Below are 57,671 nucleotides of genomic sequence, written 5' to 3'. Positions count from 1 at the left end.
GCAGACATTGAACTGGACAGCAAAGGCCTGCCGTTGTTCGATGCCTATACACTGCGCTGTGGTCAGAGCCACATCTTTATTGCCGGCGACGCCAACAACGAGTTGCCGCTCCTGCACGAAGCCGCAGATGAGGGGCGGATTGCGGGAAATAATGCAGCCTCTTATCCGGACGTTCGTGCCGGTTTAAGGCGCACGCCTCTTGCCGTTGTGTTTACTGACCCGCAGATTGCGACAGTAGGTCTCACCATTGATGAAGTTGATAAACGTTGCGCAGGATGTTTTGCGGTAGGTGAGGTGTCGTTTGAAAATCAGGGCCGAAGCCGGGTGATTGGTAAAAATATCGGTTTGTTGAGAGTGTATGGTGAACACGGTAGTGGATTGTTTATGGGCGCTGAGATGTTTGGCCCAGCGGCAGAGCACATTGCTCACTTGCTGGCCTGGTCTGCGCAACGCCGGCTTACCGTTAGCGAGATGCTGGAAATGCCGTTTTATCATCCCGTTATTGAAGAAGGCGTAAGGTCGGCCCTGAAAGACCTAAACCGCAACCTTAATATTGGTCCCGGGCCAGAGGAAGGCTGCACAGACTGTGGGCCCGGGGTGTAATGGCGGCTTTCAGGTCAGGCATAAATCTCTACTATGGCCGACCTTGAAGAACGGAACTCTAAACCTCATGTATGGATTAAGTCTGGGTTAAGATGATCTCAGGTCCTAAGAGAATAGTTACCATGGAGGTGTGTAATGGGTAAGAACTTTATTGGGTTGGATACGGAAAAAACCGCGAAGCTGGCTGAAGCACTCAACGATTTGCTTGCCAATTACCAGATTTTCTACATGAACGTGCGGGGCTATCACTGGAACATCAAAGGCGATAATTTCTTCGAGCTGCACGTGAAATTTGAAGAACTTTATGACGACCTGTTGCTCAAGATTGATGAAATCGCCGAACGGGTTCTCACAATCGGGCACCGTCCTGCCCATGCTTACAGCACCTATATGGCGCTATCCGAGGTGCCTGAGCAGAAAGACGTGTCGGACGGTAAACAGGCTATGGAGAATATTCTTGAAAGTTTCGCCAAGCTGATCGGCAAACAAAGGGCGCTGCTGAGCCTGGCAGGCGATGCCGAGGATGAGGGCACAGTATCCTTGATGAGTGACTACATTTCCCAGCAGGAAAAAACTGTCTGGATGTATCGTAGCTACCTGGGTCAGTAATCCCGCTTCCGAGCATGCTTTGAGCACATGGTGGTGAATTGTCACCACCATGTGCTCTTCATTTTCCCGTCATAATTCTGCCTTTTTTTCTTCCCGATACTGTAATCGTCATGAAGTAGGTTCCCTTGCAACTGAGTTACTTCTCTATGCAAGCAAAGGAACGATTCATGATGCGATCATCTTCGATTTTCCGGCCATCTCTTCTGGCCGTGAGTGTCTCAACCATTCTACTGAGCGGTTGTTTGTCGTCGGACAGTGACAGCAATACGTCGGATGAGGCAACGCCAGCAGTTACCGGGTTAACTCTGGAGTATGTTGGTCGCTACAGCAGTGACGTTTTCGGTGAAAGTGCCGCTGAGATTACCGGCTATGATCCGGCCAGCCGAAGAGCCTTTGTGGTCAATGCTAATGAGGGATCACTTAACGTACTCGATATGAATGATCCATCAGCACCGACGCTATTGGATACCCTGACGGTAGAAGATGTCGCCAGTAATGCTGTGGTTAACAGTGTTGCCGTCCAGGGTGGACTGGTTGCCGTGGCCATTGAGGCGTCACCCAAGACAGAGCCAGGCTATGCCGCCATTTACGACGCTGCAACGCTTTCACTGCGGGGCTTTATAGGGGTAGGTGCCCAGCCGGATATGCTCACATTTACCCCTGACGGAAACCACCTGCTGGTCGCCAATGAAGGTGAGCCCAGCGACAATTACCAGACTGATCCGGAAGGGTCGGTTTCAGTTATTGATGTCAGTGATCCGGATAACCTGCAGGTACGCACGGCGGATTTCACAGCGTTCAATGGCCAGAAAGCCGAGCTGGTTACTGCAGGGATTCGTGTGTTCGGGCCAGGCGCCAGCGTGGCGATGGATCTTGAGCCGGAATACATAACGGTCAGTGACGACAGCGCCACGGCCTGGGCGGCTTTGCAGGAAAACAACGCACTGGCCAAAGTGGACATCGCCACTGCAACCGTAACCGAGATTCTGCCTTTGGGTTATAAGGATCATGGACTTGAAGGTCAGGGACTGGATGCCAGCGACGAAAAATCGGACATTGATATCAAACCCTGGCCAGGCCTTTTGGGTATGTATCATCCTGATGCAATCACCAGCTACAGTGCCGGCGGTGAGACATACATTCTGACCGCCAACGAAGGTGATGCCCGGGCCTGGGGCGAGGACACTGCTGACTATTGGGGGCCTGAAGATCCCGCGTTGCCCGGTTACGGTGGTGACGCAACTCAGGGCTTTGTTGAAGAGCTTCGCTTCAAGCATCTGTTCCATAAAGACGGCTTTGCGCGGCGCCTGGGCGATGACATGCCGCCACAACTCTATGCCTTGGCTAAAGGCGCGCTCCTGAACCCGGAGGTATTTGACGACTGTGGGGCCAGCGCAGGTGATCCTGGCCTTTGCCGTGAAGATGAGCAACTCGGCCGCCTGTCGGTTACCTGGACCATGGGGTACCGCACAGATGACAACGGCGATCCGGTGATGTTCGACAGCAGCGGTACTGAAAGCGTGACGGGCGACCGGCTGATGTACGATCAAGTCTATTCTTTCGGTGCGCGTTCCATGGCGATCTGGACCGCCGATGGCGATCTGGTTTGGGATTCCGGCGATATGATCGAGCAATTCCTGGCCAGCGATGCCTGCTTTGCCGGGTCGGAACGGGATATCTCCTGTGCCGACTTTTTCAACTCCAACCACGATGAGGGCGACGCATTTCTCAATCGCTCTGATAACAAAGGCCCCGAGCCAGAGGCCGTAACTGTGGCGACATTCGGCGATCGTACCTTTGCATTTCTGGGGCTTGAGCGGATGGGCGGCGTCATGGCGTTTGATGTAACCAACCCGGAATCGCCGTCGATTGTGGACTACCTGAATACCCGCGAAGACTGGGTTTCCGACCCGGAAACCAATCTGGCGATTGTGGGTGATCTGGGCATTGAAGACATTACCGTGATTCCGGCGGACCAGTCGCCGACCGGAGATGTGCTGATGCTGACAGGCAATGAAGTGAGTGGCACTACCGCTGTTTACCGTGTGGTGCTGCAAACCGAGGAATAAACTGCCGTTTGTTGGCAGAGTGACAAACCCCGCCTTGTGCGGGGTTTTCTATTTGAAGACCGGTGAGGCTGACAACGCCTTACTGATATACCTGTTTGAGCGCCGGGGTATCCGGATGTGTCTCCAGAGCTGGTACTTCCTGGTGCAGAAACCATTTTTCAGTAACCACTTTGCGCGTAAACCAGTGGGATCGCATAAGGGTGTTAGCCAGTGGCATCCTGATCCACTCCGGTACTTGAAAACCCTCTTCTTTGTCAGATTCCCTATGGCCGAAACGGTCTGCTATAGCATCACCGTAGGCCTGTAGAGAGGTTGCGGAGAAGTCTTGTGCCTGGCTGATCACCTCGGCCGCCAGCAATGCGGATTCGATAGCCGGCCTGATGCCTTCACCGCTCTGCGTATAGGCAAGCCCTGCCGCATCGCCGATCAGCAGCAGCCCATCGTCTACCAGTGCTCGCCCGGCATGGTCATAAAGCAAATATGCGTGACCTTTGAAGCGTCCGGACAGGTTTTCAGGAACCCGTCCTGCGGATTTCATAGCTTCTACAAAATCCTGTAAATGTGCGGTGAGTTTGTGGTTATCTTCTCGTCCGAGGCCAACATTCAGGTAATTGCCTTTGCGAAAGACCCAGGCGTAGCCTTTCAGGTCCTTGCAAAACCAGAGTTCTGGCGTGTCACCCCGGGCTTCGCAGGTTTTTGCCTGTTCCTGCGTCATTTCGAACTCTATTTCTTTGGCTGCCACAACGGTTTCATGGCTTCCCGGACCATCGCCAACCAGCCTGGCGACCGGGCAGAAATGACCTCCGGCTCCTACCAGGAGCGGAGCTGACCAGGCATAATTGATCAGCCAATTGCCGTCTTTGCGGGTAATGCTTTTCACGGGGGTGCCAAGCTTTTTGGGTGTATTTGTGCGTGCCAGCAGATAATCATCAAATTCACATCGCCGTATGCCATAGCTGACGACGCCGCCATGGTCGTTCTCTACCGCCTGTTGCCCCATCATGCCGATCCGGAAGCGCCTTATAGGTTGGAGCGTGCGGCCGTTCCCGTAATCGCGCAAATCAATACCCAGAGTTTCAATAACCGAGGGTGTTACCCAGCCCGCGCAGGTTTTGTCCCGGGGGAAGTCCTGTTTGTCTATCAGCAGAGCGCGTTTGCCACTATCTTCAAGGGCTTTTGCCAGGGTAGAACCCGCCGGGCCAGCTCCAACGATAATCAGGTCGTATGCTTCCATGTCCGGTACCTCAAAAGTTTTCGGGCGCAGCGGGGAAGTTGTACAAATCCTGCCGGGTGGCAGGCAGGTGATTGTTGTTTCCATGGGTGAATACCACCTGAAAAAGCTGCAGCGAGCCGGCCTGGAAGGCAGCGATTGAGCCAGCCAGGTACATACGCCAGGCCCTGGTAAAGTGCTCGTCATACATTTCCGATACGGCTCCTTCCGCTGCATTGAAACGGTCCATCCAGGCACTCAGTGTTCGGGCATAGTGGAGACGGAGGTTTTCTACATCCAGGACGGAAAAGTCACCGTGCTCGCACAGCGTCATAAATTCACCGATACTGGGCGGATAAGCGCCCGGGAAGATACGCTTCTCAATCCAGGCATTCATCAGCATAGGCCGGTTACGACCGATGCTGTGAATAAGTGCCATGCCAGTCGGCTTCAGTGAGCGTTTTATCAGTTCGGATAGCCCGAAATAATTCTCCTTGCCCACATGCTCCAGCATGCCAATTGAGACAAATGCATCGTACTGGCCCTGAATATTGCGATAATCATCCTCAATGTAGTCAATGAGCTTCTCCAGCCCCTGCTTGCGAGCCTGCTTCCGGGCGTACGAGACCTGTTCTCTGGAAATGTTGTAGGCGTGAACCTTCACTCCGTAATTCCTGGCCATGTAACGCGCCAGCCCGCCCCAGCCGCAACCGGCCTCCACCACGGTCATACCGGGCCGGAGCCTGAGTTTTCGGCAGACATGTTCCAGCTTCGCCAGTTGTGCTTGCTCCAGGCTTAGTTCGGGCCGTTCGTAATAGGCACAGGTGTATTGCATTTCGGCGCTGTCGAGCCAGAGCTGATAGAAATCGTTGCCGAGATCATAATGGTGGTGAATGTTATCCCGTGCGTCTGACAGACTGGTGGAGCGGGGAGCGTGGTTGCGCCACAGTGCTTCAAGCCAGCGCGGCCATTTCTGTCTAGCCTGATGAATGGCCCGGTAGAGTGCCTCCATCAAGTCGGGGAGGTCGCCTTCGATACTCAGGCGTCCGGCACTGTATAGATCTCCAAAGGCCAGATTTGGGTTGGTAACCAAGGTGTAAAGTGCCTTGGGGTCGGCCAGGTGTACGGTAAACCTGGCCGGCTGCCCATGAGGCTCAATTACATCGTCGTTCCAAAGTCGGAAGCGAATCGGGGGTGAGCCGGCCATGCGCATCAGTTTGGCAACCAGCCAACGCTCATAGGAATGAGGTGCCCGATCTACGTGGGTGTCCTGTAAGGGTAGATTCAGGATATGGGGTTTTCGGGACTGTTCATTGGCCCTGGTGCTCGTTGCAGGTTTCTGAGCACTCGTTTGGGCACTGTTATGATCCACGGATTCTGCTCCCTTTTTTACCTTAACATTGCTGCTGAGGCTGACGGCTTTGCGTCAGGGCTTATCTCGAATGCGCGTCTGAGAAATGCCGGCTGTCCGTTCAGTATAGAAAATGTTCTGTTTTTGTCAGGTATGCCAGAAACTGAGATAAGTCAGGTTTGGGAAAAGTGCGGATAAAAGAGCGGTAGGGGTAGCGAGGGGAATAACTGCAGCCGGGCCAAATGGCCCGGCTGCATGACACATCAGTAAGAGGAGCTCATACCGAACCATTCAGGGAAAATGACAATCAGAGCCAGTACCAGCATCTGCAGGAATATAAATGGCAGCACCCCTTTATAGATGTCGACCGTTCGAACTTCTGGCGGAGCGACCCCTTTCAGGTAGAACAGGGAGAACCCGAACGGAGGTGTCAGGAAGCTGGTTTGCAGGTTCATGGCGATAAGAATGGCAAACCAGAGCATGTTGATGCCCAGGGCTTCGGCTACCGGCGCCAGAATGGGCACTATGATGAAGGAGATTTCCACGAAATCGATGAAAAAGCCCAGTACCAAAATGACCAGCATGGCGAGGATGATGAAGCCCCACTTTTCGCCAGGAAGTTGCAGCATCCACTCTTCCAGCAGGTAATCGCCACCTGTGTAGCTGAAAACCATGGAAAAAGCGGTGGCGCCGATCAGGATGGCGAACACCATGGCCGTTACTTTAACCGTGTCTTTCGACGCATCCCAAACCATCTGGAACGAGAATTGACGGTATATGATAGCCAGAACAATTGCGCCAATACCCCCGAGGGCAGAAGATTCCGTGGGTGTCGCAATGCCGGTAAAAATGGAACCAAGCACAATGACAATCAGTGCCAAGGGTGGAATGATCGCCAGCAGCGCGTTCATGATTTCCTTTTTACGGGAAATGCTGCTGTCTTCCGGCATGGCCGGAGCGGTCTCGGGTTTGAAACGGGTCATGATCAGGATATAGGCGACGTAAAGCCCTATAAGTACCACGCCCGGCCCGACGGCAGCCTTGAACAGATCCCCCACCGGGAGCCCCAGTACATCACCCAGAATAATCAGAATGATCGATGGTGGAACTATCTGGCCCAGGGTGCCTGCTGCACAGATGGTGCCGGTTGCCAGGCGTTTGTCATACTTGTGGGCCAGCATGACCGGCAGAGAAATCAGGCCCATTGCCACGACACTTGCACCGACAACGCCTGTTGATGCCGCGAGGAGGGCGCCCACCAGAATGGTAGAGATGGCAAGACCGCCTGGCAGTCCGCCAAACAGACGACCCATGGAGGTCAGTAGCTGCTCAGCCAAACGAGTGCGTTGCAGGATAACGCCCATGAAGATGAATAGGGGAACAGCCATCAGAACGGTATTCTGCATAACGCTCATGATGCGATAGGGCATAAAGGCAAACAGGTCCATGCCTTCTGCAAACACGCCGAAAAACAAAGCTACACCGCCAAATGTGAAGGCGACAGGAAAGCCCAGCATCAACATGAAAAGGGCAACCGCGAACATAATCATGCCGATCATGCCAGTCCCCCCCCGCTATGCTCTCCTTCGTAGTGTTTATCGCCAGCCATGACGCGCAGGGCAAAGGTGGCCATATTGACGCCAGCAATGCCGATAAAGACTGCGGTGAAAGGAATCACGGATTTTATGAGCCAACGGTGGGGTAAGCCACCCGGGTCACCGCTGCCTTCGCCCATATTGTAGGAGTCCAGCGCAAAGGCGTAGCCATAAACACCAATCAGATAGGCAAAGGGAACGACAAATGCCAGGGCACCGATCAGATTGATCCAGGCTTTTGCCTTATTGCTCCAGCGAGTATAAAAAACGTCTACCCGAACGTGGCCGTCTGTTCGCAGCGCGTAGGGAATGCCGAGCAGGAAAACTACCGAATACAGGTGCCATTCCATTTCTTGCATACCGATGGACACTTCATTGAACGCGTACCGGGCAACAACGTCATAAAAAACGTTAGCTGCCATCAACAACATTGCGACACAGGCAAGCCAGCCACAGAACATGGACAAGCGCGAGAGGCCCTCGTCCAGCTTTATAATCCACCGCATTCACAATCCTCCGCCCGGGGCTGTCGATTTTGCTACTGCTAAAGACAACAAAGCCGGGATCACATGCAGAGCGATCCCGGCTCCATTACACGGCCTGTATCTTACTCGATTGTGCCCATGGTGTTTAGGTATGCACGCTCAGAAATATCGGTATAAGCGCGGCTCTGCTCCAGGTAGTCCTGTTGCGATTTCACAATCCGTGCTGCCTGCTCGTTGCTTTCGGCAGCTTCTTTCAGGAGCTTCTCGTTGGCATCGTACATGGCCTGGAAAATATCCTGGGGGAACTGCTTGATCTGCACGTTCGGATAATCTTGCTTGATGTTGGCCCAGGCTTCCGCATTGGCGTGCTGTGACATTACCAGCATGTCGTAGGAAGCGGTGCGCATGGCAACACGCATGATTTCCTGCAGGTCAGCCGGTAGCTTTTCCCAGACCTTCTTGTTCACCAGGAACTGAAGCTCTGTAGCAGGCTCGTGCCAGCCGGTGTAGTAATAGTCTGCAATCTGCTGGAAGCCAAGACGCAGGTCCAGAGCCGGACCTACCCACTCAACTGCATCAATGGTGTTGCGCTCAAGCGCTGTATAAAGCTCGCCGGGCGCGATGTTTGTCGGGTTTACGCCTACTTCAGCAAAGACTTCGCCGGCGAAGCCCGGAATGCGCATTTTCAGGCCGTCAAGGTCTTCGAGCGATTTGATTTCCTCGCGGAACCAGCCACCCATCTGAACGCCGGTGTTACCGCCGGGAAACGACAGCATGTTGTGAGGCTCATAAACTTCCTGCATCAGTTCCATGCCGCCGCCATGGTAGAACCAGGCATATTGTTCCATGGCATTCATGCCGAACGGCATGCTGGTGAAGAATAGCGTCTCGGGAACCTTGCCTTTCCAATAGTAAGAGGCGGAGTGGCCCATGTCGTACTGACCGGCTTTTACCATATCAAACACGCCCAGGGGAGCTTTGTGTTTGTTAGCCGAGTCTATACGGATTTTCAGGCGTCCATTGGACATCTTTTCGACGGATTTGGCGAAATTTTTGGTGGTGTCGCCGAAAATCGGAAAGTTAGGCCCCCAGGTTTCTGCCAGCTTGAGGGTGAAGGTGTCTTGAGCGAATGCCTGCGTAGAGGCAAAGGTTGTTGCGACAGCGAGTATGGCCGCAGAGAAAACGGAACGGATCTTCATTGCTCTTGTGTCCTTTTGTCGTTTTTGGTGTCGAGCACGGGCTTTCTTGGAGAAGCCTTACAACTGGTTCACATTAGCAAGTATTGCGAGCCAGTGAAATGAGAAATCGCATACGACATAGGTCGTAGTTGACGTCAGATGTCGTTCATCCTTCCAATCTGGCTGGATAGTCGCATAGCTTCATGCTGTTCAAGCGCCAGCAAGTCTTCCAGAAGGGTTTTTGCTTCCTCGATTTCCGCTTTGCCGATCAGGGAGTCGTAAAGATCCATCACCTGATCATGAAACGCAAAAATTTCCCGGGAAATGTCGTCAAAATCGAGAGTGTTAAAACGCGTATCGCACGACTCACCAACTTTGATTGGTTTGTGATTCAGGTAGTCGTACACACGAGTGTTCAGCGCCTTGGGGTCGGCCTGACTCTCAAACTCTCCAACCGCTTTTGCCAGCAGAGTTTCATGGCGGGAAATGTAATCCAGTAGCGCACTGGCGCGCTCATTACTGTTTTTCTCCGCCGAGGCTTGCAGGCACCTTGCAAGGTGAGAGTGCAGTTGGCGGGTCCAGTCGATCAGGTCCCCGAAAGTTTTTATCTCCATGTCCTAGCTCCATTGGTCAGGTTTTTTAGAGGGCTCCAGTTGTCTTGCAGTTTAGTCGATTGCCTTTGCAGTTGCCTCCAGGGTTTGCGACGTTTCAGTGTGGCTACGCCAGGACCGGAACCTTCGCAATGCAGGTTTTTCAATGCTGTAGTGAACCGCAGAGGCGATAAGTATCGCCATCCCGAGGGCGAGACCGACACCCAGCCAGCCTGGCAGGCCAGCGTTATAGCTCCAGGTAATGACGCCGTAGCCGATGTTCTGATGCACCAGATAAAGGCTGTAGGAAAGGCTTCCCAGCCATAGTAAGGGCTTACTGGCTAACCAGTTGAGTTTACCGGCGACGGCCAGGGCGAATACGGTGAAGCAGCCCAGCACGAACAGACAGTAAGGGAGCTTGTAGGCCAGCAAACCGTGGCCAAGCGCCATTGCCAGCAGTGCCGCATCATTTGCTGCAGGGGCGCCGTATCGGTAGATCCGGTAAATCAACATGCCGCCTATGAATAGCGGGGCGTACTTGACGAACAACAGATCCTTGACCAGAAACTCTATGCCCTCGGGTATCTGATTCCACCATATTACTCCGGCGTAGCTCACCAGCATCCATGTCCAGAATGCCAGGCGCAGTCGAGACCAGTCACGAAGGGTGTAGAACAAGAGCGCCATCCAGGCATAAAAGGTGGCCTCTATCACCAGGCTCCAGTAAGCGCCGTCCACGTGTTCGGCGCCCAGGTACTCGTGCAACAGGGTTGCGTTGAGCAATGCAGTTTCAAGGCTGACGGCGCGGCTCTCTGGACCGAGAAGGTGTACCGACAGGAAGGTAATGGCAATACCGGCCCAGAGAGCAGGTAGCAGCCTCACTCCTCGCGCCAGCCCAAACCAGGTAGCATTGCGGGTGCGCTCAAGGGTCATGAAAATGACGAAACCGCTGAGGATGAAAAACAGGTGTACCCCGTAGCGGCCGAATAGGAGGGTGTCTGTCAGCAATTGTGGCAACTCGAACGAATGACCGAAGAGTTTGTCGTAGTAAGGCAGGTAGTGGAAAAGCACGACCCCAAGGGCAGCGAGGCCCCGCAATGCATCAAGACTGCCTAGTCGTGCTTGGGAGGGGTTCATAGGAAGTTCCGTCAAGATTTTGCTTATAGTAGCCTGCTTTGCCAGCCCGCAATACGGATGGGATATACCATTCGCTTGCCGTAGGTATACCATGTAGTAATACATCGGGCTGTCACAGGGAGAGCGCAATGGCCACGACGTTGGGGATTATCGAGGGCTTCTACGGGCCGGTATGGACCTGGCAGGAGCGAAAACAGCTGGTGCGGGCACTGGCGCCGCATGGTTACGGCTTCTATCTCTATGCGCCCAAGGCGGACACATTTCTGCGCCGCCGCTGGCAGGAACCTCACCCGCCTGCGATGGTTGCAGAGCTATCAGAGTTTGGTCGGTTTTGTCGTCACCAAGGTGTGAGGTTCGGGGTCGGGCTAAGTCCCTTTGAAATCTTTAATCGTTTTGATGATGCTGCCCGTTCCTCGCTTGCCGCAAAACTGGAGTTGCTTGATCGCATTGGCATTGATGAACTCGCTATCCTTTTCGACGATATGCGCGCCGATGCCCCTGCGCTAGCAGAAACCCAGGTCGAGATCATGCACTGGATCCGGGAGCGCACGACGGCCCGCTACCTTTCGGTATGCCCCAGTTATTATTCTGACGATCCAGTGCTCGACCGTGTGTTTGGGGCGCGGCCAGCGGCTTACCTGGAAACCCTTGGTCGCCTTCTGGATCATGATATTCAGGTCTTCTGGACAGGCGAAGAGGTCTGCTCCCGAGAGGTTTCTCCCGGGCACCTCAAGCGTGTTGGCGACCGGTTGGGTCGCAAGCCCGTGCTCTGGGACAACTACCCGGTGAATGACGGTGATCGTATGTCGCAGCATTTGCACTTGCGAGCGTTTACTGGCCGCCCTGCTGCCAACGGCGCTTATCTCTCGGGCCATGGCATCAACCCGGCCTTGCAGCCAACACTCACCATGATCCCGGCAATAACCCTGGCTGAATCGTATCGCCAAGGTACGGAGTATCAATACGGGCAGGCTTTTCAGCAGGCCGCGAAGGAGGTGCTCGGGAGAGAGTTGGCGGCTCAGCTTCATGCCGATCTGCTGGTGTTGCAAGATGCGGGTCTGGGGCGTATCAGCGAGGAAAAACGGCAAAGCTTGATGCGCACGTACGATGCCTTTGACCATCCTGCAGCCAGCGAAATTCTACGCTGGCTGGTAGGTGAGTATCAGGTAACCGACGAAATGGTTCAGACTCAATGAGGCCGTGCTAATAACGCAGACGGTACTACCGTTATTTGCGCAGCGGTACTACTTTAAATAGTACTCAACGGTCGAAACCACCCGAACCGTCTTCACCGGGTGCTGTTGCTCGGAAACCCCCGGAGCCTGATCTCGGGCCAGAATCTGGAATACACCCTGATTGGCCCGGCGCAGATCGCCCAGTTCGGTTTTTGCATCTTCTGCAAACTGGCTGGCGGCTTCTCGCGCGGAGGCCGTGGCTTCGGCGATCATATCGGGCTTGATGTCATTCAGGCCATTAAACAGATAGGTAGGGCCGCTAGGGCCGTAGTCAGAGGACAGCACTACGCCGGAATCGACCAGTTCACTCACGCCCTGTGCGGCCTGGCGGATTTTTTCAATATCTTCGCTGCGTACCATCAGAGTCTGGCTGATGATGAATTTCTGCTCGTTGTTGCTGTCCTGGTAGGGGTTGGCCCGGGTATCGGTCACATCCAGACGCTGTAGCTCCACTGCGCTGTCACTAATGGCTTGCAGCTTCAGGAACGCCATGATGGCATTGCGACTGCTGCGCGCTTTTTCCTGGGCATCGCTGAGGCTGGCCCCAGTCGCAACAAAGCGGATCGGCCACAGGGCCAGATCAGCACTTACTTCACGCTCTGCCACACCTTTTACCGTTACGTAGCGATCACCTGTTCGCAGATCGGTCAGGCCGTCACTGATGAGCGAGGCAGAGATAATGGCGCTGAAACCCAGAATGAGCGCAGCAATCACTTTCATGGAGAATCTCCCTGGCAGGTATCTTCAGTGGGTCGGTGAAATCTCGCAGACATTGCTTTGCGCTCGCGATCTTTATCCAGGAACTCTTCTGGCAGTGGCTGTATAACGTAGAGGAAATCCCCTTTGTTGCGGTTTTCATCTAACGGAGGCATTTCTGCACCCTCTGGCCATATAACTGGCGAAATAACCGCAATTGACAAATCTGGTGCTCGTTGTCTGAGCATGGCGACGGTTCCCAGATGTTCTTCGCTGTGAAACGTGCCGGTGATATGCACAATCTGGTGGCTGGGATGCGCACTATGGCTGGCCAATATGCGGCTTGCCATGGTGTTGTCCCGCAGCAGCTGGGCTTTGTAGGTGTTGTCCAGGCGCTCGCGCATGGCGTCGTCGGCAGCGCCGTGGCTGCTGTTGATCGTGGCCTCGAACTTTTCGCGGTAGGCTGGCGTGTCCATAAACGGATGGTCAGGTAGCGACGCCCGGTCGTGGGTGGCCAGCCTGTCCAGGTAACCCGGCCCTGTTCGGCCAACGCAACGCACAATCGCCGCCGGTGCATTTGCTGCTATCACGGGCAAACTCTGCTGCCGGGCGAACTCCATAAGCGGGCGGTAAGAACCACGATAGTTGTCCCATGCGTTACTGTCTTCCATCATTTCAGTCTCACCGGTTTCACCGCTCAGGTAGGCGTCGACGGCCGCCTGCTTGTCCAGCGTAAACTGTTCCATGGACAGTATCTGCAAAGGCTGCTGTCGATAGAGGGCAGCCTGAATCTGCGACTGCAGAAGATGTGCGGCCTGGTGGCCATGATATTCGCCAATGATGACTACGTCGGTGTCGGCGAGTCTTTGAGAGAGGGTTTCTACACTTAGTTCAGTACCGCTGATTGAGCCGATCAGACGCGCCTCATAGAGAGTTTGAGGCCTGATCAAGGAGTTGTCGTCGCTGGACTTAATCATGGCTGTGCACCCGGCCAGACTGTTTATCAGTACAACTAATACGGCGATAGATAACTTTTTCATGGCGAAATTATATATGATATAGGGCCTCTATTCCTGCAGGTTTTACCAGTCAAGAGGCCAGCATGCCCCATCGCGCTCATCTTTTTTCACTCAGGTTTGCCCACGCTTTCAGGGAAGCCTGCATTGACCAACCCTATAACAGTCGGCGCCTTCTGCGCGATCTCATGGCAGGTCTTACGGTAGGCATTATCGCCATACCTTTGGCCATGGCGCTGGCTATCGCAAGCGGTGTGCCGCCCCAGTACGGGCTTTATACAGCGTTTATTGCCGGTTTTATTATTGCTCTTACGGGGGGCAGTCGCTTCAGTGTTTCCGGGCCCACTGCGGCTTTTGTCGTTATCCTCTATCCCATTGCCCAAACCTACGGGCTTGGTGGCCTGTTGGTGGCTTCGTTGATGTCGGGCGTGTTGTTGGTTCTCATGGCTTTGATGAGGCTGGGTCGCTTCATTGAGTACATTCCTGAGTCTGTCACGCTCGGGTTTACCGGCGGCATTGCGGTTGTTATTGCCACCTTGCAGGTCAAAGACTTTTTTGGGCTGCCTGTTGAGACTATGCCGGAGCACTACTGGGATAAACTGGCCGTGCTGGCGCAAAGTTTCCCGGCGTTCGATTCCATGAGTGCGCTGGTTGCTGCGGTTACCCTCGGTGTCATGCTGCTCTGGCCGCGGTTGAAAACGCCGGTTCCCCCCCATCTTCCTGCAGTTGTGATCGGTAGTCTGCTGGCAATTCTGCTCAATGCAAACGGCGCTGCTGTGGAAACCATCGGTTCCAGGTTCAGCTATTTATTGCCCGGGGGTGGCACCGGCGCTGGTATTCCGCCATTTTTGCCAGAGTTCGCGTGGCCATGGCAGCAAGCAGATGCCAGTGGCCAGGCTATAGGGTTGTCCTGGAACATGGTGCAAGAGCTGTTGCCTGCAGCATTTGCTATTGCGATGCTCGGCGCTATTGAGTCTTTACTCTGTGCCGTCGTGCTGGACGGTATGACGGGTAAGCGCCATAGCGCCAATAGCGAACTTATGGGGCAGGGGCTTGGTAATATTATTGCGCCATTTTTCGGCGGTATTACTGCCACCGCTGCAATCGCCCGTTCCGCGGCCAATTACCGCGCCGGCGCTGAGTCGCCTGTCGCGGCCATGGTGCACGCTGTTGTGGTTTTGCTCGCTCTGGTTTCACTGGCTGGGGTGCTGGCCTACTTGCCTATGCCAGCCATGGCTGCGCTGTTGATCATGGTGGCCTGGGGCATGAGTGAGGCGCCCAAGGCTGTACATCTTTTGAAAACCGCGCCGCGCAGCGATGTGCTGGTTTTTCTGACCTGTTTTTCGCTGACCGTGGCGCTGGATATGGTGATTGCGATTACCACGGGTGTGCTGCTGGCGGCTGTTCTGTTCATGCGTGAAATGGCACAGATGACCAAAGTGACGGATATCACCACGGGCAAACGGATCAGTGGGCAGAATCTACCTGAGGGCTGGCGAGTATTCAAAATCAATGGCCCGCTGTTTTTTGCCGCAGCGGACCGTATTTTTGGCGAGCTTGCTGAGCTGTCCCGAAACGTTGACGGGTTTATCCTGTACATGGATGGCGTTACCGTGCTTGATGCAGGAGGGCTTTCCTCGCTCAGCAAGTTGATTGCCACCTGTGAGAACGATGGTACTCGTATTGTCATCGCGGATCTGCAGTCGCAGCCCCTGCGAACGATTGCGCGCGGTGGGCTCAGGCCCGTGGAAGGGCTGTTGCAATTTACTTCGTCGCTGGGTGAGGCGCTGGCTTTGCCGCTGGCCTCTATGGCTCAGTTGAGTTCAACGCACTCGAAGCCCACCGGACCAACGTAATGAAAAAGACTGCCATGCTGCCTTTCCGCGTCGTCGACCGGGTGAAGTTTATTGTTGAACGTCAGTTGGTGAAAGGCGCTGGCTTTCAGTTGCTGGTAGTGGGCATTTTTATTGGTTTGATTTCTCTGATTGGCGGCTTGTTGGTTGTGCCTCAGGGTGGTGATTTTGATGATCCCGGTTCTGCTGTCTGGTGGGCGTTTCTTCGCCTGACGGATCCCGGTTATCTGGGCGACGACGTCGGAACCTGGCAGCGCTTTGTCTCAACTCTGCTGACCATCAGTGGATATGTTGTGTTTATGGGCACCCTGGTGGCCATCCTCACCCGTTGGTTGATTGCCAAGATGGAGGATCTTGAACGCGGACTTACGCCGGTCATCTTGAAACATCATGTGGTGGTGCTGGGCTGGACCGCACAGACGCTGCCCTTGCTTTCTGAACTTCTGGGCTCCTCTGGTCGCATGCGACGGTTTCTGGAAAAACACGATACCCAGAAACTGAACCTGGTAGTGCTGTCTGAAGAAGCTTCCGCCGAACAGGTTCACGAACTTCGCAATGAGCCCGGTATTGGCAGGCGTGCCCGACAGATTATTCTGCGCTCGGGTTCCGCCATTCAGCCAGAGGCTTTGCATCGGGTTGCCTGTCTTGATGCTGCTGCAGTGATTGTGCCCAGTGCGGTCTATGATGCGAGCAGCCTGATCACCTCGGATGTGGAAACCGTCAAAGCACTTCTGTCGATAGCTGCCCAGGCAAGACAGTATCAGGCGCCTTTGCCCTTTGTGGTGGCAGAGATTCAGGATGTCCGCAAGCTTCCGGTCGTCGGACGAGCTTACCCAGGGCCGATTGAAGTAGTCGCCGGTAACGCCACCATCAGCCGGCTGATGGTGCAGAATGTGTTGCACCCGGGGTTGTCAGAAGTCTACAACGAGTTACTGACGGCGGGTGAGGGCAATGAGATCTATGTTCGGGGTGGCGATTCCATAGCGGGACTTTCTCTGGGGGAGCTTGCGTCCCAGCGCCCCGGCGTGATCGTACTGGGTCTGCTCCGCCCCCATGGGCATGGCTGGGATATACGGTTAGCGGCACCATCGGAAACGCAGATAGAGTCGGAAGACCGTGTTGTGATGATGGCCCGGGGTTACTCGGAAACTGAATCGGACCCGAAATTACCTGTCTTGCCTGAGATCAGCCGTGGCGAAGCGAAGCGCTCTGTTTGCGCGGACAACCTGGAAGGTCGGCGTATTCTATTACTCGGCTGGAACCGCAGAGTCCCCAGCCTGTTAGCCGAGTTCGCCAGTTACGGCCCCGGGCAGCCTGTGCTGGATATTGTCTCCGTTGTGCCCATCACTGAGCGTGAGCATGCCCTCAGCCGATATGCCGCCGGAAAGCCTTTTGAAGGCTATAGCCATATCGAAGCGGACTACATGGTGGAAGATGAACTGCGCCGGATCAATCCAGCCGGTTACGACACTATCCTGTTGCTTAGCAGCGACCGGTTTGCTTCGGGCGAAGAGGCTGATGCACGAACAATGGTCGGCTATCTTCAGCTTGAAGACATACTCGCAGAGGCCCCTCGGCGTCCGCAGCTGATTATGGAGCTGAGCGATCCCGACAACCGCCATCTGCTATACGGACACCAGAGTGAAATGCTCATAAGCCCGATGATTCTCAGCCATGTCTTGGCCCAGGTGGCACTTAGGCGGGAGTTGCGAGTGGTGTTGGAGGAGTTGTTCACGGCCGGAGGCGCAGAAATCCAGTTCCGGGATCCGGGGGATTACCCGCTTCCTGCCAGTGTTGACTTCCAATTGCTGGAACGGACTTTGGCTGGAGAGGGCGAAATAGCACTTGGCGTGTTTCGGAATCAGCCGGACGCAACGGGCAGGCACCTGATGTTGAACCCCCCAAGACGGGCCTTCCTGGACCTTCAGCCTGGGGATCGTCTCGTGGTTCTTTGCGTATCAGACTAAGCACCGGGGCCAGGCTTTGGCCCGCCCCGGTGACTATTTCGCATTTAATTACTCAATCTTGATGTGCCCACTATTCAGCATTGTGTCGATGAACTGCTCAGAGCTTTGGCCGTCCATGGAAATGCCGCTCAAGGTGATGGACTGTTGGGCATTGTCACCGTTATCGCTGAGTGCACCGTCTTTATTGAGATAAAGAACCGTATCCCCGTTTTCCTCCTTCGCCATCATGAAGTCTGTGATGGTTTCAGCTGATGCATCTTGAAGAAGATCGCTGAGCTCGAGTTGATCGCCCTGGCCAGTCCCTGTGTAGCCATCTTGCGCATCAATCGTAAAATCTGTCACAACGTCATTGGCCATGCTGCTGTCATTTTCGTCGCCAAGCTCCCAACGGAACACATCCGCACCTACGCCGCCGGTCAGCATGTCGTCGCCTGAGCCCCCGATCAGCATGTCGTTGCCTGAGCCTCCGATCAGCATGTCGTTGCCGGCACCGCCTAGCAGGTAATCGTTTCCTGCACCGCCATCAAGAACATCATCGCCGTCGTAGCCGCGGATCAGCTCGTTTGCTGCACTGCCCTGCAAGTTATCTGTCTGCTCGGTTCCTGAGATGGTCGTGCTGGTCTGTGCAACCGTGACCGTCATGGACTCGGTCACTGACTGTTGATCACCCGTTGAGGTCTCCGTTGCAGTCGCCGTGACGCCAAGTGTAATGTCGCCGCTGAAGCCGTTTTCTGTCAGTAACTGCAGGTTGTCCAGCTCATTAGCGCTCAAGCTCCAGGTTCCATCCGCATTTTGAGTACCTGCAGTCAGCGCGGCACCTGTTGGTAAGCCGCCTATCAGGATGCTCAAGTTTTCTGACCCGTCCTGATCTGCCAGTGCAGCATTGATATCGAGTGGAACTATGGCGCCAAAGGTGCCACTGAGTCCGGGGACCGTCAGAGATGGAGCGTCAAGTTGCAGTGAGGAATCTTTTTGTGAGTCCCCGCCATTCAGCACCAGCCACTGGAACTGGTAAGCACCCGATTCAGCGGCCGTGTAGGCAAAGGATCCGGTCGAAGACTGGGTGGGGAATTTGTTCTCCGATGAGTCCACAAGCAGAGTTTCTTTTGCTCCACCTGGTGCCGTTACGACTAGAGCAACGACATCGTTGAAACCACTCTCTACTTCGCTCTTATTGTCCTCGCCGTTTACGAAGGAATAACCCCAGGTAATTTCCATACCCGTATTCAGAGTTTGGGTTGTTTCTGTGATCTTTCCATCTGCGATGGTAATGGTACCTGGATCGTCTGCACCTTCTCCCGTCGGATTGAACCGCCCGCTCAGGTACCCAGTCTCCACTCCCAGTTCGCTTTCCAGTGCAGCCAGACTTAAGCCGTCGCCTGAATCATATGCGGCTGGATCAACCGCCACATCCTCGGCTCCCGTTGATATGACAGTAGCTCCGGCCTGCAGATTGGTGCTGTCGGAAACCGACAACACAGGGGAATCGGCGGCGGGAAGCACATTTACGGTAACAGTCGCTGTGTCTGTGGCTCCCTGGCCGTCGTTGACCGTGTAATCGAACGTTGCTTCACCAGTGAAGAAGTCGTCAGGGGTGAATACGATATTGCCGTTGGCATCAAGTGAGGCGTTGCCGTTCACTGGGTTCTGAACACTTTGAATGGTCAGCGAATCGCCATTGGCATCGATATCGTTTTCTAGCAGCGTTGATGACTCGATAGTGAGAGGCTGGTTCTCGTTAACAATCAGCCCTGAATCAATGCCGTTATGTGACACATGCTGTGAGCCGAAAGTCTCGTACGTTCCACCTTGTGGTCGAATCTCAACCTCAAGCACGGCTTGCCCACCTTGATCCCAGTAAACGATTTCGACGGTATGGGGGCCTTCGCCTGTCAGTTCGAATGTCCCGCCCGTTTGGGTTGACGGGGATTGATTCCTGTCGGCTTCAATGACGACATCGCCATTCACAAGGATACGGTAGCCATCGTCTGCACGGACCTTGAACTGGTAGATTCCTGCAGCAAGATCCAGCTCGCCGCTCATTCGGATGATCGCGTCAGAGCTATTGACGGGGTCGCTGGACAATGAGCTCGCATCGTCTCCCAGGAAATCCTGGAGCTTGCCTTCACTGCCAAGATTTCCACCCGATTGGCCTATGTCATAGTTGACGGAGGTGCCTATAAAGGTTGCATCGGCACTCGTTGCGGCAATAAACGCATCGATTTGTGTAAGGTTACTGAGGTTGTTGCCGTCCGTCCCGACCTCGTAGGCAAAATATTCGCCAAAGAGCCCCTGGATCGCATTTGTATTGTAGGAGTCATCGCCAGCTTCTGGTGCGACATTGGTCTCCAAGGTTCCGGTGGTCGAATTGGAAAGGTTTTGTCCGTTGCGATCGGTTCCAGAGGCCACAACCGTGATTGCGCCATCCGCCAGACCAGAGGTATCAATATCTGTAACCGAGTAGGAGCCGTTTGCATCTACCGCTGTAGTTACGCTGGTGGAAACGCCACCGGCATCCGTAATCGTGAGGGTAATACTGCTGCCCACGGCGACGTCCGTGGTTGCTCCCGAAAGGCTTATGGTTTGAGCATTGTTATCGACGGAATCCACTATCACGGACAGACTACCTGCCAATGCATCCAGTGCGCCGTTAGCTGTGTCGGAAACCGCGTTGCCGTTGCGATCGGTCGCGCCGGCCGAGACGGTTAGTGGGCCATCCACCAGGCTTGAAATATCTGCACCGGTCACTGTGTAGGAGCCGTCAGCGGCAATGGTGGCGGTGGTGCTGACTTGGGTGCCATCAACGTCGGTGATGGTGATGTTGACCAAGTCATCAGTCGCAACATCACTGGTGGTGCCCGAGAGATTAATGGTCTGCGTACCATTATCGACGGCATCAATGGCAACCGTCAGATCACCGGCAAGAGCGTCCAGCGCACCGCTTGCGGTATCAGAAACGGCATTGTCGTTGCGATCGTCCGCAGTGGCAGTGACGGTTAGCGTTCCGTCGGCCAGCGTTGAAATATCCGCGCCGGTCACGGTGTAAGAACCGTCAGCGGCTACAGCGGCGGTCGTTGTGACTTGAGTACCATCCACATCCGTAATGGTGATCGCGACAAGTTCACCTGGCGCCACGTCGGTGGTGGTGCCTGACAGGTCGAGAGTCTGTGCGGCGTTGTCGACGGCATCTAGGGCAATCGTCAGGTCGCCTTGAGTTGCATCGAGAGTGCCGGCGGCGGTGTCCGAAACGGCATTGCCGTTGCGATCCGCGGCAGACGCCTCAATGCTCAAGTTCCCGTCCACTAAACCAGAAATGTCCGTGCCCGCGACAGTGTAAGAGCCATCAGCGGCAACGGCGGCGGTCGTGGTGACTTGGGTGTCGTCCACATCGGTAATGGTGATGTTAACCAGTTCATTGGGAGCCACATCGGTGGTTGTACCACCGATATCAATGGTGCCTGCGGAGTCATTAACGGACGCAGAGTTAATGTCGAGGCCACCGGTGGTGGCATTCAAAGTTCCATTCGCAGTATCGGAAACTGCACTGCCGTTACGGTCCGTGGCTGATGCTTCGACCGTCAGCGCACCGTCAACCAGACCCGTGATATCGGTGCCGGTCACGGTGTAAGAGCCATCAGCGGCGACGATGGCCGTGGTGGTCACCTGCGTGCCGTCTACATCGGTAATGGTGATGCTGACCAGATTGTTGGGCGCTACGTCGGTGGTGGTGCCGGCGACATCGATCGTGCCCGCGGTGTCATCGACGGTGGTGGTAGTGAGGTTTAGACCGCCTTGTGTTGCATCCAGCGCACCGCTTGCGGTATCAGAAACGGCGTTGTCGTTGCGATCCGTGGCAGACGCCGCGATGGTCAGAGCACCGTCGACCAGGCCGGAAATGTCGGTGCCGGTGACCGAGTAAGATCCGTCGGCGCCGACGGTGGCGGTGGCACCGGCTTGGGTGCCATCGCTGTCGGTGATGGTAAGACTCACCACTGCTCCCGGGGCTACATCGGTAGTGGTACCCGCCAGGTCGATGGTTTGTGCATCGTCATTAACGGTAGCGGCGGTGATATCCAGGCCGCCAGTTATGGCGTCCAGAGTATCGGTTGCACTATCGGAAACCGGCTTGCCGTTGCGATCGTCCGCAGTGGCAGTGACGGTTAGCGTACCGTCGACCAGCGTTGAAATATCTGCACCGGTCACTGTGTAGGAGCCGTCAGCGGCAATGGTGGCGGTGGTGCTGACTTGGGTGCCATCAACGTCGGTGATGGTGATCGAGACAAGTTCGCCTGGCGCCACGTCGGTGGTGGTGCCTGACAGGTCGAGAGTCTGTGCGGCGTTATCGACGGCATCAAGGACAACCGTCAGGTCGCCTTGAGTTGCATCGAGCGTGCCGGTTGCGGTGTCGGAAACCGGGCTGCCATTGCGGTCCGTAGCGGAGGCCTCAATGGTTAAGTTCCCGTCCACTAAACCAGAAATGTCCGTGCCCGCGACAGTGTAAGAGCCATCAGCGGCAACGATGGCGGTCGTGGTGACTTGGGTACCGTCCACATCGGTAATGGTGATGTTAACCAGCTCATTGGGAGCCACATCGGTGGTTGTACCACCGATATCAATGGTGCCTGCGGAGTCATTAACGGACGCAGAGTTAATGTCGAGGCCACCGGTGGTGGCATCCAGAGTTCCATTCGCAGTATCGGAAACGGCACTGCCGTTACGGTCCGTGGCTGACGCTTCGATGGTCAAAGTTCCATCCACCAGGCTGGAAACATCCACGTCCACCAACGTGTAATCGCCATTGGCGTCCACGGTGGTGGTGACGGTAATTGGGGTGCCTGCGGAGTCGGTGATAGTGATGGTCACCGGTGCATTCTCGGCGACGTCGGTGGTGGTGCCGGCGACATCGATCGTGCCCGCGGTGTCATCGACGGCATCAATGGCAACTGTCAGGTCGCCTTGAGTTGCATCAAGCGTGCCGGTTTCGGTGCCATATACCGGATCGCCATTACGGTCGGTGGCGGCAGCATCGATGGTCAGCGCGCCGTCAACCAAACCCGAGATGTCGATGCCAGTCACAGTATAAGATCCGTCAGTGGCGATGGTGGCTGTGGTGGTGACCTGGTTGTTATCCGCATCGATGATGGTGACGTTTACTGATTCACCTGGCGCCACGTCAGTAGTGGTACCCGCCAAGTCGATCGTGGAAGCGTTGTTATCGATAGCGTCGACGGCGACGGTCAATGCACCGTCGGTGGCATCCAGTGTGCTTGTTGCAGTGTCAGATACCAGGTTGCCATTTCGGTCTGTGGCGACAACGTCAATGCTCAGCGCGCCGTCATTTAACCCTGATACATCTACGCCGTTCAGAGAATAAGATCCGTCAGCGGCGACGGTCGCGGTGGTACCGACTTGGGTGCCGTCGCTGTCGGTGATGGTGACGTTCACTTCCGTTCCCGGCGCCACATCGGTAGTGGTGCCCGACAGGTTAATGGTCTGCGCGCCGTTATCGACGGCATCAATGGCAACTGTCAGGTCGCCTTGAGTTGCATCGAGTGTGCCGGTTGTGGTGTCGGAAACCAGGCTGTCATTGCGGTCCGTAGCTGAGGCCTCAATGGTCAAAGTCCCATCCACCAACCCAGAAATGTCCGTATCCGAGACAGTGTAAGAGCCGTCAGCGGCAACAGTGGCGGTGGTGGTGACTTGGGTTCCATTTACATCTGTAATGGTGAGGGCAACCGATGCATTCTCGGCCACGTCGTTGGTGGTGCCCGACAAGTCGAGAGTCTGTGCGCCGTTATCGACGGCCTCAATGGCAACCGTCAGGTCGCCTTGAGTTGCATCGAGCGTGCCGGTTGCAGTATCGGAAACCGGGTTGCTGTTGCGATCCGTGGCAGCCGCCTCGATGGTCAAAGTTCCATCCACCAGGCTGGAAATATCTGCACCGGTCACGGTGTAAGAGCCGTCAGCGGCGACGATGGCCGTGGTGGTCACCTGCGTGCCGTCTACATCGGTAATGGTGACGTTGACCAAGTCATCAGGCGCAACATCACTGGTGGTGCCTGACAGGTCGAGAGTCTGGGCGGCGTTATCGACGGCCTCAATGGCCACCGCCAGGTCGCCTTGAATTGCATCAACTATGCCGGTTGCAGTGTCGGAAACCGGGCTGCCATTGCGGTCCTTAGCGGAGGCCTCAATGGTCAAGTTCCCGTCCACTAAACCAGAAATGTCCGTGCCCGCGACAGTGTAAGAGCCGTCAGCCGCAACAGTGGCGGTGGTGGTGACTTGGGTTCCATTTACATCTGTAATGGTGAGGGCAACCGATGCATTCTCGGCCACGTCAGCGGTTGTGCCAGCGATATCAATGGTGCCCGCATTGTCGTCGACGGACGTAGAGGTAATGTCGAGGCTGCCGGTAAGCGCATTCAGACTGCCGTTCGCAGTATCGGAAACCGGGTTACCGTTACGATCCGTGGCGGAAGCATCAACAGTTAATGCCCCATCCACCAGGCTCGAAATATCTGCACCGGTCACGGTGTAGGAGCCATCAGCGGCGACGATGGCTGTGGTGGTGACTTGGTTGCCGTCCACATCGGTAATGGTGATGCTGACCAGGTCATCAGGCGCAACATCACTGGTGGTACCCGACAGATTAATGGTCTGCGTGCCGTTATCGACGGCCTCAATGGCAACCGTCAGGTCGCCTTGAGTCGCATCGAGCGTGCCGGTTGCAGTATCGGAAACGGCACTGCTGTTACGATCCGTGGCGGAGGCATCGACAATTAATGCCCCATCCACCAGGCTCGAAATATCAGCACCGGTCACAGTGTAAGAACCGTCAGCGGCAACGATGGCGGTGGTGGTAACTTGGGTGCCGTCCACATCGGTAATGGTGATGTTAACCAGGTCATCAGGCGCAACATCACTGGTGGTACCCGAGAGATTAATGGTCTGCGTGCCGTTATCAACGGCTTCAATGGCAACTGTCAGGTCGCCTTGAGTCGCATCGAACGTGCCGGTTGCAGTATCGGAAACGGCACTGCCGTTACGATCCGTGGCTGACGCTTCGATCGTCAGCGCGCCGTCAACCAGTCCCGAGATATCGATGTCGGTCACAGTATAGGAGCCGTCATTGGCCACGGTGGCAGTGGTGGTAGCCTGGTTGCCGTCGCTATCGGTAACGGTGAGGCTTACCACCGATTCCGGTGCCACATCGGCGGTGGTGCCTGACAGGTTGAGGGTCTGAGCACCATTGTCGATAGCATCAATGGCCACTGCGAGGTCGCCAGCGAGTGCATCCAGTGTACCGGTAGCAGTGTCAGACAGCGGGTCGCCGTTGCGATCGGTGGCTGAGGCTTCTACGGTCAAAGTTCCATCCGCCAGGCCAGAAATATCCACGTCCGCCAACGTGTAATCGCCATTGGCGTCCACGGTGGTGGTGACGGAAATCGGGGTGCCTGCGGAATCGGTGATAGTAATGGTCACCGGTGCATTCTCGGCAACGTCGGTGGTGTTGCCCGACAGGTTGAGAGTCTGCGCGCCGTTATCGACGGCCTCAATGGCAACCGTCAGGTCGCCTTGAGTTGCATCGAACGTGCCGGTTGTGGTGTCGGAAAGCGGGCTGCCATTGCGGTCCGTAGCGGAGGCCTCAATGGTCAAAGTCCCATCCACCAACCCAGAAATGTCTGTGTCCGAGACAGTGTAAGAGCCGTCAGCCGCAACAGTCGCGGTGGTGCCGGTTTGAGTGCCATTCCTGTCGGTAATGGTAATTGCGACAGAGTCACCCGGCGCCACATCATCAGTGGTGCCGGCAATGTCGATGGTGCCCGCGGCGTCATCGACGGTGGTAGTGAGGTTTAGATCGCCTGGTGTTGCATCCAGCGCACCGCTTGCGGTATCAGAAGCCGGGTTGCCGTTGCGATCCGTGGCAGACGCCTCGATGGTCAGGGCACCGTCGACCAGATTGGAAATATCCGTGCCCGAAACAGTGTAAGAGCCGTCAGCCGCAACAGTGGCGGTGGTGGTGACTTGGGTGCCGTCGCTATCGGTGATGGTCAGGTAAACGGGTTCGCCTGGTGCAATGTCGGTGGTCATGCCATTCAGGCTGATGGTCTGCGTCGCGTAGTCGATTTCGTCGATATTCAATTCCAAAACGCCCGCAGTCAGGTCCAGAGAGCCCTGACCGGCGTCAGAGACCGTCGCACCGTCTGGTCCTGTCGCTGTGACTTCAATCGTTAATGGTCCGTCTACCAGCCCCGTCAGAGGTGACAAAACCCCCGTGAACGAACCGTCAGGCCCGGTTAGAATTTCCTGGCTGACAGTGTTGCCATCCTGGTCTGTAAGCGTGATTTGAACAGGACTGGACGGTACCAGATTGCTGCTTGAGCCACTTACAACATAAGCTGGGGAAGCGGTAGTTCCACCGCTGACAGAGCCGATTGAAATGTCGCCGGGCTGGATGGGTGTGTTAACAGTCGACGTATCGAGTCCGCTGTCTGTACTTGCTCCATTGCCTTCATCAGAAAACTGACGGCTGAAGTCATAAGGCGAAAGCTCACTACCAAAGCGCGCCGGGTCAATACTCTCGACGATGCGCGCAAGGCGAACAGAGCTGCTGCCTCCGGAGCTGCCACCTTCCAGACCCGCTGCAGGGGCTTCCGCATCCTCAAGGGAGCCGCCGAGGGCTTGCTCAATGGAAGCCAGGGCCTGGGCAATGCTATCTTCCTCAATGCCTGTGTCTGCGCGCGCAGGAGTAAAGTTGCCCGCCATTTCGGCTGTTGCCAGAATGCTTGTGCCACCCTCGACAATCGCAGAGTTGCCATAACCGAAGTCCAGAAGGATTCTCGCATCGTCTTCTGTGACCAGTCGTTCGCCTGCCATTAAAGCTCCGCCTTCCTCGAGTAGGCGGCGACTTCCGTCTGGCGCTTCGGCCCAGGCTTTTCCGGAAACATTCAGAACGATGGCAATGGTTGTGCTCATGGCAGGTCTCTTTTGAAAATTCAGCTAACGAAAAAATCGTTGTATTTATCAACAATAGTTAAGGTAAGGTCGTATCGGTTTCCTGCCTACTGGACTCAGGTACAGGTTGAGGTAATTTCTCGTACTGAATTGTAAATGGTTGTGAAATCGGCGGATTTGCGCGTGTCGCGGGGTAAAATAAAAGCCGGCCCGAACTGAACTTCAGTCGAGTAAGTTACGTATTGAGAAGGTCTGCTTGAGAGCAGAGTTACATTGGTTGCTTTCGGGTGCTTCGCTCGGGGGTCTGGAGGTTGGAATATTGTCAATTGTTAAGCAGGTCTTTAAATCCGGTGTTGCCGTTTGTTTTGGCGCGATTTTTCTTGTGCCAGCACTTGCCGCCCAAGGGCAGAGTAATGCTGGTGTGATCAACGCCGTGCGAGCGGCTATAGAGACGAACCCGGAAGTGCGTGCCAGTTGGCATCAGTTTCTTGTTGCCGGGCATGATACGGATAGTGCCTTTGGCGGATATCTGCCTTCTCTGGATGCTCAGGCTCGATATGGGCTCGAGCACCGGAACTATGGCCCGGTAGATGAGTACGATGGCTACGATGGCCAGTTGACTCTGACGCAAATGCTTTACGACGGGTTTGAGGTGAAGAGTTCTGTCCAGAGGTTGGAAGAACAGCAGTTGGTTAGTTATTTCCAGCTTCTGGCCCAAATAGAGAAAACGTCCCTGGAAGCACTGGGCGCATATCTTGATGTCTCGCGGCAGCGTGAGCTGCTTGATCTCGCTCGGGAGAATCTCGAAACCCATCAGGAAGTCTACGATCAGGTAAGTTCCAGTGCCCGAGCTGGTGTAGCACGCGCAGCTGATCTCGAGCAGATCAGCGGTCGACTTTCGTTGGCGGAATCCAATCTGGTCGTCGTTGCAAGCAACCTTCATGACGTTCGAGCCAGGTACCTCAGGATTGTTGGTGAGGCCCCCCCGGTGGAAACCGAAGAAGTTGCGCTTGATGCCGACGTTTTGCCTTCGACCGTGAACGAGGCACTGATGATTGCCTATGAAGGCAACCCCGAATTCCGGGCTTCTCACCGTGACATCAAGGCGGCAGAGGCCAGCGTCCGGGAGAACCGGTCGGGCTATCAGCCCAGGCTTGATCTGGTCGCGAGTTATGGTCATAGCTCCTACGATGATCTTGGCTTTGATCAGTCTGAAACCGAAGGTCGGATTGGGATTGAGCTGAATGTAAATCTTTACCGTGGCGGCTCGGATCGTGCCCGTGTCAGAAGCGCCTACGATCAGGTAAATGTTGCCAAAGATTTGCGGGACAAGGCCTGCGTGGATATCCGTCAAGAAATACAGATCGCCTTCAATGACGTGCGCAATCTCGAAACCCAGGCCCCCATTTTGAACAACCATCGACTGTCTTCCGCCCGGGTACGCACTGCCTATAAAGACCAGTTCGATATCGGCGAGCGAACATTGCTGGATCTGCTTGACGCAGAAAATGAGTATTTTGATGCCAGTCGGGCCTACACTAATGCGATCTATGATCGCAAACTGGCAGTAGCCACAGTTCAGGCGGGTATGGGTCACCTGGTGTCTTCACTGGGCCTGATTCGTGATGGGCTGCCAACGCTGGATGAGCTCGGGGCGGAGCCTTTGCAGATTACGGAAGGAGTTTGTCCGGCTGTGGAGATCGATGAGTCTCTTGAGCTGTTGCTGGATTTTGACGGTGATGGCGTCAGAAACTACAAAGACCAGTGCCCGGGCACCCCTCCGGGAACTCCGGTGGATGCTGAAGGCTGCGCAACGGCAGCGAAACCCGTAGTTGTTGCAAACGCCGTTGTTGAGTTTGCCAATGATTCGGCCAGGATCGAGGCGTCCAGTGACGAATATATCGAGGAAGTTGGCAAGCTACTGGCGCAAAATCTGGAAGCGACAGTGGTCGTGATTGGGCATGCCTCGAAAACAGGCGCGCCTGCATACAATCAGGCGCTATCCATTCGCCGGGCTGAGGCGGTTGCTCAGAGACTGGTGGATGGGTACAGCATAGATCCTGCGCGGATTAAAACGGAGGGGCTTGGTTTTTACCAGCCAAGGTTCAGTATGAACACTTCAACGGCTGTAAATGCGAACCGTCGGGCCGATATAAGGGTAAGTGCGCCTGGCCCGGTTGCTGAAGCGAACTAATTCCGGAGTGTATAGGATGGATTGTGGGACAACCTGAGCAAGTGTTCGGAACTGACGGTTTGCTGACGTGCTTGCAGGTACTATGCAAGTTTCATGGCCAGCAGGCATCTGCCGAGAGCATTTTGTCCGGGATCCCGCTTGAAGAAGGCCGGTTAACGCCATCCACGTTTGGCCGGGCGGCGAAGCGGTTAGGCTTTACCAGCCATATTGAAAAGCAGCCCCTCAGCGCGATTAACTCAGCTCTTTTACCAGCGGTTCTTTTGCTCAGTGGTGACCGCGCATGCGTGCTTCATGCAGTGGACTTTGAGAAGGGAGCGGCCTCGCTAATTTTCCCCCAGCTTCCGGACTCTGAGATCGAAATGTCTCTGGAGGATCTCTCGGAGGAGTACACCGGAACAATTGTCTACTGCCGACCCAGGTTCAGTTTTGATAGCCGTGCGCCACGCACTCACACAAGCCGAAAAGGGCATTGGTTCTGGAGTGTTATTGCGGAGAACCAGAAGCTTTATCGGGACATATGCATTGCAGCGTTAATGATCAACGTTTTCGCCGTTTCAATGCCGTTATTCGTGATGAACGTATACGACCGCGTGGTTCCAAACCATGCCACACATACGTTATGGGTACTGGCAACAGGTCTTCTGATTGCTTTGTCGGCAGATCTCTTGTTACGGCTGATGCGGGGATGGTTTATTGACCTGGCTGCCAGCCGTTCGGATGCCAAGCTGTCAGCTACGATTATGGAGAGGGTTCTGGGGCTTAGTCTCGCACACAGGCCTCAGTCTGCAGGTGCGTTTGCGGCCAACGTACAGTCTTTTGAATCCGTCCGGTCATTTGTCAGTTCCATGACGGTTGTTGGGCTGGTAGATCTCCCGTTTGTACTGCTGTTCCTGCTGGTCATCATGTTGATCAGCTGGCCACTGGGTGTTCCGGTTATTGTTGGCGCAACAGGTTTGATCATCTACGCCTCTATTGCCCAGCGGCGGCTCCGGGAGCTGTCGGACGAAAGTATGTCGGCGGGCTCTCAGCGAAACGCAACCTTAGTTGAAGGTCTGTCGAACCTGGAGTCCGTCAAGAGCTTCGGTGTTGAAAGTCGCATCCAGTCGACGTACGAGCGTACATCCTTGTACATGAGCAACATCAGTGCGCGCCTTAAATTCATTTCCTCGACTATCCAGAATGGCGCTCAGTGGTGCCAGCACCTTGTCTCCGTTGCCATCATCATTCTGGGTGTTTATCTCATCATCGCTGGTGAGCTGAGCCAGGGTGGCCTTATTGCAGCCTACCTGCTCTCATCAAGAGCTATGGCGCCGGTGAGTCAGGCGGCAGGGCTGCTTGCGCAATACCATCAGGCCGCGACGGCTTTGCGTACACTGGATGAGATTATGGCGCTGCCACAGGAACGCGCTCAGGGGAAAAACTGGGTCTCCAGGCCGGTGTTGAGTGGCAAGGTCGAATTCCGTGACGTTCAGTTCCAGTATCCTGAATCGGGCCAGCAGGCCCTTACGGGTATATCAATCAAGGTGAAGGCAGGTGAGAGAGTTGCCGTCCTGGGTAAAAACGGGTCGGGTAAAAGCACGATACAGCGCCTGCTTCTGGGGTTGTATTTTCCTGTTTCTGGAACCATCAGTCTGGATGATGTCGATTTGCGTCAACTTGATCCCGCAGAGCTACGCCGCAATATAGGCTATGTACCTCAGGATGTTGAGCTGTTCTATGGCAGCTTGAGAGACAACATCATGCTGTCACGCCCTGTCGCAGATGAAGAGTTGCTGCGGGTTGCTGAGCTTAGCGGCCTTAAACAGTATATTGACTCGCACCCGGATGGTTTTGATTTGCAGGTAGGCGAGCGCGGACAGCGGTTGTCTGGCGGTCAGCGTCAATCAGTTGCCATCGCACGGGCGATGGTGGGTGATCCGCCCATTTTGTTACTTGATGAACCTACAGGTTCACTTGACCATTCCAGTGAAGAACACTTCAAGCGCAGTCTGGCAAAGGCCGCAGAGGGAAAAACGGTGGTAATGGTTACTCACCGCACTGCATTGTTGGAGCTGGCAGACCGGATCGTGGTTCTGGACGCGGGGCGAGTCGTCGCGGATGGCGCCAAGGCAACCGTCATTGAGGCTTTGCGTCAGGGTAAGATTCGGGGTGCTTCATGAGTAAGGAGCGCGATAAGGCATCCCTGGCGGAGAAGAGCTTCCATGGAATCGGGCGTGGCTCTGAGCGTGTTGGGCGACGAACGGAGCGTTGGCTTGATCGTCTTACGGGGCGCTGGCTTCGGGTACCGGATAGAAGTGGCTGGGAAGTTGATGGGGAGTGGGCCAGAGTGCAGCAGGAGCCCATTCGGGCGAGGGCCTTGCTGTGGGTCGTTTTTTTCGCCCTGGTAGCGCTGCTGGTGTGGGCCGGATTGGCTCCGATCGATGAGGTGGCGCGTGGCGACGGGAAAGTGATTCCTTCGAGCCAGCTTCAGATCGTTCAGACGCTGGATGGCGGTGTGGTCGAGACTCTGTCTGTTCAGGAAGGCGAGCTGGTTAAAAAAGGGCAGCTGCTTGTGAGCATTGAGTCTACGCGCTTCGATTCTGACTTTGCGGAGCAAAAGTCGCGCGAGTTGGCATTGCAGGCCAATATTTACCGCTTGCGGGCTCTGATAGATGGCGAAGAGATTCGCTTCCCGCCTGAATTCATTGAGCGGTCTCCTGAGCTGGTTGCCGTGCAAAAATCTCTTTTTGAAAACAGCCGGAATGAGCTGGAGGCACAGAAAGTCATATACCAGCAGCAGCTCGAGCAACGCCAAGCCGACCTCAGAAAAGCCCGGTCGGCGAGACAGCAGTACCGCGAAGTGCTCAGTCTGGCCTCACGGGAACTTTCGTTAAAACGTCCATTACTGGCGTCTGGGGCTGTATCTGAGGTGGATCTCATCAAGCTCGAACGGGAGATATCCAATGCCCGCGGGGAGGTCAATCAGGCAGAAGCTGCGATAGATGGTTCCCTCTCTGCTATTGCCGAAGCCGAATCAAAAATTCGCGAAACCCAGTTGATCATGACGAACAGTTGGCGGGAGCGCCTATCTGAAGCCGTCAGTGATTTGTCCGCAACCCGTGAAATGATGTCGGGCCTGAGTGATCGTGTCCGTAAGACTCAGATAGTGGCCCCTGTCGATGGTACCGTGCAGAGGCTTTTCGCAAAGACCGTGGGTGGGGTCGTTGCTCCGGGCCAGGATGTGGTCGAGATTGTTCCACTGAACGATGAGATGCTGGTAGAGGCTCGGATTTTGCCCAAAGATATCGCCTTTATTCACAAGGGGCAGGATGCGATTATCAAGTTCTCCGCCTATGATTTTGCGGTTTTTGGAGGTCTCAAGGCGAAGGTAGAGCACATCAGTGCTGATACGATCACAGATGAAAACGATAACACTTACTATCTGACCCGGCTACGGACCGAAGTTCAGGGGTTTTCTGATCAATTAGCTATTATTCCGGGCATGACTGCTCAGGTAGACATTCTTACGGGCCAGAAGACGGTACTGGAATACCTTTTGAAGCCGGTTGTGCGAGCAACTTCCAAGGCGCTGAGTGAACGATGACATACGGCCATTCTTTTCTTGTTTATGCGCCAACATTTTGCCCGCTCGATCACTGGCGGCGCGTGTTGCCGGGTGTACATCTTTATGAGACCAGTGCAAGCCTGCCAACTCCGTGCCAAGGCAATACCCTCTGGATTTGTAGTGATGCACCTGATTGGCAGGGTGTCAGCCAGAACTGGTCCCGCAGCGGCAGTCGCGTGGTTGTGCTGACACGTGAGCCACGGTCGGACGAAATGAACCTGGCGCTGGCGAGTGGCGCTAGAGCCTATGTTCCCGCGCTTGCGAACAGCAGTGTATTTCGGCAGGTTGCGGAAAGTGTGGGCTCCGGCGGGCTTTGGTTACCGGAAAATTTATTGGGCAACCTTTTGCAGCTTGTCTCCAATGCGCTGGACCATGCAGCGAACTCGCGGGTTGAGGCGGACTTATCCGTGCTGACGACCAGAGAGAAGGAGGTGGCTCGACAGGCGTCGAAAGGTGCCAGCAACCGGCGGATTGCAGAGACCCTCGGCATAACCGAGCGAACTGTGAAAGAGCACATGGGCTCAGTGTTCAGAAAGCTCGGAGTGCGAGATCGTATGCAGCTGATGCTGTTTGTAACCGGGCAACCAGGAGTGGGTGGAGGCGATGATGTACATCAGGCGTAATGAGCAGGGTGAAATCATAGCCGCGAGTGAGGAACCTCTGGCGGGGTTTGTAGACGTGCCCCCTGAAGATCCAGACCTGCAGGCATTCCTGACATCTATAACAGCTGCCGGCCCTGCAGAAAGCCGGCTTCGTGAATCCGATTCGGCGCTCATCCGGGTTATCGAAGATCTGGTTGATCTGCTGAGCACCAAGGGCATCATCCGATTTACCGATTTACCGGCTGAAGCCCAGGATAAACTGATGATCCGTAAATCGTTGCGCGGCCAGGACGAACACCTGAATCTGATCGACGAAGCCGGCGACGACGTATTCAATTTTGATTAGCCGGTCGTGGTGATACCAGGGCCGGTCACGCCATCAAAGCCAGCTTCCCATGCAGCTTGAACGCAGAGCGGGGATGTTGCTCCCGCAAGATACACCTGAAGGCCGATTGAGTGTGCCAGCGCGGTGAGTCGCTGCAGATACTGCTGAGTAGTCCTGTCTGACTCCAGGCGTTGAGCATAAACCGGATCTGTTTTGATATAGTTCAGACCCAGCTCATGAATCCTGACAATTCGTTCAAGATTGTGGCCAATGCCGCTGATACCAACCTCGCTTCCCTGTTGTTGCACCCGGCCAATAAAAGAGCTCAAACGAAGGTCGTCGATACCTAACGCAGACTCTGGCAGCTCAAGACGAAACGATTGTGCCGGTGCCTGGCGGCTTTCAATCAACTGTAATATACGGGCGCTGGTCTCTTCCTCCAGCAGGCTATCGGTGGAAATATGAATAACGACAGGCTCTGCTGTTGTTTGTGCGGATAGTGCAATCAGGTGGGTCACCATCGCGGTATCGACACTGGGAAGGAGGGAAAGGCGCCGGCTCCAGGGCAAAAAATAGCCTGCGGTCTGCCAGTCGCCATTAAGCTTCAGGCGAATCTTGGCCTCCTGATGCAATGGCGTGCCGTCGCGTCCGATCAATGGATGAAACTCGGCTTTCAGTTCTTTGTTGTGGATTGCCAGACTGATGGCGTCTCGCCATTCGGTGGCGTTTCGGAAAGGAATGTTTTCCGCGCTGCTTTCGGCTATCACCAGGGTCTCTTTAGCCTGCTCAGCCTGCGCAAGAAGATGATCGGCTTTCATCATAACTTCAGCGCGGGAGGAGCCCGGTCGGAATGTACAAGCTGACAACCGCAACTCCTGCATTGGTTCATCACAAATGGAAATCTGAACATCCTGGGTCAGCATTTCGCTGATTAGCCCGATATCGTGGAACCCGGTCAGCAGAATGCCAAAGTCCGAGCCGTTAAGTCGGCCCAGAAACGCATCTGAATAATGATGCTGGTGACGTTTGAGTCGCTCGGATACCTGCTCGCAGAACTCACGCAGCCCGGCGCTGACTGTTTCATGTCCGAGTTTTGCGTTTAGCGCAGTCAGGTTGGGCAAGCGAACAAGAGCGAGTGTATGTTGGGCCGCCGTATCTTCGTCCGCGACGAGCGCGTCAAGACGGCTGATAAAGAATTCCCGGTTCGCGATACCGGTTACCGGGTCATGCAGGGTTTTTTCGCGCATTTCCGAGAGCGCCCTGGCGTCGCCCTCAAGTATGCTCTCTACTCGCTTTGAGAGTTTGTTCATTGCGCGTACAACGCGCCGAAATTCAGTGGTTTTGGGTTCTTTGGAAACGATAAAGCGCCGCTCTCCGATGGCCTCAGCCTGTCGGACTACACCCTTAAGAGGATCGCTGATCCTTCGAATCATCCAGCTGCCAGCGAAGCCTGCAAACAGTGCCACAAGGCAGAGCCAAACAAACAGACGTTTTGTCGTTACCCAGAGCGAGGTCTGTGCATAGGAGGTCTCACTTTCCACTGACAGGGCACCAAAATTGACCCAGCCATCGGAGACTGTCGCCTGGCCTGCCGGAATGTCCATAGGGAAGAAGGCGCGGAACCATGCCGGTGCATTTGTCTCGCTTGGTTCACCTTGTAAGTCCAGGGGTTGTTCGTTCGGAATATTCAGGCTGATGCGCTGGTAGTGACCAGTTGCAAACTGCGCGTCCAGAAACGAGCGTAATAGTGCGCGTTCTTTTTCAGTGTGCGAGAGCGTGATCGCAAGGGAGTTTGCGTTATCAATGTTTTTCAGCGCCAGTTGTTCCTGATAATACCCGTATGCTGATATCAGGCTGGCGGCCAGGCTTGCGGTAAAGGCAGTAACAACCAGAAAGCTTGTGGCTAACCACAACTGTTTAACGAGAGACATTAAAACTCACTCCTTCACTTTTTATTCGGTTCAGGACGTTACGCCAGGGAGACAGGCGGGCTGTTGAGCTGCCGGCCGAGGCGCCTGCGCCACCTGCCCATAGTTCACTACTGTTGAAACTGAACACGGGGGTAAGGTCCGTGCGTTCGTTGGCCGGTAAAATGTCTTCTATCAGGCTGTCCAGCAGCAAGGGTTCGGCCCCGGGTTCTGGATAGTAGCCCAAGACCATATGTGCTTGTGTAATCGGGCTTGCCGGACCGCCAATGCGGGCCCGAACGTAGATCAACCTTAACTGGTCATCAGTGATGCCGGCACTGAGAAGGCTAATATACTGAATGATAACGAAGTCCTCGCAGTCGCCCATGCCGCGGGAGAGAGTCTCCAGGGGAGTCGCCCAGTAGTCATCACGCTTCCAGAGAGTACTGTCCAGTTGGTAATTCAGGGTTTTGTGAACAAATTCGTTGACCTGGCGCAGTTTTTCTTTGCTATCGAGTGGTTTAATACGCTGCAACAGTGCTTGCCAATCATCTAGCGTGGAAACGTCGGAATTGTAACCGTGGTCGTGCCATTGAACCCGGCTCTGAGCGAAATCGATACTGGCACCGACTGGGTTCTCGGATGAGCGAGAGGGCAATATCAGCAATGCGCAGACAGCTGTATAAAGGGCGAGGATCGCTCTGAACACCTTTTTGCTGTTAGGTTTGCGCATCATGATGCCCATCAATGCTCGCTTTCTTTCTTGGTTCCGTGCCTGTATGCGTCACTGGGAGTGACAACTGCAAGTTGGTAAGTTTGCTGGAAAAAATTCAGGCTTTCAGTTGCGGATGTGTAAGCAGTGAGTATCCGGTTTCGTAAATTTCTGATCATTCATTGAAAAAATGATGAATATAGATCATATAAATTTCAATTATAAAATGAAAGCTAATAGAGTACCCGTCATCGCAGGCAAACCACATGGCGATTTGCCCAAATTGCAGTCATCAGAACCGTCGTTAACACACAAAGGATCGAGATCATGCCTTACGCAAAAGACATTGATGCCGTCGCTTCCATTCTGAAGCAAAACCCGACCTGGCACGCGATTAACCCCAAGCATGCCGCTCGTATGCGCGCCCAGAACAAGTTCAAGACTGGCCTGGACATCGCCAAGTACACCGCCAAGATCATGCGCGAAGACATGGCTAACTACGACAAAGACACGTCGCAGTACACCCAATCTCTGGGTTGCTGGCACGGTTTCATTGGTCAGCAGAAGCTGATTTCTATCAAAAAGCACTTCGGCACAACCAAGCGTCGCTACCTGTACCTGTCCGGTTGGATGGTTGCAGCTCTGCGCTCTGAGTTCGGTCCTCTGCCTGACCAGTCCATGCACGAGAAAACCGCTGTTTCCAGCCTGATCGGCGAGCTTTACACCTTCTTGCGCCAGGCTGATGCATGGGAATTGAACCACCTGTTCCGTGATCTGGAAGCTGCTGAAAACGCTGGCGATGATGCCAAGGCTGCGGACCTGATCAAACAGATCGATAACCACGAAACGCACATTGTTCCTATCATTGCAGACATCGATGCCGGTTTCGGTAACGACGAAGCGACCTACCTGCTGGCCAAGCAGATGATCGAAGCGGGTGCTTGCTGCATCCAGATCGAAAACCAGGTTTCTGATGAGAAGCAGTGCGGCCACCAGGACGGTAAAGTAACCGTTCCTCACGCCGACTTCCTGTCCAAGATCAACGCTGTACGTCTGGCGTTCCTGGAGCTGGGTGTTGACGACGGTGTTATCGTTGCCCGTACTGACTCTCTGGGCGCTGGTCTGACCAAGCAGATCGCTGTAACCAACGAGCCAGGCGATCTGGGCGATCAGTACAACAGCTTCATCGATGGCGACGTTATCGAGAAAGCTGAAGATATCAACAACGGTGACGTTGTCATCAAGCAGAACGGCAAGCTGGTCAAGCCCAAGCGTCTTGCATCTGGCCTGTTCCAGTTCAAAGAAGGCTCTGGTGAAGACCGTGTTGTTATGGACTGTATTGCCAGCCTGCAGAACGGCGCCGACATGCTGTGGATCGAAACCGAGAAGCCCCACGTTGGCCAGATCGCCGGTATGGTAAACCGCATCAAGGAAGTGGTTCCCGATGCCAAGCTGGTTTACAACAACAGCCCGTCCTTCAACTGGACTCTGAACTTCCGTCAGCAGGTTTTCGATGCAATGAAGGAAGAAGGCAAGGACGTGTCCGCCTACGACCGCGCCAAGTTGATGAGCGAAGAGTACGACAGCACCGAGCTGGCCAAGCTGGCAGACGAGTGGACTGCGAACTTCCAGCGTGATGCAGCCCGTGAAGCAGGTGTGTTCCACCACCTGATCACTCTGCCGACATACCACACTGCGGCCCTGTCTACAGACAACCTGGCCAAAGGTTACTTCGGTGACGAAGGCATGCTCGCCTATGTTGCTGGTGTACAGCGTAAGGAAATCCGTCAGGGCATCGCCACTGTTAAGCACCAGGATATGGCTGGTTCTAACATCGGTGACGACCACAAGGAATTCTTCGCAGGTGATGCTGCGCTGAAAGCCGGTGGTTCAGACAACACCATGAACCAGTTCGGTTAATCGAACGGTTTATAGTACGGCTGAAAATGCCTCTGCTCCCGGGCTTGTTCCGGGAGCACAAAAACCCTGCAGCTGGAGACAGTTTGCGGGGTTTTTGTTTTTTACACCGTCAAATTTATGTATGTGTCTGAAACTGCGGCATAAACGTTCGGTTCTCTACTTTATCTGAATCCACACTGTTTCATCCCTGAAACAGTTCCCGCCTCCGAAAATGCTGAATTGCCTTGAGTGAATTTCTGAAAAGTCTAATTTAATTAGTAGGTTAGCCTATTCCATCTTTTTCTGGCACAAGAATGGCAATGTTTGTCTTGTGGGTCTGGACCTGGGCTTACCCCAAAGCTAGCGGGTTGGGTCGGATCCTTATAAAGCCAATAACCTAGAAGGAATTGATATCATGAATACCAGGAAGGGATTGCTAGCAGCTGCCATTGCAATGAGTCTGGGCGTGTCCGGTTTCGCTTTTGCGGATCTGGGCGGAGATGGGGATCCGAATACTAATGCGGATGATACCTCTACTGCCAACAACGATAATTCGGGCAACACCGATTCCGGCAACAACAACTCCACGAACACCGACAACTCCGATAACTCGGACGGCTCTGATAACTCGAACAATGCAGACAACAGTACGGATGTTGCTGATTCGTTCAAGATTGCCGACAGCGGCAATACGGATGCTTCAAACAACTCGGATAATTCCGACGCTTCCGACAACTCCGACAACTCGGATAATTCCGACAGCTCGGACAACAGCACAGATGTTGCTGATTCGTTCAAGATTGCCGACAGCGGCAATACGGATGCTTCAAACAACTCGGATAATTCCGATGCTTCCGATAACTCCGACAACTCTGACAACAGCGATAACTCGGATAATTCGGACAATTCAGACAACAGCACCAACGTAAACGACGCGTTCAAGATTGCCGACAGCGGCAATCCGGATAACTCGGACAACTCGGATAATTCAGATAACTCCGACAATTCCGATAACAGCGATAACTCGGATAATTCGGACAACTCCGATAATTCCGACAACAGCACCAACGTCAACGACTCGTTCAAGATCGCTGACAGTGGTAACAGTGATAGTTCGGATAACTCCACCAATGCCACTGACTCCTACAACAGCGACAGCAGTGACAGCTCTGATAACAGTGTTACCGAGCTGAATGTCTCACTGGAGGTGTTTATGAACGATGCCGATCTTGATGGCACTGTCAGCGGCACAACCATGACTTATGGTGATGCCAATGGTAATCGCTCCTACACAGAAGCTCGCGCCTCCAACGAGATCTCCGGAGGTTCTGCCAACTTCACCGGTGTTGGCGCCTTTGCCCAGAATGCCGGCGTGGGTAGTGTTACCCAGGCTAACGTGAGTGTCATGTCCAACCTGTCCGCAGGTGGTGGCGGCACCCAGTGAGCAAGGCGGGCCGCGCCTCAAGGTGTGGCCCGGTTTCTGCCGGGAGGCGTGTCATGACTAACGTTGTCAAAGGGATCCTGAGCATCGCCTGGTTATTTGCTGTCATGGGGCCAACTGCTGGAGCGGCAGCCGAAGAATGGATGAGCCAGTCCCCAATGAGTGCAGATCAACTGGAGCAATCCAGTGGCCGTCAGGGGGTTCCTGTCCAGTTGCAGCTCAATGACAATCAACAGAGCGCTGTGGTCACGGGAAATAGGTTGTCGGGGCCTTCAATGACCGGCAACAACATGATCTCAGATCAGGCATTCGGGAATATGAGTGGCATTGCCACGGTCATCCAGAACACGGGTAACCAGGTGGTGATTCAGGACAGTACTCAGGTGAATATTCTTATCAATCGCTGACAGGAGGTGGGCCATGGTGAAGCGGGGGCTTGTTATAGTCATAGCGAGTGCTACGTTGCTCTGGTCCACTGCTTTCGCGGGTACCGTGATGTTGCCGGGGCTGAGTGGCGGACTTCAGTTGGAGGTTCGCAGTTTCAAGGAGCAGCGTTTCAGCTCGGTTATGCAGCAGCAGTACGACTTCAGCTGCGGCTCTGCCGCAATCGCATCCCTACTGACCTACCATTACGATCACCAAGTCACGGAGCAGGAAGTTTTTTCCGGAATGTTCTCGTTGGCAGACCCGGAAAAAGTTCGTCAGGAAGGCTTCTCCATGCTGGATATGAAGCGGTTTCTGGAGTCTGAAGGTTATCAGGCCGATGGTTTTCGTATGCCGCTGACGGGGTTGCGGGACAAAGTGCGCCTGCCGGTCATTGTGCTTTTGAATCTGAACGGTTTCCGACATTTTGTTGTCATCAAGGGAATCAGTGAGGACGAGGTGTTTGTTGGAGACCCCGCTCGCGGGCTGAAAGCCTATTCCAGAGTGGAGTTTGAAGATTACTGGAATGGCGCAGCCTTTGTTATTCGCAGTGATATACAGCAGGGGCGTAGCAAGTTCCTTACCGATGGAAACTGGCCGCAGATTGTCCGGGCACCGCTTTTCAAAGGACAGGAGGGGCCGTCACTCGGTCATACGCTGCCATATTGGCCATCAACAAGGGAGTGGTAACGTCATGGTTAGCCTTCCGCGGTGTGCAGTTACAGGACTGGTCGTTGTTCTCGGGGTTGCGGGAATGCCCGCAGCGGCTGGGGGAATATTTTCAGAACTGCCCCTGAGTGACAATGAACTGTCCACACAGAGGGGTGGTTTCAGCCTGAACAATCTTGAAATTTCGATCGGGCTGGAGCAAGTGGTTTCTGTGAACGGCGAAACTCTGGCAATCAATCGCCTGACTATCCCGAATCTGAATCAGTTGATCAGCGGTAATGCTATGCCGCATAAGGTGGAGACGGTGCTTGGTATCATCAACTCCGGACAGAACGGGCAGGCGCTTGTCTCAGCTACCTCAAACGATGGCGGGTGGATGACACTGATCCAGAACGATCTGAATAGCTCCGTTATCCAGAATGCGCGACAACTGAACATTGAGTTGAATAATCTGGGCGCGGGCTATCGTATGCCTGATAACCTGCGCGCCCCCATCCTCCAGTTTCTTGGTCATTAATCGTCCGAGTATAAAAGCCCCAATTGTCTAGAGACTGATTGGCAGTTTCAGGGTGATCTCCGTGCTCGGAGCGTTCTCGGTTACACCAACATTGACGGTAAGGCTTAGTGTTGTGCTGGATGTTAGCCGGTGAGAGAGCCCGAAGGCCAATGAGCCGATCTGGATGCTGTCAAAGTTAGCGCCGAATAGGTCTATGTCGCGTTCGTAAGTGGTCTTTCGGATAACCGAGTGGTCGTAGCCCAGACTGAAAGAGGTGCGCTGATTAAAGGCGAAGCCCATACCAAAACCGAACCGGATCACATCACCCGGATCAACGGTATTGCCATTCTCATAGCCCTTTTCGTCCTTCAGTGTGTAAACGTAGCTGAGGTTGCCATAGAGAACGGCAGGATCTGACGGGTAGATAAATGAGACGCCAGGCTCAAAGGACCAGAACCCTGAGCCTGTTGGCCGTTCTTCAAGCTCAATCCCGATGGGGTTGCCCTGGCTATCGTTAATAACCTGTTGATCGACATCGTATGGGCTGTCCCCGGTTGGTGCTTTCACCCGGAAGGAACCAATGATATAAGGCCAGCCCTTCAGGCCGTCGTTGAGTTGATAACGCACCGACAGCTCCACATCACCCAGGCCTTCACCCGAGGACTCTCTCAGTGTATCTACCGGGGTGCCTTCAAACGCCTGTCGCTCCCGAAGATCTTCCTGAATGCTCAGGTAAGGCACCCGCAAGGCGGCTTCAAACTTACTGGTAAAACCGTATTTGAGTGACATGGCTCCGACAAAAATATCCCTCTGGATTTCTGAAATATTTATCAATCCTATCAGCAGGGCAGGAATCACCGTGTAGCCTTCCACCGCCACCTGAGTCGCATTGCTGTGGGCGTGAGAAAATGAGGGTTCAATGGTGAAGCGGCCGGGGTGCGTCACAATGCCCCGGTCAGAGGTGATGGATGCAATATCTGAGGCTTGCTCTTTATATTCTTCGGCTTGGGCCGATGCGATGCCTTTCTCATCGTATTCCGGTTCTGCAAGACCCGCTGCGGGAATCAGGAAAATGCATAGGGTGAGTAGAAGTCGAGCTTGGATGTTCATTTTATACCCCCTTTTCGTTGAGGCCGTTGTCGGGTATTTCTGTCGTGCGGACGCGGGTCGTATTTGTCCATAAGCCGGTACAGAGACACCCTCGATATGTTGAGGAGCCTGGCGGCCTCGGACATGTTGTTGTTCGCCAGCTTGAGGCTGCACCTCAGCGCCTGCCTGTCGGCCTGGGCACGAAACTCTTTGAGGCTGAGGTTGGACGCTGGATCAGAGCCTGGAGTGGGCTGGGAGAGCCCGAGATCCGAAGCCTCGATAACGGGCCGGTCGCAGAGCAGCCACCCCTGTCGCAGGCGGTTCTGTAGTTCCTGAAGATTGCCGGGCCATGAATGGTTTAGCAGGCTTTGGCTGGCCCCTTTGCTGAGCTTTTTTGGCTCTGCTCCCTGACACCTTGCTTCGAGCAACAGGCGGGCAAGGACCGGTATATCCTCTCGCCGGTCTTTTAAAGCAGGGAGCTTTACTTCGAGACTGCCAAGCCGGAAGTAGACATCACTTCGAAAGCGTCCGAGTTCAATAAGATCTACTAGCGGTTCACTGGTGGTTGCAATCACTCTGCAGTCAACCGGGATCTGGGCGCTACCACCCACGCGCTCAACCTGGCTTTCCTGAAGAAACCGCAGGATGGCGGATTGTTGTTCGAGCTGGAGTTCGTTAATGCCGGAGAACACAACTGAGCCGCCATTAGCCTGTTCAAGCCGCCCCTGATGCGAGTTCAGTGCGCTGGTGAAGGCCCCTTTTTCATATCCAAACAGTTCACTCTGGGTAAGTGTGGTGGGCAAGGCTGCGCAGTTAATGATAACCAGTGGACCTGCGGCACGAGCCGAGTGGGAATGAAGGAACCGGGCGGCGGCTTCCTTCCCGGTGCTACTCTCGCCGGAAATCAGAACAGGTTCCCGGGTTGCCGAAAAACGACGGAGCAGGTTGCGAACGTGTTGGATGGACGGAGAGTCCCCCACTAGTGCGAGATTCTTATAATCATCGTTAACAAGGCTGCCGGCAGGCTCCAGAATCGTCGCCATACCCCAGAGGTGCCCGAGCACTGTGTTGAGGCGCTGGTAGTCCACAGGCAATGTATGGAAATCGGAACAGTAGCGAACGATAAGCCTGGCGGCGCGTGTGCCGCTGACAGGTTGCTGGGACGCGATGGCGACCCAGTAGTTGAGGTCAAGCATTTCAAGCCAGCTTTCCGGCCAGGGCATGTTGTCTCGTGACAGGCTTGGGAATTCCAATACGCCAACTCTGGCGCCGTCCGCAACTTGAGTAAAAAGGGGAACCGGCTCATCAAGATTGAAGTCGATAAGGTTCCAGTTTGCTTCAAGTTGCTTTCGTACGCAGTTGTTGCTGTTTGCCGCTGACAACCAAACAAGCGGTCGCTTTTCCATCATGGCAAACCTCCACAGGAGTTGAGCCTTGGAAATGGGACTGCCAGCCGTTCAGGATTGCGATGTTTAACCGGTACTGCGAAGAATCCGGCCACTGTCCTGTGTGGCCCTCCATGGCTGTTCTCAACAGCCAGGACTATTATCTTAGTTTGCTGTTATGCAGGCAGGATCTGTACCAGCAGGTATATAGATATGGTTATACAGCTACTTGCAATTTGCGTGTTTTTCGCGCGATATAAAACTGTATAGAAGGCTGACACTCCCGGGGTGTCTAGTGTATTGACCTGAGAGTACGCACCTGCGCTACTTTGCCCCACCTTTGCTATATTCTGTAACCTCAAAAAGAACAGGAGACTGCCCTTGAGTATCGAGCAAGGCATTGTATTTGCGGTGCTCGGAATCACACTTGCTATGTTTGTGTGGAACCGCCTGCGCTTTGATGTAGTGGCTATGCTCGCCTTACTTGCAGTTGCCATTACAGGGCTGGTGCCAACCGAGGAGCTGTTTGCCGGTTTTGGTCACCCGGCGGTGATTACAGTGGCGGCCGTTCTGGTTATCAGTCAGGGATTGGTGAATGGCGGCGTAGTGGACAACATCGCTCGCCTGTTGGGGAAGATTGGCCATCGGCCAACGCTTCAGGTGCTGACCCTGACCGGTGTGGTGGCGCTTTGCTCCGGCTTCATTAACAACGTAGGTGCTCTGGCGTTACTGATGCCGGTAGCAATCTGGATGTCGCGGGAAGCGGGGCGTTCGCCTTCATTGCTGTTGATGCCTCTGGCTTTCGGCTCCTTGTTGGGCGGAACCATGACACTGATCGGTACGCCACCCAATATCATCATTGCATCCTATCGTGAGAGCGGCACCTTCGGGCTGTTCGATTTCGCCCCGGTTGGTGTGGCGATTACGCTTGCGGGTATTGCGTTCATCACGTTGGTCGGCTGGCGGTTAACGCCCCGCAGGGAGGAGAGCTCTGCTGATGCAAAGTTGTTCAGCGTAGGCGAATACCTGACGGAGCTTCGACTTCCCAAAAACTCGGATCATGCGGGCTCCACCTTACACAGCCTTCTGGCAGGGGCCGGAGACGAAGCGGATATCGTTGTCCTCGCCTTGATTCGTGATGAGCAGGTACAGGCTGTTCCTTCCACCTATAAAATCCTCCGTGAGGGAGATGTGTTGCTGGTCGAGGCAGACACCTCCAGCTTGCAGGTGTTTCTCGATAAAACCGGGCTTGAGCTGGCCAACCAGGCTGTCGATGAAGAGGAAACGGGAGAAAACAGCGAAAAAGATAAAGTTAACGGCGACAGAGATCACAATAACGGAGAACACGAAAAAAACGATGAAAGTGCTTCAGCCCGGATAGCAAAAGGTGAGCTGTATCTGGTGGAAGCCGTTATTGCTCCGGAGTCCTCTCTGGTGGGGCAGACGGCGAACAGACTTAAGCTACGTGAACGCAATCAGCTCAACATTGTCGCCGTAGCGAGGCTGGGGCACAGGCTTCAACGACGCCTCGGAGATATAAGGCTTAATGCGGGTGACATTTTGCTGGTGCAGGGCTTTGAGGATTCTCTGAGCGGAACCTTGTCAGAGCTTGGGTGCTTGCCGTTGGCAGAGCGGGGGTTGAGGCTGGGGTCTACCCGAAACACCGCAATGGCTTCCGGCATCTTTCTGGCCAGTATTGCGGTTATTGTAACCGGCCTGCTCTCTGCCCCCGTTGCGCTAGTGGCCGGGGCTGTTGCCATGGTAATCATGAATCTTATATCTGCAGCGGATGCCTACAAGGCAATTGACTGGTCGGTGATCGTTTTGCTGGCGGCTATGATACCGGTCGGCCAGGCTATGGAAAGCACCGGTGGCGCAGCCCTGATCGCCTCGCAGATGCTGGTGCTCGGTGAGAATCTCTCCATGGTTTCGGTGCTGGTAATGATTCTGGTGGGCACAACGCTGTTGTCCAACGTAGTAAATAACGCAGCGGCGGCTATCGTGGTCGCACCTATTGCTATGAGCCTGGCCAGTGAACTACAGATGCCCTCTGATGCCGTGTTAATGGCAGTTGCCGTTGGCGCGTCCTGTGCTTTCATGACGCCCATCGGTCATCAATCAAATGCTTTGGTTATGGAACCAGGTGGTTACGAATTTGGTGACTACTGGCGCCTCGGATTGCCGCTTACGGTCATAGTCACGGTGGTCGCGGTCCCGGTTATTATGCTTGTATGGGTCTGACCGCAAGAAACTGAATCTAATATAAGGCTTCGCGATGGACGCTGAGCCAAGGTATATAGCGGCGGTACTGGCAACGAACCCGTGAGCTCAACCCGCTTTTTCCGGAACCAGAGATAAGGCTGGTGAGAGTTTGTCCTGGATGTGGCTGGCCAGCGCAACGCCGGTTTCGCTCATGGTCAGATAAGCATTGTCAGCACCGGCTTCGCAAATGCGCTTGGCCTCGTCCTCGTACATGGTATGGGCGACAATGTAGCCGGTAAAACCAAGTTTTCTCAACATTCGTGCCGCGATCAGTTTCGCCTCTATATCGCTCATGGCAAGAACAACGGCTTCCACAGATGGCATGTGTAGCGCTTCCCAGAAGGTGTTGTCTTCGGCATCCGCATAAACAACGTTTCGTCCTTTGGCCCTGTGTCTTTCCACTTTAGGAAGATCCGAGTCCAGTGCCATTAACCTCGCTTCGGAGTTTTTCAGCCAGTCGTAGGCAGCAGTGCCGGTTCGCCCCATTCCCATAACCAGAACGCGAGTGTCGCCAAGCGAAACAGGTAGCTCATCGGGATGTCGCCGGTGACTTTCGAAGCGCACAAGCCGATGACTCAGGCGCTCATACAATGGGTGTGCGAGCCGGTTCAGTGGTGCAGATATCAGGAAGGAGACTGCGACTGTTATCGCCAGTGGTACGAGCCACTCCGGAAGGGCAATGCTGGCAACAATCAAACCGAACTCACTGTAATTGGTGAGGGCCAGCGATGTCAGAAAACTGCTGCGGGCGCGAAGGCGGAACAGCAGCATCAGGAAGAAGAATAGAATCCCTTTGAGGGGCAACAGCAGTGCAGCTACAACGGCAAAGACAATGGCATTGGTATCAGGCAGGCCGCCTATGCCAATCTGCAGAAAAAAGCCGACCAGAAAGATTTCCTTCACGCTCCACAGAGATTTCGCCAGCTCCTGGCTACGGGGATGGTTGGCAAGAATAGCGCCGAAGATGAGGGCCCCCAGTTCCGAGCTGAGCCCTAGTGCCTGAAAACCCAATCCGCCAATAACCAGTGCGAGGAGCATGCCCAGCAGAACCAGCAATTCGTCGTGGCCGCTGGCGTCAAGCAGCTTGAATAGTAGTGGGCGTAGTAGGGGCAGGCCAAAGACAATCAGTGCCCACTCGGACGGCGTCTGGCCTGCAGCCAGGCTCATCACCAACAGCGCAAGCAGGTCCTGCATGATCAGAATGCCGATGGCCACCCGGCCGTGAAAGGCTCTGAGCTCGCGCTTGCTCTCCAGTACTTTTGCGGCCAGCACCGTAGATGAGAACGACAAGGCAACGGCCAGCATAAAGGCTACGTACCAGCTCACATCCATAAGGAAGTAAAGGCCGGGCGTAAATACAAAGCAGGTGATGGCAAAGTGTAGCAGGCTACCGCCGATAACCTCCGGGCTGATAACCGACTTGAGCTTGAGCTTCAAGCCCACCGTGAAAAGCATCAGCAATACACCCAGGTGGGCGATGTGGGCAAGTGCCGCTGTAGGTTCTGGATAGAGGGGAATGGATGGGGTGGCCGCAATAGCGCTGAGAACGAAACCCGCGCCCAGATAACCGATTAACGGCGGCAAGCCAATGGTCTTGATCAGCAGACCAAGACCAAAGGCCAAAGAAATCCAGATAGCTTCAGGCATGAGATGTTCTTTCAGGGAGAGCGAATTATCTTTGGCATAAGGCTACCTTGTTTTCCCCGGTCGTTGAAGCCGATAACGAAAGAACCTTTTGCCCGTGAGCCTTATCTGGCTTTTGAAATATAGGGTCTGGCAAACTCGAGGAACAGTCGTGCGGATTCTTCCGGCGCCTCGATCATCGGTGCGTGGCCAATTCCGTCCAATACTTCCAGTCGTGCGCCCGGGATGGTGGCCACAAAGACTTCGCCGTTACGATAATCAATCACCCGGTCTTCCTTGCCCCAGACCAGCAGTACCGGATCTTTGATGCGGGAAATGGTGTTGCGAAAATCGGGTTCGAAGCTGGCATCCCTGATGGCGGCAAAAATCACCTTGTTCACCGCTTGATTGGCAATGGCCTGCTCTTCCATAACCTCAAGAATGGGCCAGGGAGCAAAGGGTTTTTGCTCAAGGGCGAAATCCATTAACCGCTCGAAATCACCGGGTTTGGAGGGGATCAACGGGTTGTCTCCGGCGACGACCAGATCAACCAGCTCGCTTTCGTACTCTAGAATGCCGGCCGGGTCGAAAAGTACAGCAGTTTTAATCTGCTCTGGGTAGGTGGCTGCATACAGAGCGGTAATGGCGCCGCCCATGGAGTTGCCCATCATATGCATCTCGTTAATGTCCAGAGCCTTTAGAATCCGCGCAAGGTGAGTAACTTGCTGGTCCAGCCGGTAACCGAGATCCAGCTGCTTGCTGCTTTCGCCGTGGCCGGGGAGGTCTATGGCATAAACGTTGAAATCATCGGTAAGCTCCCGGGCGATGCGCGTCCAGTTATCCTTGTTGGCACCAAAGCCGTGAACCAGAACGATGGTGTCGCCTTTGTTGGCTTCGGAGTTCCGGAGGTAAGCGATGTCGAGATCTCCTACGGTAACCCTGGCCGCTTCAAGACCGGCGGTCGAGCGTTCAAAGCCAATAGCAGCTTCGTAAAGAGTTTGGCGGGAGCAGGCGCTCACAAGCAGGATGGGCAAAAGTAGTAAAACGACAGCAAAGGGAGACTTCTTCAGCATTTGGGCGGTTCCTGGTTGTTTATTTTTTACACCATTGGGCGAACTCGCTTACATTACTCCATAAAAAAGCCCGGTCATTGGCCGGGCTTCAATTCGATTAGCGTCGTTACGATGCTTCCCGAGCAATAGCCCTATAGGCAATGTCGTTGCGGTAAAACACGCCATCCCAGCGTATTTTTTCGGCGAGTGCATAAGCCCTTTGCTGCGCTTCGGTCACTGTGTTGCCCAATGCTGTCGCACAGAGCACCCGGCCGCCACTGGTGACTACCTGATTGCCGTTAAGCGTGGTGCCTGCGTGGAACGCTTTCTCACCCTCGGTCTCTGTTTCTGGCAAGCCGGAAATAGCGTCGCCTTTGCTGTAGCTGCCAGGATAGCCGCCGGCTGCCAGCACAATGCCCACGGCGGCGCGTTCGTCCCAGTCGGAATCGCACTTATCCAGTTGGCCGTCGATGGCAGCCTGGCACAAGGCTACGATATCTGACTTCATGCGTAGCAGGATAGGCTGGGTTTCGGGATCACCAAAGCGGCAGTTGAACTCGATCACCTTGGGCGCTCCAGAAGTATCGATCATCAGACCAGCGTACAGGAAGCCCTTGTACGGATGGCCTTCCGCTGCCATGCCGCGCACAGTTGGATAAATTACCTCATCCATGATCCGTTGGTGCACATCGGCGGTCACCACTGGAGCAGGGGAGTAAGCTCCCATACCGCCGGTGTTTGGGCCGGTATCACCGTCGCCCACACGTTTGTGGTCCTGAGAGGTGGCCATAGGCAAAACATGCTCGCCATCTACCATTACAATAAAGCTGGCTTCTTCGCCGTCCAGAAACTCCTCAATAACAACACGGCTGCCGGCGTCGCCAAAGGCATTGCCCGCAAGCATGTCACGAATAGCGTTTTCGGCTTCCTCTAGGGTCATGGCGACGATAACGCCTTTACCAGCGGCAAGGCCGTCGGCTTTGACCACAATGGGAGCTCCTTGTTCACGGACATAGGCCAGGGCTTCGTCTATGTCGGTGAAGTTGCCATAGCCAGCCGTGGGGATATTCTGGCGCGCGAGAAAATCCTTGGTGAACGCTTTGGAGCCTTCCAGTTGTGCCGCCCCGGCGCTGGGCCCAAAGACGCGCAGGCCACGCTCTTCAAAAAGATCCACAATGCCGGCTACCAGCGGTGCTTCCGGGCCAACAATAGTCAGGCCTACGTTATTATCGGCAGCAAATTTGGCCAGGCCTTCAAGATCCAGAACATCAATATCAACGTTCTCAACACCCGGCTCGTGAGCGGTGCCGGCGTTGCCTGGTGCGACAAAAACTGTGTCCGCAGCCGGCGACTGGGCTGCTTTCCAGGCCAGTGCGTGTTCGCGCCCGCCGCTGCCGATAACCAGAATATTCATATCTCGTTGCCCCGTACTTTTTAAAAGAGTTATTGCAAAGTTTTGTCACAAGACTGATAAGGAAACAGGGCGGAGCTTTGCCTCCGCCCTGCGTTCTATCAGTGCCGGAAATGGCGCATACCGGTGAATACCATAGCAATGCCGTGCTCGTTGGCGGCATCGATCACTTCCTGATCTCGCATGGAGCCACCGGGCTGTATGACGGCAGTAATGCCGGCTTCAGCGGCGGCGTCAATGCCGTCCCGGAAGGGGAAGAAGGCGTCAGAGGCCATAACGGAGCCTTTAACTTCCAGGTTCTCATCCGCCGCTTTGATACCGGCAATCCGCGCGCTGTAAACACGGCTCATCTGGCCTGCGCCAACACCAATCGTGCGGCCAGCGCGGGCATAAACAATGGCATTGGACTTGACGTACTTCGCCACTTCCCAGGCAAACAGCAGGTCATTGAGCTCCTGTTCAGTTGGCTGGCGATTGGTGACAACTTTCACATCGCTCATTGCAACCATGCCCAAATCACGGTCTTGAACCAGCAGGCCGCCGGTAACGCGTTTGTAGTCCATTGATTGGGCACGCTCGCCACTGAGGTCGCCACAAGCCAGCAGCCGCACATTCTTTTTGGCTGCGACCAGTTCTACAGCCTCGGGTGCGATGGTGGGAGCAATAATAACTTCGACAAACTGGCGATCAATAATCGCTTTGGCGGTTTCCGCGTCCAATTCCCGGTTGAAAGCAATAATGCCGCCGAACGCCGAAGTGGGATCTGTCGCAAAGGCCAGGTCATAGGCCTGAAGAATGTCTGCACCGATTGCCACGCCGCAGGGGTTGGCATGTTTGACGATTACGCAAGCGGGGTCTGCAAATGGTTTCACGCATTCCAGGGCGGCGTCAGTATCTGCGACATTGTTGTAGGATAGCTCTTTACCCTGTAGCTGCTTTGCCGTGGCAACACTGGCTTCTTTCGGGGTTCGTTCGGCATAGAAGGCCGCGCGTTGGTGCGGGTTTTCACCGTAGCGCATGTCCTGCACTTTCACGAACTGGGCGTTAAAAGTGCGCGGGAATTCAGCGTTGTCATTATCGGCGGTGCGGCCACCCAGATAGTTGGCAATAGCGCCGTCGTAGCCTGCGGTATGCTCGAATGCCTTTACCGCCAGATCAAAACGGATGTTGTGGCTGAGTTGGCCGTCATTGTCGTCCAGCTCTTTCAGAACGCGGCTGTAATCTGACGCGTTAACCACAATCGCAACATCGTTGTGGTTCTTGGCGGCTGCACGAACCATGGTAGGCCCGCCGATATCGATGTTTTCGATGGCTGTGGCGAGATCGCAGTCCGGATTAGCGACTGTGGATTCAAACGGGTAAAGATTCACCACAACCATATCAATCGGGTTGATACCGTGTTCGCCCATAATGGCGTCGTCTGTGCCCCGACGGCCAAGAATGCCACCGTGTATCTTCGGGTGCAGGGTTTTGACCCGTCCGTCCATCATCTCCGGAAAGCCGGTGTAGTCGGAGACTTCGGTAACAGGAACGCTGTTTTCTTGCAGGAGGCGAAAGGTGCCCCCTGTAGAGAGAAGTTCGATGCCGCGGCCGGTGAGGGCGCGCCCGAACTCTACGATGCCGGATTTATCACTGACGCTGATCAGTGCGCGACGGACGGGGGTGTTAGCCTGGTTTGCCATGGGGTCACATTCTTCACTTGGGGTGAACGAACAAGGGCCTCACGAAGGGTGTCCGGGAGGCCCTCATCAAGTCAGGGTGTTTCGATTATAGCAGGCCGTACTGCTTAAGCTTCTTGCGCAGGGTTCCGCGGTTCAGGCCGAGCATGGTGGATGCTTTGGTCTGGTTATTGCGGGTGTACTTCATTACCTGCTCCAGCAGCGGGGCTTCCACCTCCGAAAGTACCAGTTGGTAAACCTCGGTAACGGGCGCTCCATCAAGCTGAGTGAAGTAGTTTTTCAGGGCTACTTCAACGTTATCGCGCAGGGTAACGGTGGTGCCGCTGCTATTCACTGATTGCAACTGGTGAATGTCATCGTTGGCCGGGGTGTTCAGGGTGCTATTTGCCAATGTCTCAGCGGTCATGCTGCGAATTCCTCTCCATTTCGTAAGCCTGAAAAATACTGTTGAATACTGTCTTTCTGCTTCAGCGCGTCATCGAACGCATTGAAGTGATTACGGAACCGTTTGCCAGGGTCGTGGGATTGTAGGTACCAGCCCACATGTTTACGGGCAATGCGCACGCCCATGAGCTCTCCGTAAAAGCTATGCAGGGCGTCAAGATGTTCAGTCAGAATCTGTTCCACTTCGCTCAGTGGTGGTGCAGGCAGGTGCTGGCCCGTTTCAAGAAAATGCAGTATTTCCCGGAAAATCCATGGGCTGCCCTGCGCAGCACGGCCAATAAGCAGTCCGTCGGCTCCTGTATGCTCCAGAACCCGGCGGGCCTTCTCCGGTGACGTGATATCGCCATTGGCGAATACCGGAATACTGACACTGGACTTCACTTCAGCAATGGTGTCGTACTCAGCACTGCCATTATATTTGTCGGCTCGGGTGCGGCCATGAATCGCCAGCGCTTGAATGCCTGCATCCTCCGCCATCCGCGCAATGGCTCGTGCGTTTCGGTTGTCTTGGTCCCAACCTGTTCGCATTTTCAGCGTAACGGGGATATCGACTGCGCTGACAACTGCTTCCAGTATGTCCCTGACCAGCTTCTCATCTTTCATCAGTGCCGAGCCGGCCGCTTTGTTGCACACTTTTTTAGCCGGGCAGCCCATATTGATATCGATAATCTGGGCCCCGGACTCAGCGTTCAGCCGAGCTGCATTCGCCAGCATGTCCGGATCGCCGCCCGCAATCTGCACAGACCTGGGTTCTGGCTCCCCGGTATGGTCCATGCGGGTTCTGGATTTGCGCGTATGCCAGAGCTTGCTGTCAGCGATTACCATTTCAGACACTGCTAATCCCGCCCCCATTTTTCGGCAGAGTAGCCGGAACGGGCGATCTGTTACGCCCGCCATGGGCGCAACGATCAGCGGGTTGGGCAAAGTGTACGGCCCGATTTTTGCCGTTGGCAACATGGTCTGAATCCGTATCACAGCAGATTAAGCAAAGGTCGGAGTGGGTCGATTGTTTAATAAATAACCGATGCCAGTTCCGAAGGGCGCTAATGATACCGCCGGGGGCACTGTGATTGAAGGGGCAGGGAGGCGAAAAAACTGATTATTTTTCGCTCTTTCTGGTTGACTTTTGTTCTGTTGGGTGGCGACTCACATGCCTGCCGGGTCGTCACCGGCAAGCAATGTCAGGGCACATAAGGCCGGAAGCCCAGGTTGTAATTAACGGCATCCCGACCTGGGTCACGGATACTTATTGCTATGCGAACCGGTGTCTCTACAGGCATGGTTTGGAGGCCTTCAGCGTCACCGGCAAGGTATTCTGATGGTGTAAACACGCTCTGGGCAACAACGTCCCCATTGAGGTTAGAGAAGGTGAGAGCGATGGCCGGGAAAGGCTGCTGGAAATCGGCCCGGTTAACAATCACCGCATCGACCACCAGCTGGTTACGGTTTTCCGGGTTGGTGCGAACCACCAGTTTACGGCTCTGGATCGCTTCAACATTGATAAGGGGCTTCAATTCGCAGCCGGCAAGTTCGCAGCCCTTTTCATAAAAGGGGCGAAGCTCCGGAATGGCAGATAGCCTGTCAAACTGGAACCAGGTCACCTGCGCAATCAGCACGCCCAGAAGACCAAGTACAATCACAGACCAGGTTAGAGTGCGTAGCCAGCTCCTGTTTTTGCTACCCACAGAAACGGGGTCCCTTCTGAGGTCGCCAAATGGAGCGCCCGCTGCAAAGGATTCATTCTGTTGTTCGCGCCCGTCTTTTGGCTCAACTCCGTGTTCGTCAGCAAAGGACTCAAACGCCGGGTCGGGTTGCTCATCGACATAAAAGCCCTGCGTGTCATCCTCGGGAGGTACCGAAGTGCTTTTTGATTCTATGTCAGGGCTGTCGTTGGCCTCAGGTTCAGGTGTGGGCTTTCGCTCCGATTCCTGTTGGAACTCTGGCTCAACCTCAATTTTCTCGGCTTCTGGCTCTGGCTCTGGCTCTGGCTCTGACTCAGCGGAAGAGGGTTGGGGAGAGCTATCTTCCTGAAGAATCGCTTCAGCCCAGCTTTCATCGATGTTTTCTGAAAAATTATCGTCGTCCTGCTCTTCCCGTGTAGATGCACTTCGGTCGTCCACACCGCGAAAACTGTCGCTCAGCTCGTCGTCAGAAAAAGTCAGTCTGGTACCAGCATAGGGGCCGTCTTCGGCATCTTCCTCGGGATTATCAGCAAAGATGAAGTCGTCTTCAGTTGTGTCGCTGATAAAGCCGGAGGCTGGTCGCTCGGATGGGCCGGGCTTGACTGGCACCTTGCTGCTTGTGCCGGAAGGGCGGTCCGGCACAGTGCCGCTGCTGGCAGCTACCTGGTGCTCGACTGCGTTGAAGACATCCATGCAGTGCCCACAGCGCACCTTGCCCTTGGCAATGCCAAGTTGCTCATCGGTTACCCGGAAACGGGTACGACATTTGGGGCACTGGGTCTGCAGACTACTCTGGGTCATGCTTCTTTCCTGCAAGCGACTTAACTACGAGTCTGGGAGTCTAGTCGTTAAGACAGCCTTCGTCATCTGTCGTTACGGCGTCCTGTGAGGCGTATCCACTCTTCACGTTGTTCCGGTTCATTCATTATAAACCAGGGTTCGTAGGCGGCCATCACATCGCGGGCCTGGTTTGACAGAATGCCTGAAAGCACCAGGTCGCCCCCGGGCTTTGTCAGTGCTGCGAGATGCGGCGCCAGGCCAATCAGAGGCTGCGCAAGAATGTTTGCAAGCATGATGTCGGCTTTAGTGTCTGGCTCATTCTCGGGAAGATAAAGATCGAGCCTGGCTTCTTCCACGTTATTACGACGAGCGTTTTCCCGGCTGGCTTCCAGTGCCTGGTGGTCAGTGTCCACGCCAACCACATGTTTGGCGCCCAGTAACAGCGCCGCAAGGCCAAGGATGCCGGAACCGCAACCGTAATCAGTTACTTGCTTTCCATTGAGGTCCTCTCCGTCCAGCCACTCAAGGCAGAGTGCAGTAGTCGGATGGGTGCCTGTGCCGAAAGCCAATCCCGGGTCCAGCAGCAAGTTCGCTGCATCCGGATCGGGCGCTTCGCGCCAACTCGGCACAATCCAAAGGCGTTTGCCGAATTGCAGTGGATGAAAATCGTCCATGCAGGCTCGTTCCCAGTCCTTGTCTTCAACCAGGGTAACGTCAATGTCTGCGAGAGATTGCTGGGTTTGTTGATGCCAGGCGTTGCGCACATCTGCGCACAACTGGTCTATGTCCCGGTCTGATTGGAAGAGGCCGGTAACACTGGTCTGGCTCCATAAGGGAGTGGTGCCGTGATCGGGTTCATAGAGTGGCTGATCGGCCGCGTCTTCCAAGGAAACGGCATCAGCGCCCATCTCCATAAGCAGATCCTCTAGCTGATCCGCCGTATCGGGATCAGCCGGGATCTGAAGTTGTATCCAGGGCATATATCTTCCTGCATTGTGATGCAGGATTTTAATCCCGCATCAATTTCTCAAGGTAATGGATAGTGAAGTCTACAGTTTTAAAGCCACCATCGCGCACCAGTTTTCGATGCAGAGGCTGGTTGGTTTTAATACCGTCCACCAATAACTCGTCCAGAGCGTTTTTCATGCGCCTGCGAGCTATCTGTCGATCATCGCCCCAAGTGATCAGCTTGGCGATCAGTGAGTCATAAAACGGAGGCACCGTATAGCCACTGTACAAGTGCGAGTCTACCCGCACACCGTAACCGCCGGGAGCGTGAAAGTGTTTCACTTTGCCTGGGCTGGGTACAAACGTATCAGGGTCTTCGGCGTTAATGCGACATTCAATAGCATGGCCCATGATCTGAATATCTTCCTGCTTGTACTGAAGAGGCAGACCACTGGCAATGCGCAGTTGTTCACGAACGATGTCCACACCGGTGACCATTTCAGAGACCGGGTGCTCCACTTGCACGCGCGTGTTCATTTCGATGAAAAAGAACTCACCATCCTGATACAGGAACTCGAATGTGCCGGCACCGACATAGCCGATTTCCTTGCAGGCATCCACGCACGCTTTAAGGGTGCGCTCACGGGATTCCGCGTTGATATTCGGAGCCGGCGCTTCTTCTATGACCTTTTGATTGCGGCGCTGCATGGAACAGTCGCGGTCACCCAGGTGGATGCAGTTGCCGTGCATGTCGGCCAGAACCTGAACTTCTACGTGGCGCGGCGTTTCCAGAAATTTTTCCAGATAAACCGTGGGATCGCCGAACGCATTTCGCGCTTCGCTCTGGGTAATCTGAACACCCTTAAGCAATGCAGCTTCGGAATGAACTACTTGCATGCCGCGACCGCCGCCACCGGATGCTGCTTTGATCATTACCGGGTAGCCGATTTTACGAGCAACCGCCAGAGTCCGTTCGTCGTCATCGGTCAGCGGGCCGTCTGAACCGGGGACCGTGGGCACGCCTGCGCGAATCATCGCGTTAATGGCAGATACTTTGTTGCCCATCAGGCGAATGGTTTCTGCCCTGGGACCGATAAAGCGGAAACCGCTTTTTTCGACCTGTTCGGCAAAATCGGCATTTTCGGCAAGAAAACCGTAGCCGGGGTGGATGCCTACGGAATCCGTTACTTCAGCGGCACTGATGATTGCTGGAATATTGAGGTAACTTTCCAAAGGGCTATTGGGGCCGATGCATACGGATTCATCGGCCAGACGCACGTGCATCAAGTCGCGGTCAACTTTTGAGTGGACCGCCACGGTTTTGATGCCGAGCTCCTTGCAGGCACGCAAGATCCTGAGGGCTATTTCACCCCGGTTTGCGATCAGAACTTTTTCTAACATGGCCATGATTAGCTATCACCGGGTTCAGGAAATGATTATCAGCGGCTGGTCAAACTCCACAGGCTGGCCATTATCAACCAGAATTTCAGTGATCGTACCGCTCTTGTCGGCCTCAATCTGGTTCATCATTTTCATGGCCTCGACAATGCAGACAACGTCACCAGCTTTAACCTGCTGGCCGATTTCTGCGAAAGAATCCGCCGTAGGAGATGGTGCCCGGTAAAAGGTTCCCACCATGGGTGAGCGCAGCGCATGTCCGCTGTGCACGGTTTGTTGCGGGCTTTCTTCCTGTACCGGGCCCGGGGTTTCAGGCGCCGGAGCATATTGGGCCGGCTGCTGCGCGTAGTGGCTGATGTATTGAGCGCCTGAAGCCTGTTCCCGACGACGGGAGATGCGAACAGAATCATCTCCTTCGTGAATCTCAAGCTCCTCGACATCAGACTCCTCGAGCAGTTCGATCAGTTTTTTGACTTTGCGAATATCCATAGTTAGTCCAGTCCTGTGTTGTCAGGTCTATCGGTGAGTTCGTTGGATTGCGGCCTGCAGCGCGAGTTCGTATCCCTGGCTGCCCAGCCCGCAGATAACGCCTTCGGCGATATCGGAAAAATAGGAGTGATGGCGGAATGCTTCCCGCGCATGCACGTTGGAAAGATGTACTTCTATAAACGGAATTCCTGAAGCCAGTATGGCGTCCCTTAAGGCGACGCTGGTGTGAGTAAAGGCGGCGGGATTGATAATGATGAAGTCCACGCCTTCTGCCCGGGCTTCATGAATCCGCTCAATAAGTTCGTATTCGGCATTCGATTGCAGGTGCAACAGATGATGACCTTGGTCTGCCGCTTTCTCCCTCAGGCGCTCATCAATATCTGCCAGAGTCTCGTGGCCATAAACCTCCGGCTCGCGGGTTCCGAGCATGTTCAGGTTGGGGCCATGGAGTACGAGAATTGTAGACATGGATGCGTCTGCCTTTTTTATCTTTTAAACAGGATCGCCGAAAATAACGGCATTTTCCAGTAATGGTGTGTGCTTTTTTTCTTCAGATCAACACTTTTTGACAATGTTCCCTATTGCCCGCGGCTTGTAGCAAAAAAGGC

42 protein-coding genes (1 of these 42 cut by a window edge) are annotated in these 57,671 nt (G+C 54.7%); 17 read left to right on the top strand and 25 right to left on the bottom strand.

What is annotated here, in order from left to right; all coding sequences use genetic code 11:
- The 3 genes from Q4501_RS04365 to Q4501_RS04355 all read left to right on the top strand — a co-directional run.
- A protein-coding gene (locus Q4501_RS04365; protein ID WP_303594528.1) for a dihydrolipoyl dehydrogenase crosses the window boundary here: on the top strand, window positions 1–603 show its 3' portion. 840 nt of this gene lie to the left of the window's left edge; 603 of the gene's 1,443 nt are visible here — the last part of the coding sequence; its start codon lies beyond the left edge, outside the window; its stop codon occupies window positions 601–603.
- Window positions 604–738: 135 nt separating this feature from the next.
- A complete protein-coding gene (locus tag Q4501_RS04360) occupies window positions 739–1,212 on the top strand; it encodes a Dps family protein (protein ID WP_303594527.1) in 474 nt (157 codons plus the stop codon).
- A 167-nt stretch (window positions 1,213–1,379) separates the two neighbouring features.
- A complete protein-coding gene (locus Q4501_RS04355) occupies window positions 1,380–3,281 on the top strand; it encodes a choice-of-anchor I family protein (RefSeq protein ID WP_303594526.1) in 1,902 nt (633 codons plus the stop codon).
- Window positions 3,282–3,360: 79 nt separating this feature from the next.
- On the opposite strand, the gene Q4501_RS04350 is transcribed toward Q4501_RS04355, so the two are convergent.
- The 7 genes from Q4501_RS04350 to Q4501_RS04320 form a co-directional block, all read right to left on the bottom strand.
- Window positions 3,361–4,515 (bottom strand): NAD(P)/FAD-dependent oxidoreductase, encoded by a 1,155-nt coding sequence (locus Q4501_RS04350; protein ID WP_303594524.1) that lies wholly within the window; start codon window positions 4,513–4,515, stop codon window positions 3,361–3,363.
- Between the two features lie 10 nt (window positions 4,516–4,525).
- Window positions 4,526–5,863: a cyclopropane-fatty-acyl-phospholipid synthase family protein gene (locus Q4501_RS04345; protein ID WP_303594522.1), complete on the bottom strand. Its 1,338-nt coding sequence runs from the start codon at window positions 5,861–5,863 to the stop codon at window positions 4,526–4,528.
- A gap of 242 nt (window positions 5,864–6,105) precedes the next feature.
- Window positions 6,106–7,401, bottom strand: coding sequence for a TRAP transporter large permease subunit (locus Q4501_RS04340; RefSeq protein WP_303594520.1), 1,296 nt, complete (start codon window positions 7,399–7,401; stop codon window positions 6,106–6,108).
- Window positions 7,398–7,943 (bottom strand): TRAP transporter small permease subunit, encoded by a 546-nt coding sequence (locus Q4501_RS04335; protein WP_303594518.1) that lies wholly within the window; start codon window positions 7,941–7,943, stop codon window positions 7,398–7,400. Before Q4501_RS04335 ends, Q4501_RS04340 begins: the two co-directional genes overlap by 4 nt.
- 101 nt (window positions 7,944–8,044) lie before the next feature.
- Entirely contained in the window at window positions 8,045–9,121 is a 1,077-nt protein-coding gene (locus Q4501_RS04330; protein ID WP_303594516.1) for a TRAP transporter substrate-binding protein, read from the bottom strand.
- A 134-nt stretch (window positions 9,122–9,255) separates the two neighbouring features.
- On the bottom strand, window positions 9,256–9,714 hold the full coding sequence (locus Q4501_RS04325; protein ID WP_303594515.1) for an ATPase: 459 nt from the start codon (window positions 9,712–9,714) through the stop codon (window positions 9,256–9,258).
- A gap of 51 nt (window positions 9,715–9,765) precedes the next feature.
- Window positions 9,766–10,827, bottom strand: a complete 1,062-nt coding sequence (locus Q4501_RS04320) for an acyltransferase (protein ID WP_303594513.1) — start codon at window positions 10,825–10,827, stop codon at window positions 9,766–9,768.
- 128 nt (window positions 10,828–10,955) lie between these two features.
- On the opposite strand from Q4501_RS04320, the gene Q4501_RS04315 reads away from it, so the two are divergent.
- Window positions 10,956–12,023 (top strand): beta-N-acetylglucosaminidase domain-containing protein, encoded by a 1,068-nt coding sequence (locus tag Q4501_RS04315; RefSeq protein ID WP_303594511.1) that lies wholly within the window; start codon window positions 10,956–10,958, stop codon window positions 12,021–12,023.
- A 48-nt stretch (window positions 12,024–12,071) separates the two neighbouring features.
- Here Q4501_RS04315 and Q4501_RS04310 read toward each other — a convergent pair whose 3' ends face one another.
- Window positions 12,072–12,782, bottom strand: coding sequence for an SIMPL domain-containing protein (locus Q4501_RS04310; protein WP_303594509.1), 711 nt, complete (start codon window positions 12,780–12,782; stop codon window positions 12,072–12,074).
- Window positions 12,779–13,735 carry a ChaN family lipoprotein gene (locus Q4501_RS04305; RefSeq protein WP_303594506.1) on the bottom strand — a complete coding sequence of 319 codons (957 nt, stop codon included), beginning with the start codon at window positions 13,733–13,735 and terminating at the stop codon, window positions 12,779–12,781. The genes Q4501_RS04310 and Q4501_RS04305 overlap by 4 nt, the downstream gene beginning before the upstream one ends.
- A gap of 125 nt (window positions 13,736–13,860) precedes the next feature.
- Between Q4501_RS04305 and dauA the strand changes: the two genes are divergently transcribed.
- Together dauA and Q4501_RS04295 are read left to right on the top strand one after the other, a co-directional pair.
- Window positions 13,861–15,630, top strand: a complete 1,770-nt coding sequence (gene dauA, locus Q4501_RS04300) for a C4-dicarboxylic acid transporter DauA (protein WP_303594504.1) — start codon at window positions 13,861–13,863, stop codon at window positions 15,628–15,630.
- Between the two features lie 14 nt (window positions 15,631–15,644).
- The gene (locus Q4501_RS04295; RefSeq protein WP_303595456.1) at window positions 15,645–17,594 is read left to right on the top strand and encodes an ion channel DMI1; all 1,950 of its coding nucleotides are present in this window, start codon (window positions 15,645–15,647) and stop codon (window positions 17,592–17,594) included.
- A gap of 48 nt (window positions 17,595–17,642) precedes the next feature.
- Here the strand turns inward: Q4501_RS04295 and Q4501_RS04290 are convergent, their stop codons facing one another.
- The gene (locus tag Q4501_RS04290; RefSeq protein WP_303594502.1) at window positions 17,643–26,570 is read right to left on the bottom strand and encodes an Ig-like domain-containing protein; all 8,928 of its coding nucleotides are present in this window, start codon (window positions 26,568–26,570) and stop codon (window positions 17,643–17,645) included.
- A gap of 298 nt (window positions 26,571–26,868) precedes the next feature.
- Here Q4501_RS04290 and Q4501_RS04285 point away from each other — a divergent pair, with 298 nt between their 5' ends.
- From Q4501_RS04285 to Q4501_RS04265, 5 genes are read left to right on the top strand one after another with little or no spacing between them, the layout of a single operon-like run.
- Window positions 26,869–28,743, top strand: coding sequence for a TolC family outer membrane protein (locus tag Q4501_RS04285; protein ID WP_303594501.1), 1,875 nt, complete (start codon window positions 26,869–26,871; stop codon window positions 28,741–28,743).
- Window positions 28,744–28,766: 23 nt separating this feature from the next.
- Complete coding sequence (locus Q4501_RS04280; protein WP_303594500.1) at window positions 28,767–30,902, top strand: type I secretion system permease/ATPase; 2,136 nt, start codon at window positions 28,767–28,769, stop codon at window positions 30,900–30,902.
- Window positions 30,899–32,326 (top strand): HlyD family type I secretion periplasmic adaptor subunit, encoded by a 1,428-nt coding sequence (locus Q4501_RS04275; RefSeq protein ID WP_303594499.1) that lies wholly within the window; start codon window positions 30,899–30,901, stop codon window positions 32,324–32,326. Before Q4501_RS04280 ends, Q4501_RS04275 begins: the two co-directional genes overlap by 4 nt.
- Window positions 32,323–32,970: a response regulator transcription factor gene (locus Q4501_RS04270; RefSeq protein ID WP_303594497.1), complete on the top strand. Its 648-nt coding sequence runs from the start codon at window positions 32,323–32,325 to the stop codon at window positions 32,968–32,970. The genes Q4501_RS04275 and Q4501_RS04270 overlap by 4 nt, the downstream gene beginning before the upstream one ends.
- Window positions 32,951–33,295: a hypothetical protein gene (locus Q4501_RS04265; RefSeq protein WP_303594496.1), complete on the top strand. Its 345-nt coding sequence runs from the start codon at window positions 32,951–32,953 to the stop codon at window positions 33,293–33,295. The genes Q4501_RS04270 and Q4501_RS04265 overlap by 20 nt, the downstream gene beginning before the upstream one ends.
- Here the strand turns inward: Q4501_RS04265 and Q4501_RS04260 are convergent.
- Both Q4501_RS04260 and Q4501_RS04255 read right to left on the bottom strand, forming a co-directional pair.
- Window positions 33,292–35,205, bottom strand: a complete 1,914-nt coding sequence (locus Q4501_RS04260; protein WP_303594495.1) for an EAL domain-containing protein — start codon at window positions 35,203–35,205, stop codon at window positions 33,292–33,294. The two genes, Q4501_RS04265 and Q4501_RS04260, sit on opposite strands and share 4 nt — an antisense overlap.
- The gene (locus tag Q4501_RS04255; RefSeq protein WP_303594493.1) at window positions 35,192–35,926 is read right to left on the bottom strand and encodes a transglutaminase-like cysteine peptidase; all 735 of its coding nucleotides are present in this window, start codon (window positions 35,924–35,926) and stop codon (window positions 35,192–35,194) included. The genes Q4501_RS04260 and Q4501_RS04255 overlap by 14 nt, the downstream gene beginning before the upstream one ends.
- Window positions 35,927–36,220: 294 nt before the next feature.
- Between Q4501_RS04255 and Q4501_RS04250 the strand changes: the two genes are divergently transcribed.
- The 5 genes from Q4501_RS04250 (at window position 36,221) to Q4501_RS04230 (ending at window position 40,842) form a co-directional block, all read left to right on the top strand.
- The gene (locus tag Q4501_RS04250; protein ID WP_303594491.1) at window positions 36,221–37,813 is read left to right on the top strand and encodes an isocitrate lyase; all 1,593 of its coding nucleotides are present in this window, start codon (window positions 36,221–36,223) and stop codon (window positions 37,811–37,813) included.
- Window positions 37,814–38,207: 394 nt separating this feature from the next.
- Window positions 38,208–39,236 (top strand): hypothetical protein, encoded by a 1,029-nt coding sequence (locus Q4501_RS04245; protein ID WP_303594490.1) that lies wholly within the window; start codon window positions 38,208–38,210, stop codon window positions 39,234–39,236.
- Between the two features lie 53 nt (window positions 39,237–39,289).
- Window positions 39,290–39,640, top strand: a complete 351-nt coding sequence (locus Q4501_RS04240; protein WP_303594488.1) for a hypothetical protein — start codon at window positions 39,290–39,292, stop codon at window positions 39,638–39,640.
- A gap of 13 nt (window positions 39,641–39,653) precedes the next feature.
- The gene (locus Q4501_RS04235; RefSeq protein WP_303594487.1) at window positions 39,654–40,346 is read left to right on the top strand and encodes a C39 family peptidase; all 693 of its coding nucleotides are present in this window, start codon (window positions 39,654–39,656) and stop codon (window positions 40,344–40,346) included.
- 4 nt (window positions 40,347–40,350) lie between these two features.
- Entirely contained in the window at window positions 40,351–40,842 is a 492-nt protein-coding gene (locus Q4501_RS04230) for a hypothetical protein (RefSeq protein ID WP_303594486.1), read from the top strand.
- Window positions 40,843–40,869: 27 nt separating this feature from the next.
- Here the strand turns inward: Q4501_RS04230 and Q4501_RS04225 are convergent, their stop codons facing one another.
- Window positions 40,870–41,931 carry a transporter gene (locus Q4501_RS04225; RefSeq protein WP_303594484.1) on the bottom strand — a complete coding sequence of 354 codons (1,062 nt, stop codon included), beginning with the start codon at window positions 41,929–41,931 and terminating at the stop codon, window positions 40,870–40,872.
- On the bottom strand, window positions 41,928–43,319 hold the full coding sequence (locus Q4501_RS04220) for a sigma-54 dependent transcriptional regulator (RefSeq protein WP_303594482.1): 1,392 nt from the start codon (window positions 43,317–43,319) through the stop codon (window positions 41,928–41,930). Before Q4501_RS04220 ends, Q4501_RS04225 begins: the two co-directional genes overlap by 4 nt.
- A 357-nt stretch (window positions 43,320–43,676) precedes the next feature.
- Here Q4501_RS04220 and Q4501_RS04215 point away from each other — a divergent pair, with 357 nt between their 5' ends.
- Window positions 43,677–45,536: an SLC13 family permease gene (locus Q4501_RS04215; RefSeq protein ID WP_303594480.1), complete on the top strand. Its 1,860-nt coding sequence runs from the start codon at window positions 43,677–43,679 to the stop codon at window positions 45,534–45,536.
- A gap of 87 nt (window positions 45,537–45,623) precedes the next feature.
- On the opposite strand, the gene Q4501_RS04210 is transcribed toward Q4501_RS04215, so the two are convergent.
- From Q4501_RS04210 to aroQ, 11 genes are all read right to left on the bottom strand, one after another.
- Entirely contained in the window at window positions 45,624–47,204 is a 1,581-nt protein-coding gene (locus tag Q4501_RS04210) for a cation:proton antiporter family protein (protein ID WP_303594479.1), read from the bottom strand.
- A 101-nt stretch (window positions 47,205–47,305) separates the two neighbouring features.
- Window positions 47,306–48,253, bottom strand: a complete 948-nt coding sequence (locus tag Q4501_RS04205; RefSeq protein WP_303594477.1) for an alpha/beta fold hydrolase — start codon at window positions 48,251–48,253, stop codon at window positions 47,306–47,308.
- Between the two features lie 106 nt (window positions 48,254–48,359).
- Window positions 48,360–49,646, bottom strand: coding sequence for a phosphoribosylamine--glycine ligase (gene purD / locus Q4501_RS04200; RefSeq protein ID WP_303594475.1), 1,287 nt, complete (start codon window positions 49,644–49,646; stop codon window positions 48,360–48,362).
- Window positions 49,647–49,744: 98 nt separating this feature from the next.
- Entirely contained in the window at window positions 49,745–51,325 is a 1,581-nt protein-coding gene (purH, locus tag Q4501_RS04195; protein ID WP_303594474.1) for a bifunctional phosphoribosylaminoimidazolecarboxamide formyltransferase/IMP cyclohydrolase, read from the bottom strand.
- 85 nt (window positions 51,326–51,410) lie between these two features.
- The gene (gene fis, locus Q4501_RS04190) at window positions 51,411–51,728 is read right to left on the bottom strand and encodes a DNA-binding transcriptional regulator Fis (RefSeq protein WP_303594472.1); all 318 of its coding nucleotides are present in this window, start codon (window positions 51,726–51,728) and stop codon (window positions 51,411–51,413) included.
- Window positions 51,725–52,720 (bottom strand): tRNA dihydrouridine synthase DusB, encoded by a 996-nt coding sequence (dusB, locus tag Q4501_RS04185; RefSeq protein ID WP_303595454.1) that lies wholly within the window; start codon window positions 52,718–52,720, stop codon window positions 51,725–51,727. Before dusB ends, fis begins: the two co-directional genes overlap by 4 nt.
- A gap of 227 nt (window positions 52,721–52,947) precedes the next feature.
- Window positions 52,948–54,249 (bottom strand): DUF3426 domain-containing protein, encoded by a 1,302-nt coding sequence (locus Q4501_RS04180; protein ID WP_303594471.1) that lies wholly within the window; start codon window positions 54,247–54,249, stop codon window positions 52,948–52,950.
- 62 nt (window positions 54,250–54,311) lie between these two features.
- A complete protein-coding gene (gene prmA, locus Q4501_RS04175; RefSeq protein WP_303594469.1) occupies window positions 54,312–55,208 on the bottom strand; it encodes a 50S ribosomal protein L11 methyltransferase in 897 nt (298 codons plus the stop codon).
- Window positions 55,209–55,236: 28 nt separating this feature from the next.
- The gene (accC, locus tag Q4501_RS04170; RefSeq protein WP_303594467.1) at window positions 55,237–56,583 is read right to left on the bottom strand and encodes an acetyl-CoA carboxylase biotin carboxylase subunit; all 1,347 of its coding nucleotides are present in this window, start codon (window positions 56,581–56,583) and stop codon (window positions 55,237–55,239) included.
- An 18-nt stretch (window positions 56,584–56,601) separates the two neighbouring features.
- Window positions 56,602–57,063 (bottom strand): acetyl-CoA carboxylase biotin carboxyl carrier protein, encoded by a 462-nt coding sequence (gene accB / locus Q4501_RS04165; RefSeq protein ID WP_303594465.1) that lies wholly within the window; start codon window positions 57,061–57,063, stop codon window positions 56,602–56,604.
- Between the two features lie 27 nt (window positions 57,064–57,090).
- Window positions 57,091–57,531 carry a type II 3-dehydroquinate dehydratase gene (gene aroQ, locus Q4501_RS04160; protein ID WP_303594463.1) on the bottom strand — a complete coding sequence of 147 codons (441 nt, stop codon included), beginning with the start codon at window positions 57,529–57,531 and terminating at the stop codon, window positions 57,091–57,093.
- Window positions 57,532–57,671: the final 140 nt, after the last annotated feature.

It is taken from the genome of Marinobacter sp. 2_MG-2023 (assembly GCF_030546935.1).
In the GTDB taxonomy this organism is placed as follows: Bacteria; Pseudomonadota; Gammaproteobacteria; order Pseudomonadales; family Oleiphilaceae; genus Marinobacter.
Note: the sequence above shows the minus strand (reverse complement) of the source record. Positions and strands in the feature narration are given on the sequence as shown.

Bases quoted from the DNA above. Each gene is read 5' to 3' on its own strand.
- Q4501_RS04360 (WP_303594527.1), top strand. From the start codon at position 739: ATGGGTAAGAACTTTATTGGGTTGGATACGGAAAAAACCGCGAAGCTG.
- Q4501_RS04355 (WP_303594526.1), top strand. From the start codon at position 1,380: ATGATGCGATCATCTTCGATTTTCCGGCCATCTCTTCTGGCCGTGAGT.
- Q4501_RS04350 (WP_303594524.1), bottom strand. From the start codon at position 4,515: ATGGAAGCATACGACCTGATTATCGTTGGAGCTGGCCCGGCGGGTTCT.
- Q4501_RS04340 (WP_303594520.1), bottom strand. From the start codon at position 7,401: ATGATCGGCATGATTATGTTCGCGGTTGCCCTTTTCATGTTGATGCTG.
- Q4501_RS04335 (WP_303594518.1), bottom strand. From the start codon at position 7,943: ATGCGGTGGATTATAAAGCTGGACGAGGGCCTCTCGCGCTTGTCCATG.
- Q4501_RS04330 (WP_303594516.1), bottom strand. From the start codon at position 9,121: ATGAAGATCCGTTCCGTTTTCTCTGCGGCCATACTCGCTGTCGCAACA.
- Q4501_RS04325 (WP_303594515.1), bottom strand. From the start codon at position 9,714: ATGGAGATAAAAACTTTCGGGGACCTGATCGACTGGACCCGCCAACTG.
- Q4501_RS04320 (WP_303594513.1), bottom strand. From the start codon at position 10,827: ATGAACCCCTCCCAAGCACGACTAGGCAGTCTTGATGCATTGCGGGGC.
- Q4501_RS04315 (WP_303594511.1), top strand. From the start codon at position 10,956: ATGGCCACGACGTTGGGGATTATCGAGGGCTTCTACGGGCCGGTATGG.
- Q4501_RS04310 (WP_303594509.1), bottom strand. From the start codon at position 12,782: ATGAAAGTGATTGCTGCGCTCATTCTGGGTTTCAGCGCCATTATCTCT.
- Q4501_RS04305 (WP_303594506.1), bottom strand. From the start codon at position 13,735: ATGATTAAGTCCAGCGACGACAACTCCTTGATCAGGCCTCAAACTCTC.
- dauA (WP_303594504.1), top strand. From the start codon at position 13,861: ATGCCCCATCGCGCTCATCTTTTTTCACTCAGGTTTGCCCACGCTTTC.
- Q4501_RS04295 (WP_303595456.1), top strand. From the start codon at position 15,645: ATGCTGCCTTTCCGCGTCGTCGACCGGGTGAAGTTTATTGTTGAACGT.
- Q4501_RS04290 (WP_303594502.1), bottom strand. From the start codon at position 26,570: ATGAGCACAACCATTGCCATCGTTCTGAATGTTTCCGGAAAAGCCTGG.
- Q4501_RS04275 (WP_303594499.1), top strand. From the start codon at position 30,899: ATGAGTAAGGAGCGCGATAAGGCATCCCTGGCGGAGAAGAGCTTCCAT.
- Q4501_RS04270 (WP_303594497.1), top strand. From the start codon at position 32,323: ATGACATACGGCCATTCTTTTCTTGTTTATGCGCCAACATTTTGCCCG.
- Q4501_RS04265 (WP_303594496.1), top strand. From the start codon at position 32,951: ATGATGTACATCAGGCGTAATGAGCAGGGTGAAATCATAGCCGCGAGT.
- Q4501_RS04260 (WP_303594495.1), bottom strand. From the start codon at position 35,205: ATGTCTCTCGTTAAACAGTTGTGGTTAGCCACAAGCTTTCTGGTTGTT.
- Q4501_RS04255 (WP_303594493.1), bottom strand. From the start codon at position 35,926: ATGGGCATCATGATGCGCAAACCTAACAGCAAAAAGGTGTTCAGAGCG.
- Q4501_RS04250 (WP_303594491.1), top strand. From the start codon at position 36,221: ATGCCTTACGCAAAAGACATTGATGCCGTCGCTTCCATTCTGAAGCAA.
- Q4501_RS04245 (WP_303594490.1), top strand. From the start codon at position 38,208: ATGAATACCAGGAAGGGATTGCTAGCAGCTGCCATTGCAATGAGTCTG.
- Q4501_RS04240 (WP_303594488.1), top strand. From the start codon at position 39,290: ATGACTAACGTTGTCAAAGGGATCCTGAGCATCGCCTGGTTATTTGCT.
- Q4501_RS04235 (WP_303594487.1), top strand. From the start codon at position 39,654: ATGGTGAAGCGGGGGCTTGTTATAGTCATAGCGAGTGCTACGTTGCTC.
- Q4501_RS04230 (WP_303594486.1), top strand. From the start codon at position 40,351: ATGGTTAGCCTTCCGCGGTGTGCAGTTACAGGACTGGTCGTTGTTCTC.
- Q4501_RS04225 (WP_303594484.1), bottom strand. From the start codon at position 41,931: ATGAACATCCAAGCTCGACTTCTACTCACCCTATGCATTTTCCTGATT.
- Q4501_RS04220 (WP_303594482.1), bottom strand. From the start codon at position 43,319: ATGATGGAAAAGCGACCGCTTGTTTGGTTGTCAGCGGCAAACAGCAAC.
- Q4501_RS04210 (WP_303594479.1), bottom strand. From the start codon at position 47,204: ATGCCTGAAGCTATCTGGATTTCTTTGGCCTTTGGTCTTGGTCTGCTG.
- Q4501_RS04205 (WP_303594477.1), bottom strand. From the start codon at position 48,253: ATGCTGAAGAAGTCTCCCTTTGCTGTCGTTTTACTACTTTTGCCCATC.
- purD (WP_303594475.1), bottom strand. From the start codon at position 49,646: ATGAATATTCTGGTTATCGGCAGCGGCGGGCGCGAACACGCACTGGCC.
- purH (WP_303594474.1), bottom strand. From the start codon at position 51,325: ATGGCAAACCAGGCTAACACCCCCGTCCGTCGCGCACTGATCAGCGTC.
- fis (WP_303594472.1), bottom strand. From the start codon at position 51,728: ATGACCGCTGAGACATTGGCAAATAGCACCCTGAACACCCCGGCCAAC.
- Q4501_RS04180 (WP_303594471.1), bottom strand. From the start codon at position 54,249: ATGACCCAGAGTAGTCTGCAGACCCAGTGCCCCAAATGTCGTACCCGT.
- prmA (WP_303594469.1), bottom strand. From the start codon at position 55,208: ATGCCCTGGATACAACTTCAGATCCCGGCTGATCCCGATACGGCGGAT.
- accC (WP_303594467.1), bottom strand. From the start codon at position 56,583: ATGGCCATGTTAGAAAAAGTTCTGATCGCAAACCGGGGTGAAATAGCC.
- accB (WP_303594465.1), bottom strand. From the start codon at position 57,063: ATGGATATTCGCAAAGTCAAAAAACTGATCGAACTGCTCGAGGAGTCT.
- aroQ (WP_303594463.1), bottom strand. From the start codon at position 57,531: ATGTCTACAATTCTCGTACTCCATGGCCCCAACCTGAACATGCTCGGA.